General features: G+C 71.4%; 43 protein-coding genes and 1 tRNA gene (2 of these 44 cut by a window edge). 29 read left to right on the top strand and 15 right to left on the bottom strand.

Going from position 1 to position 57,671, the window contains the following annotated elements; genetic code table 11:
* Positions 1 to 65, top strand: partial view of an aldo/keto reductase gene (locus tag VTA80_RS05800; RefSeq protein WP_407344448.1) — the 3' end only. 886 nt of this gene lie to the left of the window's left edge; 65 of the gene's 951 nt are visible here — the last part of the coding sequence; its start codon lies off the left edge, out of view; it ends in the stop codon at positions 63 to 65.
* On the opposite strand, the gene VTA80_RS05795 is transcribed toward VTA80_RS05800, so the two are convergent.
* Together VTA80_RS05795 and VTA80_RS05790 are read right to left on the bottom strand one after the other, a co-directional pair.
* Positions 62 to 1,381 (bottom strand): alpha-amylase family protein, encoded by a 1,320-nt coding sequence (locus VTA80_RS05795; RefSeq protein ID WP_407344447.1) that lies wholly within the window; start codon positions 1,379 to 1,381, stop codon positions 62 to 64. The two genes, VTA80_RS05800 and VTA80_RS05795, sit on opposite strands and share 4 nt — an antisense overlap.
* Before the next feature lie 73 nt (positions 1,382 to 1,454).
* Entirely contained in the window at positions 1,455 to 1,619 is a 165-nt protein-coding gene (locus tag VTA80_RS05790; RefSeq protein ID WP_407344446.1) for a hypothetical protein, read from the bottom strand.
* Between the two features lie 197 nt (positions 1,620 to 1,816).
* On the opposite strand from VTA80_RS05790, the gene VTA80_RS05785 reads away from it, so the two are divergent.
* Both VTA80_RS05785 and VTA80_RS05780 read left to right on the top strand, forming a co-directional pair.
* The gene (locus tag VTA80_RS05785) at positions 1,817 to 2,293 is read left to right on the top strand and encodes a MarR family winged helix-turn-helix transcriptional regulator (protein ID WP_407344445.1); all 477 of its coding nucleotides are present in this window, start codon (positions 1,817 to 1,819) and stop codon (positions 2,291 to 2,293) included.
* 358 nt (positions 2,294 to 2,651) lie between these two features.
* Positions 2,652 to 4,178 (top strand): family 20 glycosylhydrolase, encoded by a 1,527-nt coding sequence (locus VTA80_RS05780; protein WP_407344444.1) that lies wholly within the window; start codon positions 2,652 to 2,654, stop codon positions 4,176 to 4,178.
* Positions 4,179 to 4,200: 22 nt separating this feature from the next.
* Here VTA80_RS05780 and VTA80_RS05775 read toward each other — a convergent pair whose 3' ends face one another.
* Complete coding sequence (locus tag VTA80_RS05775) at positions 4,201 to 5,997, bottom strand: dolichyl-phosphate-mannose--protein mannosyltransferase (protein ID WP_407344443.1); 1,797 nt, start codon at positions 5,995 to 5,997, stop codon at positions 4,201 to 4,203.
* 71 nt (positions 5,998 to 6,068) lie between these two features.
* On the opposite strand from VTA80_RS05775, the gene rsmI reads away from it, so the two are divergent.
* Positions 6,069 to 6,920 (top strand): 16S rRNA (cytidine(1402)-2'-O)-methyltransferase, encoded by an 852-nt coding sequence (gene rsmI, locus VTA80_RS05770; protein ID WP_407344442.1) that lies wholly within the window; start codon positions 6,069 to 6,071, stop codon positions 6,918 to 6,920.
* A 145-nt stretch (positions 6,921 to 7,065) separates the two neighbouring features.
* Here rsmI and VTA80_RS05765 read toward each other — a convergent pair whose 3' ends face one another.
* Positions 7,066 to 7,695, bottom strand: a complete 630-nt coding sequence (locus VTA80_RS05765) for an isochorismatase family protein (protein ID WP_407344441.1) — start codon at positions 7,693 to 7,695, stop codon at positions 7,066 to 7,068.
* Between VTA80_RS05765 and VTA80_RS05760 the strand changes: the two genes are divergently transcribed.
* From VTA80_RS05760 to VTA80_RS05705, 12 genes are all read left to right on the top strand, one after another.
* Positions 7,694 to 7,843: a hypothetical protein gene (locus tag VTA80_RS05760; RefSeq protein WP_407344440.1), complete on the top strand. Its 150-nt coding sequence runs from the start codon at positions 7,694 to 7,696 to the stop codon at positions 7,841 to 7,843. The genes VTA80_RS05765 and VTA80_RS05760 overlap by 2 nt on opposite strands.
* Positions 7,844 to 7,852: 9 nt before the next feature.
* Entirely contained in the window at positions 7,853 to 9,037 is a 1,185-nt protein-coding gene (locus tag VTA80_RS05755) for an aminotransferase class I/II-fold pyridoxal phosphate-dependent enzyme (protein WP_407344439.1), read from the top strand.
* An 823-nt stretch (positions 9,038 to 9,860) separates the two neighbouring features.
* Positions 9,861 to 10,388 carry an endonuclease domain-containing protein gene (locus tag VTA80_RS05750; RefSeq protein WP_407344438.1) on the top strand — a complete coding sequence of 176 codons (528 nt, stop codon included), beginning with the start codon at positions 9,861 to 9,863 and terminating at the stop codon, positions 10,386 to 10,388.
* A gap of 485 nt (positions 10,389 to 10,873) precedes the next feature.
* Complete coding sequence (locus VTA80_RS05745) at positions 10,874 to 11,875, top strand: PQQ-dependent sugar dehydrogenase (protein WP_407344437.1); 1,002 nt, start codon at positions 10,874 to 10,876, stop codon at positions 11,873 to 11,875.
* Positions 11,876 to 11,978: 103 nt separating this feature from the next.
* The gene (gene metG / locus VTA80_RS05740) at positions 11,979 to 13,643 is read left to right on the top strand and encodes a methionine--tRNA ligase (protein ID WP_407344436.1); all 1,665 of its coding nucleotides are present in this window, start codon (positions 11,979 to 11,981) and stop codon (positions 13,641 to 13,643) included.
* Positions 13,644 to 13,797: 154 nt separating this feature from the next.
* A complete protein-coding gene (locus VTA80_RS05735; RefSeq protein ID WP_407344435.1) occupies positions 13,798 to 14,709 on the top strand; it encodes a TatD family hydrolase in 912 nt (303 codons plus the stop codon).
* Between the two features lie 154 nt (positions 14,710 to 14,863).
* Entirely contained in the window at positions 14,864 to 16,162 is a 1,299-nt protein-coding gene (locus VTA80_RS05730) for a ubiquitin-like domain-containing protein (protein ID WP_407344434.1), read from the top strand.
* 237 nt (positions 16,163 to 16,399) lie between these two features.
* Positions 16,400 to 17,677, top strand: a complete 1,278-nt coding sequence (locus VTA80_RS05725; RefSeq protein ID WP_407344433.1) for a transglycosylase family protein — start codon at positions 16,400 to 16,402, stop codon at positions 17,675 to 17,677.
* A 65-nt stretch (positions 17,678 to 17,742) separates the two neighbouring features.
* A complete protein-coding gene (gene rsmA, locus VTA80_RS05720; RefSeq protein ID WP_407344432.1) occupies positions 17,743 to 18,684 on the top strand; it encodes a 16S rRNA (adenine(1518)-N(6)/adenine(1519)-N(6))-dimethyltransferase RsmA in 942 nt (313 codons plus the stop codon).
* Positions 18,681 to 19,652 carry a 4-(cytidine 5'-diphospho)-2-C-methyl-D-erythritol kinase gene (locus tag VTA80_RS05715; RefSeq protein ID WP_407344431.1) on the top strand — a complete coding sequence of 324 codons (972 nt, stop codon included), beginning with the start codon at positions 18,681 to 18,683 and terminating at the stop codon, positions 19,650 to 19,652. The genes rsmA and VTA80_RS05715 overlap by 4 nt, the downstream gene beginning before the upstream one ends.
* Positions 19,653 to 19,697: 45 nt before the next feature.
* The gene (locus VTA80_RS05710) at positions 19,698 to 21,536 is read left to right on the top strand and encodes an ABC-F family ATP-binding cassette domain-containing protein (protein ID WP_407344430.1); all 1,839 of its coding nucleotides are present in this window, start codon (positions 19,698 to 19,700) and stop codon (positions 21,534 to 21,536) included.
* A complete protein-coding gene (locus VTA80_RS05705) occupies positions 21,533 to 23,104 on the top strand; it encodes a hypothetical protein (protein WP_407344429.1) in 1,572 nt (523 codons plus the stop codon). Before VTA80_RS05710 ends, VTA80_RS05705 begins: the two co-directional genes overlap by 4 nt.
* Positions 23,105 to 23,112: 8 nt before the next feature.
* Here VTA80_RS05705 and VTA80_RS05700 read toward each other — a convergent pair whose 3' ends face one another.
* A complete protein-coding gene (locus tag VTA80_RS05700) occupies positions 23,113 to 23,637 on the bottom strand; it encodes a MarR family winged helix-turn-helix transcriptional regulator (RefSeq protein ID WP_407344428.1) in 525 nt (174 codons plus the stop codon).
* Positions 23,638 to 23,714: 77 nt separating this feature from the next.
* Entirely contained in the window at positions 23,715 to 24,338 is a 624-nt protein-coding gene (locus VTA80_RS05695) for a TetR/AcrR family transcriptional regulator (protein WP_407345703.1), read from the bottom strand.
* Between the two features lie 98 nt (positions 24,339 to 24,436).
* On the opposite strand from VTA80_RS05695, the gene VTA80_RS05690 reads away from it, so the two are divergent.
* The 6 genes from VTA80_RS05690 (at position 24,437) to VTA80_RS05665 (ending at position 30,623) form a co-directional block, all read left to right on the top strand.
* A tRNA-Gln gene (locus VTA80_RS05690) sits at positions 24,437 to 24,508 on the top strand.
* 113 nt (positions 24,509 to 24,621) lie between these two features.
* A complete protein-coding gene (gene glmU / locus VTA80_RS05685) occupies positions 24,622 to 26,265 on the top strand; it encodes a bifunctional UDP-N-acetylglucosamine diphosphorylase/glucosamine-1-phosphate N-acetyltransferase GlmU (protein WP_407344427.1) in 1,644 nt (547 codons plus the stop codon).
* Positions 26,265 to 27,245, top strand: a complete 981-nt coding sequence (locus VTA80_RS05680; RefSeq protein WP_407344426.1) for a ribose-phosphate diphosphokinase — start codon at positions 26,265 to 26,267, stop codon at positions 27,243 to 27,245. The genes glmU and VTA80_RS05680 overlap by 1 nt, the downstream gene beginning before the upstream one ends.
* Positions 27,246 to 27,546: 301 nt before the next feature.
* Positions 27,547 to 28,176 carry a 50S ribosomal protein L25/general stress protein Ctc gene (locus tag VTA80_RS05675; protein WP_407344425.1) on the top strand — a complete coding sequence of 210 codons (630 nt, stop codon included), beginning with the start codon at positions 27,547 to 27,549 and terminating at the stop codon, positions 28,174 to 28,176.
* Between the two features lie 131 nt (positions 28,177 to 28,307).
* Positions 28,308 to 28,919, top strand: coding sequence for an aminoacyl-tRNA hydrolase (gene pth / locus VTA80_RS05670; RefSeq protein ID WP_407344424.1), 612 nt, complete (start codon positions 28,308 to 28,310; stop codon positions 28,917 to 28,919).
* Positions 28,920 to 29,087: 168 nt separating this feature from the next.
* Positions 29,088 to 30,623, top strand: coding sequence for a sugar transferase (locus VTA80_RS05665; RefSeq protein ID WP_407344423.1), 1,536 nt, complete (start codon positions 29,088 to 29,090; stop codon positions 30,621 to 30,623).
* Positions 30,624 to 30,655: 32 nt separating this feature from the next.
* On the opposite strand, the gene VTA80_RS05660 is transcribed toward VTA80_RS05665, so the two are convergent.
* The 4 genes from VTA80_RS05660 to VTA80_RS05645 form a co-directional block, all read right to left on the bottom strand.
* Positions 30,656 to 31,483, bottom strand: coding sequence for a hypothetical protein (locus VTA80_RS05660; protein ID WP_407344422.1), 828 nt, complete (start codon positions 31,481 to 31,483; stop codon positions 30,656 to 30,658).
* A 123-nt stretch (positions 31,484 to 31,606) separates the two neighbouring features.
* On the bottom strand, positions 31,607 to 36,559 hold the full coding sequence (locus tag VTA80_RS05655; RefSeq protein WP_407344421.1) for a kelch repeat-containing protein: 4,953 nt from the start codon (positions 36,557 to 36,559) through the stop codon (positions 31,607 to 31,609).
* Between the two features lie 441 nt (positions 36,560 to 37,000).
* Positions 37,001 to 38,827, bottom strand: a complete 1,827-nt coding sequence (locus VTA80_RS05650) for an ABC transporter ATP-binding protein (RefSeq protein ID WP_407344420.1) — start codon at positions 38,825 to 38,827, stop codon at positions 37,001 to 37,003.
* A gap of 114 nt (positions 38,828 to 38,941) precedes the next feature.
* A complete protein-coding gene (locus VTA80_RS05645) occupies positions 38,942 to 39,916 on the bottom strand; it encodes a hypothetical protein (protein WP_407344419.1) in 975 nt (324 codons plus the stop codon).
* Between the two features lie 105 nt (positions 39,917 to 40,021).
* On the opposite strand from VTA80_RS05645, the gene VTA80_RS05640 reads away from it, so the two are divergent.
* Positions 40,022 to 40,876: a glycosyltransferase gene (locus tag VTA80_RS05640; RefSeq protein ID WP_407344418.1), complete on the top strand. Its 855-nt coding sequence runs from the start codon at positions 40,022 to 40,024 to the stop codon at positions 40,874 to 40,876.
* Positions 40,877 to 40,906: 30 nt separating this feature from the next.
* Here VTA80_RS05640 and VTA80_RS05635 read toward each other — a convergent pair whose 3' ends face one another.
* The 3 genes from VTA80_RS05635 to VTA80_RS05625 are packed head-to-tail and all read right to left on the bottom strand — an operon-like array spanning position 40,907 to position 45,950.
* On the bottom strand, positions 40,907 to 41,806 hold the full coding sequence (locus VTA80_RS05635; RefSeq protein WP_407344417.1) for a glycosyltransferase: 900 nt from the start codon (positions 41,804 to 41,806) through the stop codon (positions 40,907 to 40,909).
* Positions 41,803 to 43,662, bottom strand: coding sequence for a glycosyltransferase (locus VTA80_RS05630; RefSeq protein ID WP_407344416.1), 1,860 nt, complete (start codon positions 43,660 to 43,662; stop codon positions 41,803 to 41,805). Before VTA80_RS05630 ends, VTA80_RS05635 begins: the two co-directional genes overlap by 4 nt.
* Positions 43,659 to 45,950 carry a hypothetical protein gene (locus VTA80_RS05625; protein WP_407344415.1) on the bottom strand — a complete coding sequence of 764 codons (2,292 nt, stop codon included), beginning with the start codon at positions 45,948 to 45,950 and terminating at the stop codon, positions 43,659 to 43,661. The genes VTA80_RS05630 and VTA80_RS05625 overlap by 4 nt, the downstream gene beginning before the upstream one ends.
* A 418-nt stretch (positions 45,951 to 46,368) precedes the next feature.
* Here VTA80_RS05625 and VTA80_RS05620 point away from each other — a divergent pair, with 418 nt between their 5' ends.
* A complete protein-coding gene (locus VTA80_RS05620) occupies positions 46,369 to 47,955 on the top strand; it encodes an ABC transporter ATP-binding protein (protein ID WP_407344414.1) in 1,587 nt (528 codons plus the stop codon).
* A 10-nt stretch (positions 47,956 to 47,965) separates the two neighbouring features.
* On the opposite strand, the gene VTA80_RS05615 is transcribed toward VTA80_RS05620, so the two are convergent.
* Positions 47,966 to 48,869 (bottom strand): IS5 family transposase gene (locus tag VTA80_RS05615; protein WP_407341942.1). Its coding sequence is split into 2 segments (ribosomal slippage): positions 47,966 to 48,511 and positions 48,513 to 48,869, totalling 903 coding nucleotides; the frame shifts between segments, so codons are not numbered across the junction.
* Positions 48,870 to 48,935: 66 nt separating this feature from the next.
* Positions 48,936 to 49,772, bottom strand: coding sequence for a glycosyltransferase family A protein (locus VTA80_RS05610; RefSeq protein WP_407344413.1), 837 nt, complete (start codon positions 49,770 to 49,772; stop codon positions 48,936 to 48,938).
* Positions 49,773 to 49,897: 125 nt separating this feature from the next.
* On the opposite strand from VTA80_RS05610, the gene VTA80_RS05605 reads away from it, so the two are divergent.
* The 5 genes from VTA80_RS05605 to VTA80_RS05585 all read left to right on the top strand — a co-directional run.
* On the top strand, positions 49,898 to 50,794 hold the full coding sequence (locus tag VTA80_RS05605; RefSeq protein WP_407344412.1) for a hypothetical protein: 897 nt from the start codon (positions 49,898 to 49,900) through the stop codon (positions 50,792 to 50,794).
* Positions 50,791 to 52,140: an O-antigen ligase family protein gene (locus VTA80_RS05600; protein ID WP_407344411.1), complete on the top strand. Its 1,350-nt coding sequence runs from the start codon at positions 50,791 to 50,793 to the stop codon at positions 52,138 to 52,140. Before VTA80_RS05605 ends, VTA80_RS05600 begins: the two co-directional genes overlap by 4 nt.
* Positions 52,141 to 52,318: 178 nt before the next feature.
* Complete coding sequence (locus VTA80_RS05595; RefSeq protein ID WP_407344410.1) at positions 52,319 to 54,457, top strand: fibronectin type III domain-containing protein; 2,139 nt, start codon at positions 52,319 to 52,321, stop codon at positions 54,455 to 54,457.
* A 586-nt stretch (positions 54,458 to 55,043) separates the two neighbouring features.
* Entirely contained in the window at positions 55,044 to 57,209 is a 2,166-nt protein-coding gene (locus tag VTA80_RS05590; RefSeq protein WP_407344409.1) for a phytase, read from the top strand.
* Positions 57,210 to 57,565: 356 nt separating this feature from the next.
* Positions 57,566 to 57,671 carry the beginning of a fibronectin type III domain-containing protein gene (locus tag VTA80_RS05585; RefSeq protein WP_407344408.1) on the top strand. The gene runs 3,497 nt beyond the window's last position, so the window shows 106 of its 3,603 coding nt (coding positions 1-106); the start codon lies at positions 57,566 to 57,568; its stop codon lies off the right edge, out of view.

Below are 57,671 nucleotides of genomic sequence, written 5' to 3'. Positions count from 1 at the left end.
CGCTCGCCGCGGCGCAGGATCCGCACGACTACTGGGCAGAGCGGTCGACCCGGCCCTGGACCTAACCGGGCGCCGTCTCGTACACGGCCCACGAGTGCGCGGCAATCACGCCGGGATCTCCGGGCTGGGCCTCGCCGGAGGTCAGCAGCCGCTCACCGAGCGCGAGCGGCGGGGTGAACGGCCCGTCGCTCAGGTTGAGGGCGAGCACCAGGTGGTCGTTTCCGTCGGGGGAGTCCGCCCCGATCACCAGTTCCTCGTTCCCGACGTGCAGCACGGTGGTCCGGGCGCGGGCGAGCCACGCGTGGTTGCGATGCAGCCCGATGAGGCGCTGGTGCTCTCGGTACACCGCCCAGCCCTGCGGAGCCAGGCCCGTCGGATCGGGCGGGAACTGGGGCCGGATGGCGTCGTCGCCGCCCTCGCGCTCCTCCTTGACCCCCACGAAGCCCTGCTCGTCGCCCGAGTACACCGACGGCGCCCCCGCCACCAGGAACAGCACCGCGAGCACGTGGGTCACGTGCCGTGGGTCGGTGATCCGGCTCGCGATCCGGGTGACGTCGTGGTTCCCGGCGAAGGTCAGCGGCAGGAAGTCCAGCGCGAACTCGTCGTGCCGTGTGAGGGCCCACGCAAGCTCGAAGAAGTTGCCGTCCAGGACCGAGCTCCACAGGGCCTTCCAGAGCTCGTACTGGGTGACGGAGTCGACCCCCGAGGCGGCGACGTACTCGGGGTAGTCGCCGTGGATCACCTCGCCCATCACCCACACGTCGGGGTGCGCGGCCCGCACGGCGGGCAGCACTCGTTGCCAGAACTCCGCCGGGACGGCGTAGGCCGCGTCGAGGCGCCACGCGTCTGCGCCGCGATCGAGCCAGTGCCCCATCACGGCGGTGATGTGGGCGGCGACCTCGGGGTTGTCGTGGTTGAGGGTGACGAGCGCGCCGTGGCCTTCGAAGACCGCGGGGGCGAGCGTGCCGGAGGCGTCCGGCTCCCACCGGAACCACCGACCCGCGGGGGAGTCCGGTCCGTCCGCGAGCGCCGCCGCGAACCGCGGGTGGCCGCGCCCGACGTGGTTGAAGACGCCGTCGAGCATGATCTTCAGGCCCCGGCTGTGAGCCGCGGCGACGAGGGCGTCGAAGTCGGCGTCGTCACCGAGCCGTGGATCGATGCGGAGGTAGTCGATCGTGTCGTAGCCGTGGGTCTCGGACGCGAAGATCGGCCCGAGGAGCAGGCCGTTCGTGCCGAGCTCGACGACGTAGTCCAGCCAGGCCTCGAGGTGGCCGAGCCGGTGCTGGACCGGTTCGCCGGCCGCGAGCGCGCCGTGCGGTGCCCCCGTGAACCCCAGCGGGTAGATGTGCCACCAGATGGCGTGGTCGGCCCAGGCCGACATAAGGGGCTCCTCGCAACGACTTGGCCCGGCCGACCCGGGCGGCGCCCGATCGTCTCACGCCTCGAGGGACGGGCTATCCGCCGATCGCCCGGCCGATGGCGGCGCTGATCACGATCGCGCTGGAGAGGAGGGCGGTGGCGAGCAGGGAAGGCAGCCGGAGCCGACGGAAATCCCTGATGTCGCGCGCGGCCGGAGCGTCCGGACCGAAAAAGACGCTCTCGGCGTCGTAGGCATCCACGTCAGGTCCTCCAGAGGGTCGATGCGGGCGTCGTCGACCCCCCGGATCGCCCTCCTGTGCACCCACGCGCCAGGCTGGCCCTGCCTTGACGGTAACGCCGCGCCCCGCGATGACGGTAAAGGCGCAGCTGGCTGTCATCCATTCGGACGAAGGCCCGGATCGATCGGCGGGTGCCCCCGTCGCCCTACGATGGCGCCGTGACCCAGACCCGGTGGCTGACCGACGAGCAGCAGGTCGCGTGGCGTGCGCTGATCTCGATGACCGGGACCCTGCAGGCCGTCCTCGACCGCCAGCTCCAGCACACCTCGGGGATGCCGCACGCCTACTACCTGATCCTCGCGATGCTGTCGGAGGCCGAGGGTCGTTCTTTGCGCATGAGCGAGCTCGCGGCGCTGCTGAACGCGTCGGCGTCCCGGACCTCGCACGCGGTCGCGCGGCTCGAGGAGGCCGGCTGGGTGCGGCGCGAACGGCACCCGACGGACGGGCGCGGCAATGTCGCGGTGCTCACCGACACCGGCTGGGACGCCCTGGTCGTGGCGGCGCCGCAGCACGTCGAGATCGTGCGGGCGGCGGTCTTCGATCCGCTCACGCCGGAGCAGGTCGACCAGTTGCGGGAGATCGCGCTCGCCATCTCCGGTGGTCTGGCCGCAGTCGACCGGCCGCGCGGCGCCTGATCCATGCGCCGCCGCCGGCGGCGGTCGCACCGGGTCGCCGCTCTGGCGGTTCGGCACGGTGATCGTCATGTTCACGCGTGCGACGTCGCTCGAGTCGTAGCCGCTGAGCTTGATGGCGAAGGCGAGCCGGTGTCCGTCACGGTCATGAGCCCGTACTGACGGGCCAGGACTCCCGCGGACGTCGGGTAGCGACTGCTCGACCAGGGCCTTTGCGCCCGTCGAAACGGTGCTTCGGACACGGGGCCGGTCCCTGGGCCGCGTGCGCGTCGCCGTGACCGACCAGCCGTGCGGCACCAGTACCGTGGTGTGCCGGGTTGCACCGATCGCCCGGCGCCACGATCCGCGAGGCAGGGGAAACGTGCCCGATCTGATCACCCTCGTTCCCGCCCCCGTCTCGCTCACCCTGGCCGGCGGTCCGGCTTTCCGGTTCCGCCCCGGGCTGCGGCTCGTCGCAGGGAACACCCCCGAGGAGATCTCGCTCGGCGTGCTGGCAGCTGACATCGTCGGGCGCCGGGTCGGCTTCCCGATCGATCTGGTGATGGGCCCGGGCGGCCAGGGGCAGACCATCGAGCTGGTGCTCGACGCCGAGGCGGGCCCCGCCGAGGCGGACCCTGCGGAGCGGTATCGGCTCACCGTCACCGCGGATCGGATCGAGCTCAGGGCGCCCCGAGCGGCCGGGCTGCTGCGCGGCCTGACCACGTTGCGCCAGCTCGGCGTGCGACGAGCGGACGAGTCGCTGGAGATCCCGGCGGTCGTCATCGAGGACGCCCCGCGGTTCTCCTGGCGCGGGCTCAGCCTCGATGTCGTGCGGCACTTCCTCAGCGTCGACCTGGTCAAGTCCGTGATCAGCGTCATGGCGGACTACAAGCTCAACGTGCTGCACCTGCACCTGACGGACGACCAGGGGTGGCGGCTCGCGCTCCCGTCCCGGCCGCTGCTCACCGAGCGGTCCGCCCAGTCCGAGGTCGGCGGCGGTGCCGGCGGGTTCTACAGCGCGGAGGACTACGCGACGCTCGTCGCCTACGCCGCCGCGCGGCACGTCACGATCGTGCCCGAGATCGACATGCCCGGGCACGTCAACGCGGCCCTGCACGCCTACGGCTCGCTGACCGAGTCGGGCTCCGCCACCGGTGCCTACACGGGCACGGAGGTCGGCTTCAGCCAGCTCCACCGGGAGCTGCCGGCCACCCGGGACTTCCTCGCTGACGTGTTCGGTGATCTCGCCGCGATGACGCCGGGACAGTACGTGCACATCGGCGGCGACGAGGTTTTCGGTATCGACCCCGACGAGTACGCCTGGTTCGTGCGGACCGCTCAGGACCTCGTGCGGGCCGCCGGCAAGACCGCCGTCGGCTGGCAGGAGATCGCCGCGACCGAGCTAGACCCGGGCGTCGTCGTGCAGTACTGGGACCCCCGGGAGCCGGCCGAGCCGCTTATCGCGGCCGCCGCCGCTGGCGCGCGGCTGCTGCTCTCACCCGGTTCGAAGGTCTACCTCGACATGAAGTACGACGCCGCGACCGCGCTCGGGCTCGAGTGGGCGGGGCACATCGAGCTCCGGGACGCCTACGAGTGGGAGCCGGCCGACCTCATCCCCGGGCTGCCGGCCGAGTCGATCCTCGGGGTCGAGGCCGCGGTCTGGACCGAGACGATCACAACGCCCGACGAGCTGTTCACCATGCTGCTGCCCCGGTTGGCCGCCGTCGCCGAGGTGGCGTGGTCGCCCGCAGCCAGTCGCGACTGGGCGGGGTTCCGGGAGCGCATCGCCGGTCAGTCCCATTCGTGGGACCACGCCGAGCTCGCCTGGTACCCGAGCCCTCAGGTCGACTGGTTCACGGGGCCGACGACGGGGCCGACGACGGGGCCGACGACGAGGCCGGGCGCCTGACCGGTCCGCTGCCGGCCCGGGATCACACCCAGGTGGCGAGCCACATGTGCAGCCGCCAGAACGTGTACGGCACGACCTGCGCCGTCCAGATCGGGTAGAAGAACGCGCTCACGACGACGACGAGCGCCAGGTAGCCGCCCACCCACCACGCGCCGCGACGCCGCCGGGCCGGGTCGGCGTCGGGCGCGCCGAGCACCTTGCCGATCGCGTAGGTGAGCGTGAGGATCATCCACGGCGCGAACGCGATCGAGTAGAAGGTGAAGATCGTGCGGTGCGCGTACGCGAACCACGGCAGCCAGCCGGCGACGATCCCCGACAGCGCCGCGCCGGCCCGCCAGTCGCGGGTCCGCACCAGCCACCAGATCACGGCGATGATCGCCACGCTGGCGCCCCACCACAGGATCGGGTTGCCGAGCGAGGTGATCGCCTGCGAGCACCGGTCCGCGCCGCACGCCGCGTTCGCGGGCACCGGGGTCTCGTAGAAGAACGACGTCGGCCGCCACTGGATCGGCCAGCCGATCGGGTGAGCGGAGTACGCGTGCGCGGCGGCGAGGTTGTTGTGGAACTCCCACATGTCGTTGTGGTACTTCCACAGCGAGCGCAGGGACTCGGGCAGCCAGCCCACGCCTTCGCCCGGATGGGTCGCCGCCCAGTCGCGCAGGTAGGCGCCCGGGCTGCGGAACCAGCTGAACCAGCTCGCGAGATAGGTCACGACGGCGAGCGGCACGAGCGTGACCGCCGCCAGGGCGCCGTCGCGCAGGATCCCGGCCGGGAGCCAGTGCCGGACGCCGGCGGCCCGCCGCGCGGTCACGTCCCACAGGACCGTGAGCAGCCCGAAGACGGCGAGGAAGTACAGGCCCGACCACTTGGTGCCGATCGTCAGGCCGAGCAGGACCCCGGCGGCGATGCGCCACCACCGGACCGACAGGACGGGACCCCACGCGGTCAGCGTGAGGCCCGCGTCGAGCCGACCCGCGACGCGCGACGCGAGCCGCCGTCGGGCCTGCTCGCGGTCGATCAGGAGGGCACCGAACGCGGCGAGCGCGAAGAACATCACAAAGCCGTCGAGCAGGCCGGTGCGCGAGTGCACGATCGCCTCACCGTCGATCGCGAGCAGCCCGCCGGCGATCGTGCCGAGGAGGGTCGAGGCGAAAAGTCGGCGCGCGATCCGGGCGAGCATGAGGACGCTCAGCGTGCCGACGATCGCGGCCGACAGACGCCAACCCACCGAGCTGGCAGGCCCCGTGAGGTCCATGCCGAGCGCGATCATCCACTTGCCGACCGGGGGGTGCACCACGTAGTCGGCGCGCGACAGGAACGTGTTCACGTCGCCGGCCTCGAACGCGGGGTTCGGGTCGGAGCCCCAGCGCGCCTCGTAGCCGACGCGCAGCAACGTGTACGCCTGCTTGACGTAGTACGTCTCGTCGAACACCAACCGGTGCGGGCGGCCGAGGTTCGGGAACCGCGCCGCGGCCGCGAGCGCCGTCACGAGCAACGGCCCGAGCCAGCCCCACAGACGGTCGCGACCGGTCGAACCCAGGCGCAGCGTCGCGTCGCCAAGCAGGCGGCGCAGGAGACGGGTCTCGGTGGGTTCGGTGGGTTCGGTGGGTTCGGTGGGTGTGGGGGGATCCGCGGGCTCGCCGGCGTCGGTGAGCCCGGGCAGCGCCGGGTCCGGGGGTACCTCGCCCGCGTGCCGCGGGTCGGGGCGTGGCTGGCCGACGGCGGTCTCCACGTCGTCCGGCCGCTCGGCCGACGCCTCGCCGCGGTGGCGTGCGTGCGGAGTCGAAGGCTGGTCACCTGCCCCCGGGCTGATCGTCACGCCGTCATCGTAGGGGCGCGACCTGGGCGGCGCCGCCGACCGGTGCGCCGCGGCATGGGAAACTTCACGCCATGACCGCCGGCCACCTTGTCCTCGCTGCGACCCCGATCGGCAACGTCGAGGACGCGTCCCTGCGCCTGCGGCGTCTGCTGGCGGAGGCCGACGTCGTCGCCGCCGAGGACACCCGTCGGCTGCACGGCCTCGCCGCGCGGATGGGCGTCAAGATCGGCGGTCGGGTCGTGAGCTTTCACGAGCACAACGAGGTGGCCCGCGCGGGCGAGCTGCTCGACGTCGTCCGCGGGGGCGGGACCGTCCTGGTCGTCACCGATGCGGGGATGCCGACCGTCTCGGACCCGGGTTTTCGCGTCGTGGGGGCGGCGGTCGAGGCCGGGCTGCCCGTGACCGCTGCGCCCGGTCCGAGCGCCGTGCTCACCGCGCTCGCGCTGTCCGGGCTGCCGACCGACCGCTTCTGCTTCGAGGGCTTCCCGCCGCGCAAGGCCGGCGAGCAGGCCCGCGCGTTCGCGGACCTCGCCGGGGAGCGCCGCACGATGATCTTCTTCGAGTCGCCGCGCCGGCTGGCGGACACCCTCGTGGCGATGGCGACCGGGTTCGGGGCCGACCGGCCCGCGGCGGTGTGCCGTGAGCTGACCAAGACCTACGAGGAGGTCGTCCGGCTCCCGCTCGGTGAGCTGGCGGCCTGGGCTGCGGGCGTCGAGGTGCTCGGCGAGATCTCGGTCGTCATCGGCGGGGCGCCCGCGCGCACCGCGTCCGTCGCGGACGTCGTCGGGGAGGTCCTTGCCCGGGCCGACGGCGGCGAGCGGCTCAAGGACGCCGTCGCGGAGGTTGCGGAGGCGTCCGGGGTGGGCAAGCGCGAGCTCTACGCCGCCGCGATCGCACAGCGCTCGCGGCCCGCGCACGGTTGACCCTGCGGCCTTGACCCGCGCGGCCTTGACCCGCGCAGCCTTGACCCGCGCAGCCCTGACTTGCGCAGCTCTGTCTGGCGTAGCTGATCCGTGCTCGACCCCGGTCCCGGCCGTGACACGTTCCCGCGGGAACGGGTCGAGCGGATCAGGCGGCCCCTGACGGGACGAGCTCAGCACCCGCCTCGGCCATCGCCGCCCGCGCCGTCGCGCCCTGCTCGGGACTCACCGGCGCGGTCAGGTCGGTGAGCACGCGGGTGCGGAACCCGAGGGTGAAGGCATCGATCGCCGTCGCGCGCACGCAGTGCGACTCGGCGAGGCCGACCACGTCGACGGCGTTGATCCCGGCCGCGGCCAGGATGATCCGCAGCGAGCGGCTCTGGCCGTCGACCCCCTGGAAGCCGGAGTAGGCGGCGAGGTACGCGCCCTTCTTGACCTGGGCGTCGGGGAACAGGTCGACGAGCGCTGGGTGCAGCTCGGCCTCGGCCGTGCCGGCGACGGCATGCCGAGGCCAGGTGTCGACGAAGTCCGGCACGGCCGGGGCCTTCGCGAAGTGCTCGCCCGGGTCGACGTGCCAGTCCTGGGTGGTCACCACGAGGTCGTAGCGCTCGCGGTTGCCGCGGACGTACGACGCGATCGCCGCCGCGACGGCGTTGCCGCCCGCGACGGGGAGCGAGCCTCCCTCGCAGAACGCCGGTTGCACGTCGGCGACGATCAGGGCGCGGTGGGTCGGCGGGTGCGCCGGTCCGGATCTGGGACGGTCTGTCGTGCGGGGCATGAGAGTCCTCCTCGGCCAGGTCGTGGTTGCTACAACGCCACCGGTCGGCCCGGACTTCCCGGATCCGGTCCGCGCAGCCACCGACCCGCCGGGCGACTCGGACGCCGTCGGCCACGAGTACCGGTCGGTAGCACCCGCAGGCGACTAGCGTTCGGTCATGGAGTTCCGACGCATCCCGGGCCTGCCGCCCTACGTGTTCACGATCATCGACGGGATCAAGCTCGAGGCCCGGCGCGCCGGTCGCGACGTCGTCGACCTCGGCTTCGGCAACCCCGACCTGCCGTCGCCGGCGATCGCCGTCGAGAAGTTGGGCGAGGCGGCCCGGAACCCGCGCAACCACCGTTACTCGGCGTCGCGCGGCATCCCCAAGCTGCGTCAGGCGGTCGCCGACCACTACCTGCGCTCGTTCGGCGTCGAGCTGGACCCCGACCGCGAGGTGCTCTCGACGATTGGTGCCAAGGAGGGGTTCAGCCACCTCATGTGGGTGCTGCTGCAGCCCGGCGACGCCGCGATCGTCCCGACGCCGAGCTACCCGATCCACATCTGGGGCCCGTACCTGGCCGGCGCGGACACGCGGCAGGTCCCGATCGGCGGCGGGACCGACGGCGCGGGGTACATCGACCGCGTCATGGAGTCGTGGGAGCTGGGTTGGCCGCGCCCGCGCGTCGTCGTCCTGTCGTTCCCGCACAACCCGACGACCACGACCGTCGAGCTGGCTGACCTGCAGCGCCTCGTGGACTGGGCGCGCGAGCGGGACGTGGTGCTCGTGCACGACTTCGCGTACGCCGACGTGTCGTTCGACGGCTGGCGGCCGCCGTCGATCCTGCAGTGCGTGGGTGCCAAGGAGGTCGCCGTCGAGCTGTACTCGATGACGAAGTCGTTCTCGATGGCCGGCTGGCGGGTGGCGTTCCTCGTGGGGCGGCCGGACGTGGTCGATGCGCTCGCAAAGCTCAAGAGCTACCTCGACTACGGCACGTTCCAGCCCATCCAGATCGCCGCGACTGTCGTGCTCCAGGAGGCGGGGACCTACCCGTCCGAGGTCAACGCGGTCTACGAGTCGCGGCGCAACGCGATGGTCGACGGCCTGGGGCGGATCGGGTGGGACGTCCACCGGCCGCGCGGCACGATGTTCGTGTGGGCGCGGATCCCGCAGGCGTACCAGGACATGGGCTCGATCGAGTTCGCCACGCACCTGGTCCGCCAGTGCGACGTGGCGGTCTCGCCGGGGATCGGGTTCGGCCCCGGTGGTGACGACTACGTGCGGTTCGCGCTGATCGAGAACGAGCAGCGGATCGGCCAGGCGGTCCGTGGCCTCCGCAAGGGCCTCACCCGCCTGACCTGACCCCCGCCCCGAGCGCGCGGCACGGTCAGTCGTGACCGCGCGGCCTTCCGTGCGGAGCATGTGCCGCATGAGGGGCGTGAGTGCGGATCGGGATCCGCGCGGCCTCACTCGCCCCGCGCGCCACATGCTCCGCGCGGAAGGTGGGAAACGCGCCTGTTGAACGGGCCGCCGGCGAGGTTGACCGACTCGATTGGTCGACCGGCCCGGCTCTGCCCGGAGCGCCGGCCGCCCGACGTGCCGACGTGCCGACGTGCCGACGTGCCGACGTGCCGACGTGCCGACGTGCCGACGGGTCCACGTGTCGACGGGTCCACGGATCGCCGGGCGACAGGGCGGTAGTCCAGTGCCGCGAGAACGTCGGCCGTCCACGGCTGAGCAGTTCGACGCCGGATCCACCGGCCTGCCCCATCCCGCTCCCGCGGTCGCTTCGGGCCGTGAGGATCCCTCGATGACCGTGCTGGACCGGCTCGCGGAGATGGGTGGCTGTGCGCGTCGCGCACAGATCGCACGCGGCTCTCGGGAGCTCGCGGAGCTGCGATCCCTCGTCGAGCGCGGCGCTGCGACTCGAGTCGCTCGAGGCCTCTACTCGCTCCCCGGCACGAGTGCCGCTGTCGTCCTGGCTCGGCGTGCGTCCGGACTCCTGACCTGTGCATCGGCGGCGTCGGCTATCGGGCTCCCTCTGCTCGTGCCTCCCACGGCGGTGCATCTTGCTGTGTCCGGTCACTCGCCGGCCCCGCGGCAAGGGGTCGTTCCGCGGGGGTCGGTGCTGCACTGGGAGTCCGGGCTCACGGTGCCGGCAGAGGACCGAGACATCGTCGCGCCCGTGTCGATCGCACTCCTGCATGCGTTGCGGTGCCTGCCTGCCCGTGAGGCGATCGCGCTCGTGGACGCCGCTCTGAACCGACGCCTGACCACTGTCCCGGAGCTTGCCGCGCTGCGGCCACGAGCGGGGAAGCTTGTCTTTGACGGATTGCTCCGCGCAGTCGACGGACGGAGCCAATCGATTCCGGAGACGTTCGCGCGGATCGCGCTTCGCGCGGCGGGGTTCGCTGTCGAACCGCAGGTGCTGATCTTGGGTGTTGGCGCCGTCGATCTCCTGGTGGAGGAACTCGTTGCCGTGGAGCTCGACGGGTTCGCGTACCACGGTGACCGGGCGCAGTTTCGAGAGGACCGACGGCGGGATCGGGCGCTGCAGCTCATCGGCGTTCCCGTGCTCAGATTCACCTACCACGATGCCGTGGGCGCGGTGGATCGGCTGGTCGCCGAGGTCGAATCGCTCGTGAGACAGCTGAGGGGTGCTCGCCGGAGGCCGCTTGACCGAACCCTTCGGCGCGGAGCACGTGACTGGTGAGGCGGGAGTGGCCGATCGGTAGGCGCACACGGCTCCCCGCTGCCCACCCGTCCCATGCTCCGCACCGACGGTCCGCAGGACGGCTGAGACGAAGTGAGCCAGACTCGGCGGGGAGCGACGGAGCCACACCGGCGTGGGCGTGGCTCGTCCGAACCGCAGACCGACGACCGTCAGCCACCCCGAAGGTGGGCGACACGGGGGATGGCATGAGGCGTACAGCACACAGACCGGATTCGCGCGGGCCGGGCGGGACGGCCGGGGCGCGTGGTCGGGCGGGAGCGGGTCGGGTGCCGGTCGGGCTCCGGCGGACCGTACGGATCGGCGCGGGTGCGGCGGCCTGCGTGGCACTGCTGGGTGGATGCCTCGGAGTGAGCGAGACGCGGACCGCCGCACCGACCGGCACCGCGTCCGCAGCACGGGCCTCAGCGAGCCCCCCGACTCCGACTCCGACAGCGTTGCCGAGTCCCGCTCAGACGATCACCGAGGTGCCGTTCGTGCAGGTCACCGGCACGCGGGACGTCGTGACCGGGCTCCCCGCTCCGTGGGGCCTGGCGTTCCGCCCGGACGGGTCCGCGCTGGTGACGCTGCGGGGCGAGGCGCGCGTGGTCGTCGTCGGCCCGGACGGTGGGACGACACCGGTCGACGGACCCGGAGCCGTCGACCTCGCCGCGACCACCGCCCCAGCGGGGGAGGCGGGCCTGCTGGGCGTCGCGATCGCCCCGGCCGGCGGGGCGCATGCCAGCGAGGTCTATCTGTACCGGACCGTCGCGAACGGCAACGAGGTCGTCCGAGCGACCCTGAGCGGGCACACGCTCGGCGCGCTCCAGCCCGTCCTCGACGGCATCCCGAAGGCGGGCAACCACGACGGTGGTCGCCTCGCGTTCGGCCCCGACGGCTTCCTCTACGTCACCACCGGCGACGCCGGCAACCCCGCGAACGCTCAGGACCCGGCGAGCCTGGGCGGCAAGATCCTGCGGCTGACGCCCGACGGCGATCCCGCGCCGGGCAACCCGACCCGCGGCTCGCCGGTCTGGACGCTCGGCCACCGGAACGTCCAGGGTCTGGGCTGGGCGCCGGACGGGCGCATGTTCGCCTCGGAGTTCGGCCAGAACACGTTCGACGAGCTCAACCTCATCACCCCGGGCGCCAACTACGGCTGGCCCGTGGTCGAGGGGACCGGCGGCGCAGACCGGGGCTTCACCGACCCGCTGGTCACGTGGCCGACGTCGGATGCGTCGCCGAGCGGTCTCGCCGTCACCGCCGAGGGGGTCTACCTCGCGAGCCTGCGCGGCCAGCGGCTCTGGCGGGTGCCACTCACGGCCGACGCCGTCGGCACACCCCAGTCGCTGCTTGCGGGCGACCTGGGCCGGCTGCGAGCCGTCGTGGCGGCACCGGACGGGTCGTTGTGGGTGATGACGAACAACACGGACGGGCGCGGCAGCCCGCGTGCGGGTGACGACCGCATCGTGGCGGTCACGGTCGGCTGACCCCGGCCAGGGCTGCGACGCGCCGGCACGCGCGTCGGCCCACGCGCCCCACCGCCGCGATACGCACTCCTGCCCGGTGCGCGCCCCGCCCTACGATGACCCCATGCCCGAGCCCCGCAAGCCCTTCTACCTGACCACGCCCATCTACTACGTGAACGACGCCCCCCACATCGGGCACGCGTACACGACCGTGGCTGCCGACATGATCACGCGCTGGCACCGTCAGCGGCAGGAGCCGGTCTGGTTCCTCACCGGCACGGACGAGCACGGGCAGAAGGTCATGCGCACCGCGCAGGCTCACGGCGTGACCCCGCAGGCCTGGGCGGACCAGCTGGTCGAGGCGTCCTGGAAGCCCGTGCTGGATGTGCTCGACGTGCGCAACGACGACTTCATCCGGACCACGCAGGACCGGCACACGACCCGGGTCCAGACCTTCATCCAGGACCTGCACGACAAGGGCGAGATCTACGCCGGCTCGTACGAGGGTCCGTACTGCGTGGGCTGCGAGGAGTACAAGCTCCCGGGCGACCTGGTGGCGGGCACGGGCGAGCACGAGGGCGAGCTCGTCTGCGCGATCCACGGCAAGCCGGTCGAGATGCTGGCCGAGCAGAACTACTTCTTCAAGATGAGCCAGTACACCGACCGGCTGCTCGCGTTCTACGACGCCAACCCGAATTTCGTGCAGCCGCCGAGCGCGCGCAACGAGGTGCTCGCGTTCGTGAAGCAGGGCCTGCAGGACCTGTCGATCTCGCGCAACACCTTCGACTGGGGCATCCCCATCCCGTGGGACACCACCCACGTCCTGTACGTCTGGTTCGACGCGCTGCTCAACTACGCGACCGCCGTCGGCTACGGCAGCGATGACCCCGCCGAGGCCGAGCGGTTCGCGCAGACCTGGCCCGCCGACGTCCACCTGGTCGGCAAGGACATCCTGCGGTTCCACGCGGTGATCTGGCCGGCGATGCTGATGGCCGCGGGGCTCGAGCTGCCCAAGCAGGTGTTCGCGCACGGCTGGCTGCTGGTGGGCGGCGAGAAGATGAGCAAGTCGAAGCTCACCGGCATCGCACCGAGCCAGATCATCGACCACTTCGGCTCGGACGCGTTCCGGTATTACTTCCTGCGCGCGATCCCGTTCGGCCAGGACGGCTCGTTCTCGTGGGAGGACCTGTCAGCGCGGTACAACGCCGAGCTCGCGAACGGCTTCGGCAACCTCGCTTCGCGCGTCGCGGCGATGGTCGCGAAGTACTTCGGCGGTGCCCTGCCGGCCGCGGGCGAGCCCGGCCCGGCCGAGCTCGCCCTGGCGGCGGTTGCGGCCCAGGCCGTGGTCGACGCCGAGGACGCGATCGACCGCCTCGCCCTGCACGAGGTGATCGGCGCGGTCTGGACCATCGTCGAGGCGACCAACGGGTACATCACCGAGCAGGCCCCGTGGCAGGTCGCCAAGGATCCCGCCGAGCGCGAGCAGGCATCGACCGCCAGCTCCCTGCCCGACGACGACGCCCCGTTCCGTCAGGGAGGTCGCCTCGCCACCATCCTGGCGTCCTCCGCGGAGGCGCTGCGTGCGCTCGCGGTCCTGCTCAACCCCGTCACGCCGCGGGCCGCCGCCCAGCTGTGGACGCTGCTCGGCGCACAGGCCCCGCTCGGCGCGCTGGACGACCAGCCGGTCGCCACCGCCGGGGTCTTCGGCCAGCTCCCGCCCGGCACCCAGATCACGAAGGGTGACTCCCTGTTCCCACGCCTGGAGGACCCGAAGGACCCCCTGGCGTGACCGCCGACGGCGCGCGCCGCGCTCGACGCGTGTGCGGCACGCGAACCGGGAGCACGCGAACCGTGAGAACTGGTCGCGGGTTCGCGGCCACCGACGACCACTTCTCCCGGTTCGACGCCGAGGGATGCGGGACCTCGGCCGCCGGGGCGCGCGCGTGAGCCGGCGGGTGCGGGACCGGAGCTGGCCGGCGGCGCCCGAGCGACTTCCGTTCGGGGTGGTCGACAACCACACCCACCTCGACTCGGCCGCCGAGCTGGCGGCGGGTGAGGACGCGCCCACGCTCGCGGCGCAGATCGAACGCGCCGCCGCGGTCGGGGTGACCCGGATGATCCAGATCGGGTGCGACCTGGAGGCGGCCCGCTGGACCGACCGGGTCGTGCGCGAGCATCCCGAGCTCCTCGGGGGCGTGGCGATCCACCCCAACGAGGCGACCCTGTTCGCCGGTGCGCGTGAGGTCGGCCCGGACGGGCTGACGCCCCAGGCGCGGCCTGAGCACGCCCGCGGGCTCGATGCGGCGATCAGGGAGATCGCCGACCTGGCCCGCGGCAACGACCGCATCCGGGTGATCTCGGAGACCGGGCTCGACCACTTCCGGTGCGGCCCGGACGGACGGGCCGCGCAGGTCACGGCGTTCCGGGCGCACCTGGCGCTCGCGAAGGAGCTCGGCCTGGCCCTGCAGATCCACGACCGGGACGCGCACGCCGAGGTCCTCGAGGTGCTCGCACGCGACGGCGCCCCCGAGCGGACGGTCTTCCACTGCTTCTCCGGCGACGCCGAGATGGCGCGGTTCTGCGCCGCGCAGGGCTGGTACCTCTCGTTCGCCGGGCCGATCACCATCCCGAACAACTCCGCGCTGCGGGACGCGCTGCGCGAGGTGCCGCTCACCCAGGTGCTCGTCGAGACGGACGCGCCCTACCTCACCCCGCACCCGTACCGGGGCCGGCCCAACGCGCCGTACCTCCTGCCGCTGACCGTCCAGACGGTCGCCGAGGTGCAGGGGATCGACCTCGAGACGGCCTGCCGGGCGCTGTCGGCGACCTCGGAGGACGTCTACGGGCCGTGGTGAGCCCACGCCGAGCCCGACCGGAGCCGACCAGTGCCCGACCAGAGCCGACGCCGACCGGGTGAAATCCGCTGCCCCGCAGTGCACAGGCGGGCGAGGGCTGGTTAACGGTCTTGGTCACAGATCGGTTACGGTCAGGCGCTGGCTCGTGCCACCGATGACGCCGCTAGACCTGAGCACTCCCGCGAAAAAAGACGAAGGGCGCATCCGCGTGCCGGACCGGAGCACGATCGAGGGGTCCGAGAGCGCGCCCATCGCGACCGGCAGCCCCTCCCGCGTGGCCCGGCTGCTCGCGTGGCGCCCCACCGAACGCGTCAGCCGCCTCGCCGCCCAGGGGCTCGTGCTCGCCCTGGTGACCGGGGGGACGAGCGCCTTCGCGGTCATGCACAAGTCCGTCTCCGTGGACGTGGACGGTGCCACGGTCTCGGTGACCGCCTTCGGCCGCACGGTCGACGACGTCCTCGCGGGCGCCGGGATCGACGTCGGCGAACGCGACCTGGTCGCACCCGGCCGCCGCGACGCGATCGCCGACGGTGGCGAGATCGTCGTCCGGCACGGGAAGCAGATCACGGTCGAGCTCGACGGCAAGAGCCGCACCTTGTGGACCACCGGGCTCACGGTCGCCGATGCGATGGGTGAGCTGGGCGTCCGCGGCAGCGAGGCGCGCGTCTCGGCCTCGCGGTCCGACGCCCTCGGGCGCGACGCCGTGCTGCGGGTCTCGACCCTCAAGACCCTGCACCTGGCGGTAGACGGCCAGGTCATCGACGGTGTGACGAGTGCGCCGACCGTCCGCGAGGCGCTGAAGGAGATCGGGCTGGTGCTCTCCGAGGGCGACCAGGTCTCGGTCCCGCTGGGCGCCACCGCGGTGGACGGTCTCATGATCCTGGTGACCCGCGCGGCGCAGAGCAGCGGCACGGCGAGCGAGGCGATGCCGTTCACCGAACGCGTCGTCGAGGACGCCAGCATCGCCGCCGGCACCCGGGCCGTGACGACCGCCGGTCGGGCCGGCGAACGCCAGGTCACCTTCGCGACCGGTTCGCTCGGTGGCGCCGAGGTGACCCGCACGATCGTGGCCGAGGTCGTGCTCCGCGCGCCCGTCGAGCAGGTGGTCACGGTCGGCACGATGGTCGTGGCTGACGCTCCGGTCGTGACCCCCGGCAGTGCCCAGGCCGTCGGCAAGGAGCTTGCGGCGGCCCGCGGCTGGGGCGACGACCAGTTCTCGTGCCTCGTCGAGCTGTGGAACCACGAGAGCCACTGGAACGTCTCGGCGGAGAACACCTCGAGCGGCGCCTACGGCATCCCGCAGGCCCTGCCGGGCTCCAAGATGGCCACCGTCGGCGCCGACTGGAAGACCAACCCGGCAACCCAGATCACCTGGGGCCTGAACTACATCGCTGGCCGCTACGGGACCCCGTGCGGGGCCTGGCAGTCGTTCTCGGCCAAGGGCTGGTACTGACCGAAGGCTTGGCAAAAAGGTCACAAATCGGTTACGGTGCCGTGTCGCACTGGTAGTCGAGCCCTGTTTACCCACAGAACTTGGCCGCTTGACACCTGGTTCGGAGCCCCAGCGCTCCTTGCCATGACGGCCGGATCGGGGATCCGGGACCAGCGGGCATGCCTCCCTCCAGGTGAGCCACGACGGCGCGTTGTCGCCTGAACGCTGTGCGCTCCATGCGGGCGTGACCCATCCCCCGTGCCCGGACAGCCCGACGACTGGATCCGCGTGCATCCCATCACCTCTGCCCTGTCCGCCCCCTTCCGCTCCCTTCGCAACGTGTTCTCCCGTTCCAACAGCTCCGTGAAGTCCCACGACTCCGGAGCCCCGAAGAGCCGCATCGGCCTCGGGATCACCGCCCTGGTCGCCACCTTCGCGATCGTGGCCGGCAGCACGGTCGCCTATGGCGCGGCCAACAAGACCATCACCCTCGACGTCGACGGCCACGTCACGCGCGTCACGACCTACGCCGGCTCGGTCGACGGGTTCCTGACGAAGAAGGGCATCGAGGTCGGCTCGCGCGACACCGTCGCGCCCGACACCGCCAGCGCGCTGAGCGACGGCTCCGAGATCGTCATCCGGCACGCCAAGCGGGTCACGGTCCAGGTCGACGGCGTCAAGACCGACGTGTGGACCACCGCGCTCAGCGCTGACGAGGCCCTCACGACCCTGGCGAGCCGTGGTGCCGACGTGCGCCTCGTGGCGAGTCGCTCCGCCGTCGGTGGACGTGCCGCGCTGCCGATCGAGCTCACGCTCGACGGACCGGTCGACGTCGCCGTGGACGGCAAGACCCTCACCGCTCCGGACGCCTCCCGCGGCCTGGACGCTGTCCTGAAGCAGCTCGGCATCACCCTCGGCGCCTTCGACCGCGTGTCGGTGCAGGGCTCGGCCGGCGGCACCGTGATGGTTGTCGTCAACCGGGTGGTCGTCACCGACGTCCCCGAGGCGCAGCCGATCGCGTTCAGCTCGGTCGAGCAGCCCGACGCCACCCGTTACGTCGGCCAGAAGGCCGTCACGACGGCCGGTGTCGCCGGTCAGCACACGATCGTCAACCGCATCACGACCGTCGACGGGGTCGAGACCAAGCGCGAGCTGATCTCGGACACCGTGGGGTCGCAGCCGGTCGGCGAGATCGTCAGCGTCGGCACCAAGCCGCGTCCGGTCGCCGCCCCGAAGGCTGCCGCCCCGGCGGCCAGCACGGGCGCCGCAGCCAACCCGAACGTCGGCGGCAGCGCTGACTCGCTCAACTGGGCCGCGCTCGCCGCGTGCGAATCGGGCGGTCGCCCGACCGCCGTCTCGGCGAGCGGTGCCTACCACGGGCTCTACCAGTTCTCGGTAGGGACCTGGGCCGCCATGGGCGGCTCCGGGCTGCCCTCGCAGGCCTCGGCCGACGAGCAGACGATGCGCGCCAAGATGCTCTACAACCGCTCGGGTGCCGGTCAGTGGCCGCACTGCGGCCCGCGGCTGTTCAGCTGAGCAATTCGTCGATCGCTCAGGGTGATGTCTGAATGACCGGTGACGTGGCCCTAGGCTCGTTGCCCATGACTGACATCCCTGGCGCCCTGCTGGGCCCGGCCGAGATCCGGGACCTGGCGGGGCGCCTGGGCCTGCGCCCGACCAAGACCCTCGGCCAGAACTTCGTGATCGACGGCGGCACCGTCCGCAAGATCGTGCGCTCGGCCCGCGTGTCGCCCGGCGAGCGCGTCGTCGAGGTCGGCCCCGGGCTCGGCTCGCTCACGCTCGGCCTGCTCGAGGCGGGTGCGTCGGTGCTGGCGATCGAGATCGATCCGCTGCTCGCGCGGGTGCTCCCCGACACCGTCGCGGCGCACCTGCCGGATGCCGTCGACCGGCTCGAGGTCGTGCTCGCCAACGCGCTGCATGTCACCGACCTGCCCGGCCCGCCGCCCACCGCGCTCGTCGCGAACCTGCCGTACAACGTCTCGGTGCCGGTGCTGCTCACATTCCTCGAGCGGTTCACCAGCCTCGAGCGGGTCGTCGTCATGGTCCAGGCCGAGGTGGCCGACCGGCTCGCCGCCCCGCCGGGCAGCAAGACCTACGGGGTCCCGTCCGCCAAGGCCGCGTGGTACGCCGCCGCCCGGCGCACGTCGACCGTGTCGCGCAGCGTGTTCTGGCCGGTGCCCAACGTGGACTCCGCCCTGGTGTCCCTCGAGCGCCGGGAGCCGCCGGTCACCACGGCGTCGCGCGCCGAGGTCTTCGCGGTGGTCGACGCCGCCTTCGCGCAGCGGCGCAAGATGCTGCGGTCTGCGTTGGCCGCGCTCGTCGGGTCACCTGAACGCGCCGTCCGGGTGCTCATCGACGCCGGCGTGGACCCGCAGGCCCGCGGCGAGCGGCTGGCGATCGAGGACTTCGCCCGGATCGCCCAGGCGATCGCTGCCTCCGAGCATGGCGGCCAGTCCGAGGACCGCCTGCCGGCGGACTCGGACGGCAACCCGCGCGCCGAACCTGGCACAGTGGAGGCGTGATTCCCGCCAGCCCACCCCGCGCCGACCGTGAGGTGCGTGTTCGTGCGCCCGGCAAGGTCAACCTGTCGCTGCGCGTCGGTACCCGCGAGTCCGACGGGTACCACCCCTTGGCGACGGTGTTCCAGGCGGTCTCGCTGTTCGAAGAGGTGATCGCGCGACCGGCCGACGGTCTCAGCGTCACGGTCTCGGGTCAGCACGCCGATCGGGTGCCGACCGACCTCACCAACCTCGCGCTGCTCGCAGCTCAGCTGCTCGCGGCGCACACGGGGACCGACGCCGGCGTCCACCTGCACCTGCACAAGGCCGTCCCGGTCGCGGGTGGGATGGCCGGCGGATCGGCCGACGCCGCCGCCGCGCTCATCGCCTGCGACGCGCTCTGGGGGACCGGGGTGCCGCGCGAGGAGCTCGTCGAGCTCGCCGCCCAGCTCGGCTCGGACGTGCCGTTCCCGCTGCTCGGCCACACCGCGATCGGTACCGGCCGCGGTCACCTGCTGGCCCCGGCGATGAGTCGGGGCGAGTACCACTGGGCCTTCGCCGTGCGCGAGGAGGGCCTGTCCACCGCGCGGGTCTTCGGGGTCTTCGACGAGCTCATCGCCGGCGCGACCCGGCTCGAGCCCGAGGCGGACCGCGCCCTCATGCAGGCGCTGCGGGCCGGCGACGCGCACGCGCTCGGCCGCGCGCTGCACAACGACCTGCAGCACGCCGCCCTCGAGCTCGCCCCGTCCCTTGCGGAGCCCCTCGCGGTCGCCGAGGACGCCGGCGCGCTCGGCGTCCTCGTCTCCGGCTCCGGGCCGACGGTCGCGGCGCTCGCCCGCAGCCGTCAGCACGCGCTCGTGATCGCTGCCGCCATCACGGCCGCGGGCGTCGCCGACGAGGTGATGACCGCCGTCGGGCCCGTCCCCGGTGCCCGCGTGATCCAGACCACCCGCACGAACGCCGCCGTCAGCGGGGCCGACGACTCCGACTGACGGCCCCGGCCGACCCCCGCACCTTCCTTCGACGAAATGATCTTGATGGCCCACCTGCTCGGAGCGGACTCGATCTCGCTCACCCTCGGCACCCGCACGCTGTTCGACGACGTGAGCCTCGGCATCGACGACGGCGACCGGATCGGCGTCGTCGGCCCCAACGGCGCCGGCAAGTCGACCCTGCTGCGCATGCTCGCCGCGCGCAGCGAGCCCGACGCCGGCCGCATCACCCGCGTGGGCGGCACCGACGTCGCGCTGCTCGACCAGCGGGACGAGCTGCCCGCGGGCATGTCGATCCGCGAGCTCGTGCACGGTCGGGCGGCCGAGCACACCTGGGCCTCCGACCCGCGCGTGCGGTCCGTGCACGCGGGGCTGCTGGCCGACCTCGACCTCGAGTCCGACGTCGCGACCCTCTCGGGCGGCCAGCGTCGCCGCGTGGCGCTCGCCGCGCTGCTGGTCGGGGACCACGACATCATCGCGCTCGACGAGCCGACCAACCACCTCGACGTCGAGGGCGTGGCGTGGCTGGCCGAGCACCTCGCCGACCGGTTCGGCCGTGGTTCGCAGGGCAAGGGCGCGCTCATCGTCGTCACCCACGACCGGTGGTTCCTCGACGCGGTGTGCACCCGCATGTGGGAGGTCACCGGGAGCGTCGGCAAGGGCGAGGTCGCGCAGTACGAGGGTGGCTACGCCGCGTACGTCCTGGCGCGCGCCGAGCGGGCGCGGTCCGCCGCGTCGAGCGCGGACAAGCGCAACAACCTGCTCCGCAAGGAGCTCGCGTGGCTGCACCGCGGTGCGCGGGCGCGGTCCACCAAGCCCAAGTTCCGCATGGATGCCGCCTTCGAGCTGATCGCGGACGAGCCGCCGCCGCGGGACCAGCTCGAGCTCACCCGCATGGCCACCACGCGCCTGGGCAAGGACGTGCTCGACGTCGAGGGCGTCACGCTGACCTTCCCGAACAAGACCCCGGGCGGCGCGCCGCGCGTGCTGTTCGACGACCTCACCTGGCGGCTCGGTCCGGGCGACCGGTTCGGCCTGGTCGGGGTGAACGGGTCGGGCAAGACCTCGTTGCTGCGGCTGCTCGCGGGCAAGCTGACCGCCACGAAGGGCCGGGTCAAGCGCGGCAAGACCATCCAGGTCGCCGAGCTCACCCAGGACGTCGAGGACCTCGACGAGGTGGGCGGCCTGACGGTGGTCGAGGTGATCGAGAGCGAGAAGCGGGTCGTGTCGGTCGGCGGCAAGGAGGTCACCGCGTCCCAGCTCGTCGAACGCCTCGGCTTCTCGACCGAACGCGCCCGCACCCTCGTGCGCGAGCTCTCGGGTGGGGAACGACGCCGGCTGCAGCTGCTGCGGCTGCTCGTGGGGGAGCCGAACGTGCTGCTGCTCGACGAGCCCACCAACGACCTCGACACCGACACGCTGGCCGCGCTCGAGGACCTCCTCGACGGCTGGCCGGGCACGCTGATCGTGGTCTCGCACGACCGCTACCTGCTCGAACGCGTCTGCGACCGGCAGTACGCGCTCATGGGCGACGGCACGATCCGGGACCTGCCGGGCGGCGTCGAGCAGTACCTCGAGCTGCGCCACGCGGCCGAGCTGGCCGCGGAGTCCGCGCCCAGCGGCCGCGACGAGCCGTCGAACCTCGTGGTGGACGACGACGCCGCGCCGACCGCTGCCGAGTCGCGCGCCACCCGCAAGGAGATCGCCCGGATCGACCGCCGGCTCGCGAAGATCGCCCAGCTGGTCAAGGCGCTGCACACCAAGCTCGCGGCGCAGTCCACCGACCACCTCGCCGTCGCCGCGCTCGATGCCGAGCTCAAGGCCCTGGCCGCCGAGCGCGCCGAGCTCGAGGACCAGTGGCTGGAGCTGTCCGAGTCCGCGTGAGCACCCGAGCCCACGAGAGCGTCCCGGCGACGACGGCCGCCGGTGACCGGGCGATCGCCAGGTGGGTCCTGCCGGCGGTCGCCGTGGTGGCGCTGGCGACGCGCCTCGGTCCCGTGCTCGGGGCGGGCGCGCTGCGCGGGGTGCAGGGCTACGACGACGGCGTTCATCTCGCGGTCGCCGAGCGGCTGCTCGCCGGGATCGCGCCCTATCGCGACGAGGTCTTCCTGCACACGCCGGGGATCGCTGTCCTGCTGACGCCGTTCGCCGCCCTGGCCGGCCCGTTCGGCGATGCGTGGGCGCTCGCCGCGGCCCGGGTGGTCTTCATGGTCCTCGGCGCGGTGAACGCGGTGCTCGTGGCCCGGATCCTCGCGCCGCGCGGTGTGCTGGCCGCCGCCGTCGGAGGCGGGACCTATGCGCTGTGGGGCGCGGCCGTGGCCGCCGAGCACACCGTCTACCTCGAGGCACCGATCGGGCTCGGGCTGCTCGTCGCCCTCGCCGCGCTCCGGCGGGCCGGGCCCGGGTCCACCGCGCGGTCGCCGGTCGTGTCCCGAGCCGTGGCGCTCTCGGGCCTGGTGATCGGCCTCGCCTTCACGGTCAAGATCTGGGTCGTGATCGACGCCGTCGTGCTCGGCGCCATGGTGCTGTCCCGGTGGGGTCCGCGGACGGCGGCGCGCTGGTGCGCCTGGGGTCTGCTCGGCGCGGCGCCCCTCCTCCCGTTCGTCTGGCTCGCGCCCGGCCGGTTCTGGTACGACGTCGTTGTCGTCCAGATGACCCGGCCCGACCAGGACAAGTCCCTCGCGGGTCGGGTCGCGGCGCTCGACCCGACGCGCTACCTGCACGGCACCCTGTCGGCCGCTCCGGCAGTGGTCGTCGCTGTGCTGCTCGTGGCCGCCGTGCTCGGCCCGCTGGCCGTGGCGCTCCACCGGCGGCTTCGCCCCGCGCAGTGGTCGGACCCGGTGTGGTGGGGCCTGCTCGCCGCGGCCCAGCTCGTCACGCTGGCCCGGGCACCGAGCTTCTACATCCACTACGCGGCGTTCGTCGCGCCCGCGCTGAGCCTCCTGATCGGCGCGGGGGCCGGCCTGCTGGCCGCGCGGGCGCGCGCCCGGGGCGGCGCGTCGGCGCGGGCGCGGCTGGGCGTCCTCACCGTGGCCGCGGTCGCGGCGGGTCTCGTCCTCGTGGCAGCGCGCCCGCCCCTGACCGTGGCGGGCCGGGTGGACGGCGCCGTGCTGGCCGACTTCGGCAAGCGACACACCTGCGTGTGGGCCCGCAACCCGTCGTACCTCCAGCTGGCCGGCGTCGCCTCGCGGCAGCTCGACGCGGGCTGCCCGGCGACCCTCGATCTCGTCGGGACCCGGTTCGTGCTCGACCGCGGCGGCGTCGTGCCCGGTACCCGGGCCACCACGATCGACGATCTCGTGCTCGAGCAGCTGGTCGGCAGCGACGGCGCGATCGTCGGTCCGGTCGGTCTCATGCAGGGCGTCGAGCCGCGGGCCACGCGGTACCTGCGCACGCACTTCGACCACGTCGGCGACACCGGCCTGCTCGAGCTGTGGTCGAGGTCCGAGTAGCTCGAACCTCAGAGTGCGTCGAACGGCGCGACGACGTCGTGCAACAGCTGTGCCAGGAGCGCGCGATCGGACGCCGTCAGGCCGGCGAGCAGCCCGCGCTCGACGGCGAGCAGCTCGGACATCGCCGCATCCACCTGGGTCCGGCCGCGCTCGGTGAGCTGCACGAGCACGCCCCGCCGGTCGCCCGGCGACGGCAGGCGTTGGACCAGGCCGTGCTCGGCGAGCCGGTCGATCCGGTTCGTCATCGTCCCGGAGGTCACCAGCGTCTGGGTGAGCAGGGCGCCGGGGGACAGCCGGTAGGGGGCGCCCGAGCGCCGGAGCGCGGAGAGCACGTCGAACTCCCACGGCTCCAGGTCGTGCTGGGCGAACGAACCGCGCCGCAGCAGGTCCAGGTGCCGGGCCAGCCGGGTCACGCGCGACAGGACCGTCAGAGGTTCGATGTCCAGGTCAGGGCGCTCGCGCTGCCACGCCGCGACGATCCGGTCGACCTCGTCCTCGTCCCGCGGGAGCTGGACGTCCGGGGCCGCTGTCATGTTTGGCAGGTTACTCGACGTCGAGATATTTTGCGCGGAGACCGCCCGGCGACAGTCGTGCGGCGGTCTCCAGGACGTCAGGGCGTGGTGGCCGGCGCGGCGGGCGTCCGCCGCCCGAGCGTGGGCTTGCGTTCCAGGCCGCTCAGCCCGTTCCAGGCGAGGTTCACCAGGTGCGCGGCCACGTCGGTCTTCGCGGGGCTGCGGGTGTCGAGCCAGTGCTGACCGGTGAGGGCCACCATGCCCACGAGCATCCGCGCGTAGATCGGTGCGGTCTTCGGGTCGAGGTTCTGCCGCTTGAACTGTTCACCCAGGAGGTGCTCGACCTGCGTCGCGACGTCGCCGATGAGGCTCGAGAACGTGCCAGTCGCCTGCGCGACCGGCGAGTCGCGCACCAGGATCCGGAACCCGTCGGTGTTGGACTCGATGTAGGTCAGCAGGGCCAGTGCCGTGCGTTCGAGCACCGCCTTGGGGTGTCCGCCGAGCTCGAGCGCATCGGTCAGCGCACCGGTGAGCATCTCGATCTCGCGGTCGACGACGACCGCGTAGATGCCCTCCTTGCCGCCGAAGTGCTCGTAGACGACGGGCTTGGAGACCGAGGCGCGCACGGCGATCTCTTCGACGCTCGTGCCCTCGAACCCCTTCTCCGCGAACAGCTTGCGGGAGACGGCGAGAAGCTGCTCCCGACGCTCCTTGCCCGTCATCCGAGCCCGGGGGGGTCGCTTGCTCTCGGAGGCCACGGGTCCATCATGCCGTGTCCGGGCTGGCAGACTGTGGGCTCGGCTGCGTTCGGCGTGGTCGATCCGCCTTGGTGTAACGGCAGCACGCAGGCCTTTGGAGCCTTGCAGTCCAGGTTCGAATCCTGGGGGCGGAGCGCAGCGTGGGCGTACGGACCGGGGGACAGCCGTGCGGCGGTAGAGTGACGCAGCGACATATCCGCGCCCCCCGGGGAACATTCCGGGCAGATTCGCTGGGAGTCCTTCAGTCGTGACCACCCCTTGCCCCGCAGCCGTCATCGTCCTCGCCGCCGGCGAGGGAACGCGGATGCGGTCCGCCGTTCCGAAAGTCCTGCACACCCTGGCTGGGCGGTCCATGCTCGGCCACGCGCTCGCCGCGGCCCGTGAGCTCGAGCCGCAGCGCATCGTCGTCGTCGTGCGCCACGGCCGAGACCTCGTGGCCGAGCACGTCCGCACCCTCGAACCGGACGCGCTCGTCGCCGATCAGGACGACATCCCCGGCACCGGCCGCGCCGTCCAGTGCGGCCTGTCGATGCTCGACGCCGCCGCGCATGCCGACCTCGCCCGCGTCGAGACCCCGGCGGAGCCCGCGGCCGCCGTCGTCGAGGGCGCCGTCGTCGTCATCGCGGGTGACGTCCCCCTGCTCGACGGTGCGACGCTGGCCGAGCTCCTCTCGGCCCACGCCGCCGACGGCAACGCGATCACCGTCCTGACCACCGAGGTCGCCGATCCGACCGGCTACGGCCGGATCGTGCGCGAGGCCGGCACGGGCGACGTCCTGGCCATCGTCGAGCAGAAGGACGCGACCGACGCCCAGCGCGCCATCACGGAGATCAACTCCTCGGTCTACGTGTTCGACGCCGCCGCGCTGCGCTCCGCGCTCGGCCGTCTCGGCCGCGACAACGCGCAGGGCGAGGTCTACCTGACCGACGTGCTCGCGATCACCCACGCCGACGGCGGCGCGGTGCGCGCGGTGCGCACCGACGACCCGATCCAGGTCGAGGGCGTGAACGACCGCACCCAGCTCGCGACGCTCCGCGCCGAGCTCAACCGGCGCATCCTCGAGGACTGGATGCTTGCCGGCGTCACGATCGTCGACCCGGCCACGACCTGGATCGATGTCGACGTCGACCTGGCGCGCGACGTCACGCTCCTGCCCGGCACCCAGCTCTTCGGCACGACGACGATCGCGACCGGCGCCGTCGTCGGCCCGGACACGACCCTCACGGACGTCCAGATCGGCGAGCGGGCGACCGTGGTCCGCACCCACGGCTCGAGCGCCGTGATCGGCGCCGACTCGACCGTCGGCCCCTTCTCCTACCTGCGGCCCGGGACGGTGCTCGGGGCGCACGGCAAGATCGGGACGTTCGTCGAGACGAAGAACGCCACGATCGGCGCCGGGTCCAAGGTCCCGCACCTGACCTACGTCGGGGACGCGACGATCGGCGAGGAGACGAACATCGGCGCCTCGAGCGTCTTCGTCAACTACGACGGCGTCAACAAGCACCACACCACGATCGGTTCGTACGCCCGCACGGGTTCGGACAACATGTTCGTCGCCCCGGTCACGGTCGGCGACGGTGCGTACACCGGTGCCGGCTCGGTCATCCGACGCAACGTCCCGCCGGGCGCCCTCGCGGTCAACAGCGGCGCGCAGCGCAACATCGAAGGCTGGGTGCTGCGGAGCAGGTCGGGCACGCCCGCCGCCGCCGCCGCCGCCCGTGCGCTCGCCGACCGTGGCGGCGACGACTCGCTCTCGCCCCAGGCCCGTGACGAGCGCGAGCGCGCCGGCCACGCCGCCCAGGCCACCCGACCGACCCCACCGCCGACGTTGCCTCAACCAGCGCGCACTCAGCCGACCGCGCCCGCCTCGACCAAAGAGGACCTCCTGTGATGACCGGGATCACCGCTCACGAGCACGAGAAGCGCCTGGTTCTCGTGTCGGGACGGGCACACCCCGAGCTGGCGGCCGCCGTGTCGCTGCAGCTCGGCAGCGAGCTGGTGCCCACGACCGCCTACGACTTCGCCAACGGTGAGATCTACGTCCGCTTCGGCGAGTCCGTGCGCGGATCCGACGCGTTCTGCCTGCAGAGCCATGCGGCGCCGATCAACGTCTGGATCATGGAGCAGCTGATCATGGTTGATGCGCTCAAGCGCGCGTCTGCCAAGACCATCACCGTGATCGTGCCGTTCTACGGCTACGCGCGGCAGGACAAGAAGCACCGCGGTCGCGAGCCGATCTCGGCGCGCCTGATGGCCGACCTGTTCAAGACCGCCGGCGCCGACCGGCTCATGAGCGTCGACCTGCACACGTCGCAGATCCAGGGATTCTTCGACGGCCCCGTCGACCACCTCATGGCGCTGCCGCTGCTCGCCAACTACGTGCGCAGCAGGGTCGACTCGAGCAAGCTCACGGTCGTCTCGCCCGACGCCGGCCGCGTGCGGCTCGCCGACCAGTGGGCGGACCGCCTCGGCTGCCCGCTCGCGATCATCCACAAGCGCCGGGACCCGTCCGTCCCGAACCAGACGAAGGTCCACGAGCTCGTCGGCCAGGTCAAGGGACGCACCTGCGTCATCGTGGACGACATGATCGACACGGCCGGGACCATCGTCCAGGCCGCCGACGCGCTGTTCGACAACGGGGCGGGCGAGGTCATCGTGGCCTCGACGCACGCCGTGCTCTCCGGCCCCGCCGTGGACCGGCTGAAGAACTCGCGGATCTCCGAGGTCGTCGTCTCCGACACGCTCCCGATCCCCGACGAGCACCGGTTCCCGAAGCTCACCGTGCTGTCCATCGCCCCGCTGATCGCCCGCGCGATCCGCGAGGTGTTCGACGACGGCTCGGTCACCTCGCTCTTCGACGGTCAGTCCTGAACCACTGCGCCTGATCCATCCCGCCGGGGTCCACACGAGCGATCGCGGCAAACGGCGGCTGATTTTTTGCTGATGTTCCGTCCCGGCCCTCTCGCCAGGTAGACTCCACAGGTTGCCTCGGCGAGGGAGGTCGATCGGTCAGGTCCGCCTGACTGGCTCGGCCCCGTGATCGACAAGGCGGTCGCCTCCGCGTGCCCGTCCTGCGCCCCGCGTCGAGGCCATCCCGCTTTCGCAGCAGCCACGCATCTGAACAGCCAAGCAAGCACCCGAGTTTCACGAACATCGTCTTCTGGGAGTCACCATGTCCGAGATCAAGCTCAGCGCAGTTGCCCGCACCGACTTCGGCAAGGGTGCGGCCCGCCGCACCCGCCGCGCCGGCCTGATCCCCGCGGTGCTCTACGGGCACGGCGAGCAGCCGCTGCACGTGTCCCTCCCGGGCCACCTGACGATGCTCGCGCTCAAGCGCACCAACGCACTGTTCTCGATCGACTTCGAGGGCAAGGCCCACCTGGCCATCGCCAAGGACATCCAGCGCGACCCGGTCAAGGACGTCATCGAGCACATCGACCTGCTCATCGTCGCGAAGGGCGAGAAGGTCTCCGTCGAGGTCCCCGTCAAGATCGTCGGCGAGGCGTTCCCGGGCACCATCCACTTCGTCGAGATGCAGCGCATCGCGGTCGAGGCCGACGCCACCAACCTCCCCAGCGCGATCGAGGTGTCGATCGCAGGGCTCGAGGCCGGCACGCAGATCCGCGTGGGCGACCTCGTCCTCCCGGAGGGCACCACGCTCGCCGAGGCTGCCGAGGGCATCGTCGTCACGATCGCCGTCCCGCAGAGCTCGGCCGCTGACGAGGCTGCCGACGCGGAGATCGCCGCCGTCCAGGCTGCCGCCTCCGCCGCTGCTGCTGAGGCTGCCGCTCCGGCCGTCTGATCCTCTCGAACTGCGGCGCCCGGTACCGTCACTCACGGTGCCGGGCGTTGTTGTGCCTGCGGCCCGCTCCGCGGTGACGGCACCTTCAGCAACGGCACGTCCCACGAACGCACTGGATGAAAGGTCGCGCGATGACTGACGGGCTCTGGCTCGTGGTCGGCCTCGGCAACCCTGGACCTGACTATGCGGGCAACCGGCACAACGTCGGGCAGATGGTGCTCGACGAGCTCGCGCGACGGGCGGGTGCGACGTTCTCGGCACGCGCCGTGGGTGGGGCCCGCGCCGCGACCGCCGAGGCACGCCTGGGGGTGCTCGCCGGGGGCGCACCCGGACCCAGGGTCGTGCTGGCCAAGCCGTCGTCGTACATGAACGTCTCCGGCGGACCGGTCGCGGGGCTCGCGCAGTACTTCCGGGTCGAGCCGGACCACGTCGTCGTCGTGCACGACGAGATCGACCTCCCGTTCGCCGAGCTCCGGCTCAAGATCGGCGGGGGCGAGGGAGGCCACAACGGGCTGCGGGACATCACGAAGGCGCTGGGCACCCGAGACTACGTCCGCGTGCGCGTCGGGGTGGGGCGCCCGCCGGGCCGCATGGAGGCCGCGGACTACGTGCTGAAGGACTTCGCCCCGGCCGAGCGCAAGGACCTGCCCTGGTTGGTCGACGCCGCGGCAGATGCCGCCGAGCTCGTCGTGGTCGACGGGCTCGACAAGGCGCAGCTCGTCGTCCACACGAAGTCCCCCTGAGGCGTCCGGGCCGCCTGTTTGCCAGGAGTTCGTCCAACTGACGACGCCATTGACCCGGCTGTGTCAACATTCAGCCGCTAGCGGGTGAAATCGGTCATCCCGGTTCGTAACGGCACAGAGTCCCCCTTAACGTTGTCTCGAACGAGACACATCTTCGATGGGACTTCCATGACGCTGCTTGATGACCGCGCGTACGTCAGTGATCCCGGCGCAGCGGACCGCCGTCGTTCCGCCTCCGGCTCGCACCTCTCCTGGGCCTCGGCCCAACCGTTCGTGGCCCATCCGCGCTCCCTTGTCCTGTCGGAGACCACGGGGGCGCGGTGGAGCGATCTGGCGCGTCGGTACGCGTGGTCGGCGCTGGGTATGGATGCGGTCGTCGGGATCGGGATCGGGGCCGTCGGGCTGACGATGGCGGCGGCGACGAGATTTCACGCGGTCGACATCACCTGGGGCGTCGGGGTCCTGGTCACCTTCCTCGCCTCGATCGCCATCGCCCGCGGCTACGACCGCCGGGTGCTCGGGGACGGCCCGGCAGAGTTCCAGGCGGTGCTGCGGGCCGGTGGGCTAGCCACCGCACTCATCGCGCTGTTCGCGGTCATCCTCGAGCTGGACGTCCCTCGCCTCATCGTCGGCTCCCAGCTCGTCCTCATGGTGTTCGGGGCGTTCGTCGGTCGGCACGTGCTCCGACGGTCGCTGCACCGCCGCCGGAGCGCCGGCCAGGCCATGTCGCGCACCCTCGTCGTCGGCGACCCCGGATCGGTCGAGCGCGTCGTGCGGGACCTTCGCGCCGCGCCGCACCATGGCTACCAGGTCATCGGCATGTGCCTGCCGGCGGTGACGGACGAGGCCCCGCAGATCGGGGTGCGGGCTCTCGGCGCCCTGGCCGACATCCCGCAGGTCGCCTACGACCACGCTGCCGAGGTCGTGATCGTCGCCGGGGGTGAGCTGTCCGGCGAGCCGCTGCGGCGCCTGTCGTGGGCGCTCGGCCGCGTCGGCGCCCAGCTCGTGGTCGCGCCGGGGCTGGTCGAGGTCCTCGGGCCTCGCGTCTCGTTGCGGCCGACGGCGGGGCTGTCGCTGCTCGAGGTCGAGACCGCGTCGCCGCGCCGCCGGATGGTGGCCAAGTCGATCCTCGACCGGACCCTCGGCGGGCTCATGCTGCTGGCGGCGACGCCCCTGATCGCCGGCGCGGCCCTCGCGGTCCGCCTGACGAGCCCCGGTCCGGCGTTCTTCAAGCAGCAGCGCGTCGGCATCGACGGCCAGGAGTTCACGATGTGGAAGCTCCGGAGCATGTACGTCGATGCCGAGGCGCGCCGCACCGAGCTGCTCGATCACAACGACCGCGACGGGCTCATGTTCAAGATGCTGGACGACCCGAGGATCACCCGCGTGGGCAAGATGCTGCGCCGGTACTCGATCGACGAGCTCCCGCAGCTGCTCAACGTGGTCACCGGCGACATGTCGCTGGTCGGGCCGCGCCCACCGCTGCCGGAGGAGGTCGACGGCTACCGCGACCGCGTCATGCGCCGCCTGCACGTGCGGCCGGGACTGACGGGGCTGTGGCAGGTGAGCGGGCGCGCCTCGCTCAGCTGGGAGGAGTCCATCCACCTGGACCTGCGCTACGTCGACAACTGGTCGATCACGATGGACCTGATGATCCTGTGGAAGACCGGGCGCGCTGTTCTGGGCGGTTCCGGGGCCTACTGAGTTGCGGGGCTACTGAGCGGTCGGAGCCGAGCTCACCGGCGGCCGTGGCGCATGCTCGCTGCGGCCGCTGCGCCTGCCCGGCCCCGGCGGGTTGTCCGCCGCAGACCCACCCGGTTGTGCGGCCCGCGGTCAGCGACCGGTGGACGGGTGATGAGCAGCCACTCGGGGCTCGGGTCCGGCTCGCGACGCACAGGCCGGTTCGGCACGAGCGGAGCGGGCGTGGCGTCGGGGCGCGTGCGCGCGCGCAGCGCGGCGCCGATCGCGTCGGTCGCCACCGCGAGCAGGGCGGCGAGCCCTGCCCCGAGGACGATAATCGCGCCGGGCCCGCGCCAGCGACTCGGGGTCACATCGGTGGCCTCGCTCGCCGGGACCGCGCTCGCCACGAGATAGCGCGTCGCCTCCGGTGCCTGGGCCACCGCTTGGAACTCATCGAGGACGACCCGGGCCGACGCCGTGACGGCGTCGAGCGTGCGGAAGACGTCCGCGGCGGTGCCCGCGGTCACGGCGACGGTGATGATCGGCTGCTGCGCGGCCACGGTCGACTCGATCGTGACCGGACCAGCGACAGCGGGGTCGAGGCGGTCGTGGAAGGACCGGCTGGCGATGTTCTTCGCGAGCACCGCGGCGGCGAGCCGAGTGCCGCCGGAGCCGGCGTAGGGGTTGTCCAGCCCCGACGACCTGGGGTCGACCGCGCCTTGCTGCGCCGCCTGGCTCGGCAGGATCACGATCGACGACGACGCCGTGTACAGGGGCTCGACCTGTCCGTACGCGGCGGCGGCGAGACCGCACGACAGCGTCAGCACGGGCACGATCACGTACCAGCGGCGGGCGCTCGCCCGGAGTACAAAGACGGCATCCATGGGTAAAATGCTCCTCAACGTCGGCCGATACTAGCCCATGAGGTCGTCGTCCTGTGCCGCCGTCTCTTGGTGCAGGGGCTCCGCCGCGCGTGGTGGGGAGGCCCACCGAAACACGTCCAACGCTCAGGGGACCAGGGGCACCAACCGGGTGATGCGCTGCGCTCCGAGCTCGGTGACGTAGAGGTTGCCCGACGGGACGTGCTGGGCGATGTCCAGCGGCTGGTTGAAGCCTTTGAACCCGGTGACGCCGAGTGTGCGACTGACGATCATCCCGTCGACGCCGCCCGGGTCGAGCACCATGAGGTCCTGGCTCGCGCTGTAGCGCACCACCACGAGCTTGCCGGTCAGTGCCCCGCCGAACGCCGTGCCGCGGTACTCGACGACCCCATTGGCCGAGGCATGCAGGCCAGCATCGAACACGTCCGCCGCACGGTAGTTGCGGTCGGGCGCCACCCCGACCGGGTATGCGGTCGTCTCGAACGGGTCGGCGGCCGCGGTCGGGTTGCCGCCGTTGAACACCCACTCGCACCGGGCCGCGTTCGGGTGGCCGTAGTAGCCGCCCTGGGCCACCCGGAACACCCAGTCGGTCTCGTCGACCGGGTTGTTCGTCACACCGGGGTTCGCAGGCCCGGTCCACGGACCGTCCGACCTTCTGGCGCACTGCGCCGGCGGCGTGGTCGGCGCGGCCGGGATGTTGCCGCCCCGCGCCGAGCCGTTCGTCGGGACGTAGAGCTTGCCGTTGCTGTGCCAGACCAGGTCGTACGCGTTGCGCACGCCGGTCGCGTACAGAGTCAGGGCTGCGCTCGGGGCGAACGGGTCATACGTGCCGCCTTCGGCCGTCTTGACGTCCAACGGCAGTGTCGCTGGCAGCTTTGACGGGTCGAGCCGCAGCACGGCAGCGCTGAGCAAACCCTCCTCACGCATTCCCCACGCGAGGTCTGGCGCACCCATCGCGCTGTTGCTGCCCTGGGTGATGTAGAGCAACCCGTCCTTGAACGCCAGGGAGTTCGTCTCGTGGTCGCGCGCGGAGCGTGGCAGACCGACGACGACGTCCTCGGCGTTCGCCAGGTTCGGCCCTGAGAGCCGGACGATCTTGCTCGTCCAGTTCGGAACGTCGGCGGTCCCGACGTACTGCCGGTTCTCGGTGAGCCACAGGATCGGGCTCGCAGCCGTGGACGCGGGGTCGAACGCGAGGCCGATGATCGTGCGTGCGCCACCCGCGTGCGTCCGGACCGTGTCTATCCGCACCCCGGCGCCCAGTGAGCCGTCGGCGGCCACGGGATAGCGCAGCAGGTAGCCGTCCAGCGTGGCGGCGTAAAGAAAGCCGTCTGGACCCATCGTCAGGCTCGTGAACATGAAGCCCGTGGCCGGCGTGGTCGTCTGGGCGAACGCGACGCCGGGGATGCCGGTCCCGCCGTTCGCCGTGCCCACGGTGAACACGCTGGACCACGGTTGGAAGGCGTTGCCGGCCACGTCGCGGACGCCGCTGGTGACGTCGAACCGGTAGGTCGTTCCGGTGGTCAGGGGGGCGTCGGGCGTCAGGACGATGACGTCGCCGCCGCCGCTGGTATTCACTCCTGCGGGCACCGAGGAGCCGTCGGACGCCACGGTGAGGCGCGCCGTCGAGCGGGTCAGCGTGGTCGCATCGATGCCGCCCGCAGTGACTGCGAGCCCTGCAGTCACGCTCAGGTCCGTGGCTGCACCGGTGGTGAGGTTCACGGGTGTGACGGCGGCCACGCGGGGACCGGTCAGGACCGAGGCGACGTCGACGTAGTTGATCTTGGTGTTTTCCCCACCTGCCTGGGAAACGGTCAGTCGACCGTCCGAGACGAGAACCGTCACAGTGGCCTGCCGGAACCGGTCCTCGCCGCTGAGCACCTGGTTGGCCAAGGCATTCTGGTCCTCGACGCTGATCTGGTAGACGCTGTTGTAGAAGTTCCCGGCGTCGCCGACGGACACCGTGACGGTGTAGCTGCCGTTGGGCACCGCCAGTTCCCAGGATCCGGGGACCGCGGTGCCGGACGAACCCGAACTGGCGGGCCAGTCCATGTGCATCACTCCGGTCAGCAGGGCGTCCGTCGTGGTCGTCCCCGTGCGCAACCGGCCATTCTTGCTCAGATCGACCGGGGTAGCGGTGCCTTCACGGACCCACCCGTAGGACAACCCCGACCCCTGACCCGAACCCGTCCGCGCACCGTAGGCCTGTCCCCAGTCAGCCACAGCACCCACCGGCGGGGCGGCACCCGACGTGGCGAACCGCACCTTGACCGCCACCCCCGTCGACGACGTCGGCGGTACTGACACGCTCACCGCACCCGACGGCCCGCTGGCGTTGCCACTTGCATCCGCTGCCACGACCACGTAGTGATACGTCGAACCCGCCACCACCCCCGGATCCGTCCACGAGGCCGACGTCACCAACGCCGCCCCCGATGCCGGCGTCCCGCTGACCGGGACCGGCGTCGACGCAGCCCGGTATACCCGGTATCCGGCCAGATCCGGCTCGGCACCCGCCGTCCATGCCACCCTCACCACCGGCCCGGCACCCGCCACCGCCGTCACCCCCACCGGCACCGCCGGCGGAGTCGTGTCGGGCCCCGGCGGCGTGCCGGTCAGGGTGAACACTTCGTGCACGGTACTGAACGAGGCGCCGCCGACCGTGCCGCCACCGATGACATGCAGGCGTCCGGCCACCACTGCGGCCGCGGCGCCGTGCCGCGGGGTGGTCATCGCGGCGAGGCTGCGCCAGGCGCCGGTCGCCGGATCGTACGCCTCGGTCTGTGGCCAGGTGGCCCCGTTCGCCTGGCGCTCGCCGCCGGCGACGACCACCGTGCCGTTCACGACACCGACGGCAGCGGTCCGGCGACCGGTGATCATGGAGGCTCGGGGCTGCCAGGCGGAGCCGGCGGCGGGCAGGAACTCCGTGCTGGCGAGGTTGGGGGTGACCTCCGTGCCGCTGGCGAGGCGCGTGCGACCGCCGAAGACGATGATCCCGTCGGCCAGGGCAGCCGCGCCCGCGTTGTCCCGGGCCGTGCCCAGGTTGGGGCCCGCCGACCACGTGCCGGTCGCCAGATTCAGACGTTCGGTGGTGGCGAGGGACGCGCCGGTGCCGCTCATGCCGCCCAGGACCCAGATGCTTCCTCCGAAAAGGACCGCCGTGGGCCCGCCGCGCGCCGTGCCCATGCTCGCCACAGTGGTCCAGGCGTTCGCCGCAGGGTCGTAGCGATAGGCCGTGGCGACCGCACCGGTGAACGCGGCGGCCGAGCCGCCGATCGCGTACAGGAACCCACCGGCCTCGACCAGCGCGGGGTTCTCGACTGCTGTGCCCGGCTTGGGCGCGCCCGTGCTCCAGGTCCGGGTGACGGTGTCGTAGATCCGCAGGGTCGAGACCGGCCCCGCGCTCGTCTTGCCGCCGACGACGTACACCTTCGTCCCTATCGCCGCACCGCTGCCGTCCAGCATGGCCGAGGGCAACGCGACGTCGGCGGACCAGACTCCGGCTCCCGTGCCCACCGGGCCGCTCGGGATCGTGACCGTCGCCGGGGCCGCGGCGGCGCTGGTGTTGCCGGCGGCGTCGCGCGCCACGACGACGTAGGCGTACGTGGACCCTGCCACGACGCTCGTGTCGACGAACGACGGCGCGGTCAGCAGCGTCGCGCCCGACAGCGGGGCTCCCGTGGTCGGGACCGGCGTCGACGGCGACCGATACACGGCGTACCCGGCGAGGTCTGGTTCGGTCCGCGGGCTCCAGGCCAGGTTCGCCGACGGACCGCCGGCTGCTGTCGCGGTCAGGCCGGTCGGCGCCCCGGGGGGCGTGGTGTCGGGGGTGGGCCCGGTGCCCGCCACCGACCCGGACCAGGCCTTGACCGACGGCCCGGTCGCGGTCCGCCCGCCGCTGACGATGATCCGCCCGTCGATCAGCTCCGACACGGGACTGCGGAGCGCCTCGGGCAGGTCTGTCCGGGTGGTCCACACGTTGGTAGCCGGGTCGTACTCATACAGGGTCTTGGATGCGGTCGCGCCAAGCGTCGAGCCGCCGACGACGAGGATCTTGCCGTTCCACACGAAGCAGGAAGCGCTGATGTGTCCGCGCGCGACCGGCAGATCTGCGACCCGGGTCCACGTGCTTGTCGTGACGTCGAAGGCGTCCACCTCGACCTGCGGCGTCTGCGCCTCCGCCTCGCCGTGCTGCCCGCCGATGAGGTACACCTTGTTGTTCAGCAGCACCGTGCCGACGTGGTTGCGCGGGTTGGGGACCGGGGTCGATGCGGTCCAGGTCGTGCCGCCGTCGAGGTTGAGCACCCAGTGGTCCGGGAAGTCCTGCACCTTTGCGCCGGTGGAGTCCATCCGGACTGCGCCGGTGAAGTAGTGCAGCTGGCGCCCGACCACCACGCCGCCGCCGGCCCCCCGTGCCGCCGGGAGCGGTGGTCCGGGCGAGTAGGTGTCGGTGACGGTGTCGTACTTCCAGACTCGTGGTGACGAGTCCTTCTGGTTCAGCCCGACATAGCCGCCGAGGATCCAGAGGGTCGTGCCGTCGGCGACCACCGGTGCGTGCGTGATCAGCTCGGGCAGGTCACGGATTCTTGTCCAGGTGTCGGTGGCGGGGTTGAACCGGTCGGAGCGCGCGGTCTGGGTGATTCCGGTCTGCTGACCTCCGAAGACGAAGAGCTCGCCGTTGTAGGCGACACCGCCGGCCTCGGCACGCGCAATCGCGGCGGAGGCCTTCTGAGCCCAGGTGATCGTTGCGCCCGTGGGGATCGCGGGGACCGTCGGGCGTGCGCTCGCCACCGGGCTGGGGGCGCTGACAGCTCCGGTGGAGTCAACCGCCACGACGACGTACGAGTAGGTCACGCCATTGGTGCGGTTGCTGTCGAGATACGTCGTCGCAGTGACCAACGAAGCGTTGATCGGGCTTCCTGTGACGGGAACCGGGACCGACGTGCTGCGATAGATCCGGTAGCCGGTGACCCCGGCAGAGGAGGATGGCTGCCACATCAGCCCGACAGCCCTGTCACCAGCGGCCGCCTCCAGCATGGCCGGGGCGGTCGGCACTGCTGCTACTGCTGCTGCTGCCAACGCGGCCGGCGTTGCCGCAGGTAATGGTTCGGGAGCCGCAACGGTCGTCGAATCGCTCGTTGGTGTTGCGGCGGTGCCAGGGTCGATCGCGACGGACGGCCCGGCTACCAGACCGAAAGCAGCCAAGCCGGCCACGACGATCGCTACGGCGCGCCCGCGCCGTCGAAGAGATGTGCCACGGGGCATAGAACGAGGCATGAGCGCTTCAATCTGTGGAGGTAGCGACGATTGAGTCGCCACATCTGGCAGGGGCATAGCCGACATTTGCCATCATTGTGGACTCGCTACGCCGGCCGAAAGGCCTGCAATGGGTGAGTTTGCGCGCTGCACCCAGCACCCCTCCGCGCCCCGAGCATCCGTGGGCACTGGCGTTCCCGAAAAACCCGTGCGACACCACCTCGTGCAGATCCCGAAAGGTCATCACGCTGGCCTTTCGTGTGGTCAGGGGTTGGCGCGTGGTTGGCGGCGGGTGATCTCGTTGACTTCGCGGTAGAAGTCGTTGTCGAGCAGGAGCTGGGCGGGTTTGTCCATGGCTTGCAGGTGGCCGGCCACGATGACCATGACCCGGTCGCAGATCGAGACGGTGGTCAACCGGTGCGCGACCAGGAACAGCAAGACCTCCCCGCGCAGCGTGGCCAGGGACTCCTGGACCGCGGCCTCCGAGCGCACGTCCAACGCACTGGTGGGCTCGTCCAGGATGAGCACGTCCGGGCGCTCGGCCAACGCCCTGGCCAGGCACAACCGTTGGCGTTGACCCCCCGAGACCGCCGCGGCCCGCTGACCCACGATCGTGTCGTACCCCTGCGGCCAGGACATGATCTCGTCGTGGATGTGCGCGCGGCGCGCGGCCTCCTGGACCTGGGCGTCGGACAGCTGCGGGCGGTAGAACCGGATGTTGTCCGCGACCGTGCCCCACAACAGCTGCGGGGTCTGGGGCACATAGGCGACCCGGCGACGCCACTCGGCCCGCTTGATGTCCCGCGCATCGACCCCGTTGATCAGCAACGCACCCTGCTCCGGGTCACGCAACCGCAACAACAGCTGCACCAGGGAGCTCTTACCCGCCCCCGAGGGACCCACGATCCCGATGGCCTCACCCATCGACGCCTCGAACGTCACCGAGTCCAGCACCGTGGTCCCGGGCACGTACGAGAACGACACGTCCTTCATCGCCAGGTGCTCGATCGCCGGCAGCGACTGGGTCCCGTCCTGCTGCGGGTGACCCGCATAGTGCGTGATCGCGTCCCCGACCCGGTGCATGAACGGCAACAGCTCATCCATCGCCGAGATCGACGCCTGGATCTGCTGCCCATACGTCAAGGACCGCACCAAGATCAGCACCACCGCCCCCAACGCCGCGATCTGCCCCGACCCCGCGAACGAGACCACGATCAACGCGACCATCAACATCACCAACGCCACCGACTGATACAACGCCGGCACCGCCTTGGACATGAACCGGGTCCGCAACAACGGACCCCGCACCTCATCGATCAAGTGGTAGAACCGGTCCCTATACCAGTCCGTGGCCCCGAACACCTGCGTCTCCTCCGCGAGCAGCACCACCTCCTGCATGCCCTTGGAGTACTCGATGTTCTCCGCGCTCAACGCCGCCGACGACCGCCGCAACCGCCGCGCCAACGGCCGCAACAACAAGAACAACGCCCCCGAGGTGACCACCAGCACCACCGCCGTGGGCACGCTCAGCACGAACGCCGAGGCCAGCATCGTGGCGAACATCAACGACACCGAGATCCCCGTGGCCAACGCCACGATCGCCTGACACGCACTGGTGATGTGCGTGTTCATCAACGACTGGAAATGCCCGTCCCGCTCCACCGACTTCACCGGCCACGACGCACCCGTATACGCATCGAACAACCGCCGCCGCAACCCCGCCATCGCGTTCGCGCTCATCTTCGCCGGCAGATACGCCAGCACCATCTGCAACCCACCCCGCGCGAACGCCAACGCGAACCCCACCACGAACAACGTCCCCAACGACGCCGTCATCCCCACCGGCCCCAGATCCACCGACACCACCTGCGACCCCTGCGACAACGCCCCCGCGATCGCGGCCACCAACGCCAACAACGCCGCCTCAGCAAACCCCGCCACCACCGACACCACCGCCAACAACCCCACCTGCCACCGCGACCCCGCAAAGAACGGCGACACCCGCCGCCACGCCCGCCGCGCATCACCCACCACCACCACCGGCGACCGCCGTCGAGCACGCAACCCGTCGCGCGAACCTGGAACCGTCACGAAGCATCCTCCATCAGGACAAACCGGCGGGGTGAGACGGCGAGGGTACCCGGCGATCCGTCATCCGCGTCGCCACCGCGACGTCCGCGGACGGCCTCGACCGCAGGTCGGCCGCTACCGCGACGCATTCGAAGAGTCCCAGACCACGTTCGGCCCGAGGTTCGCGTGGGTCCCGAACCGGAAGTCCTTGCCGAAGACGTTGGACTTGAACGTGCAGGCAGCACCCGTCGTGCCCCGGCCACCACCGTTGACCGTGTAGTTGCCGCCGTTCATCAGGTTGCCCTCCACGAGGCAGTCGCGGAGCGGGTTGTCGTCCTCCCCGAACATGAAGGCCGCGTTCCCGAGCGACCCGGTGTCCGGGTTGAACGCCTGGAGGCTGTTGCCCTTGATGACGATCCGGCTCCCGCTGACGGCCTGGATCACGTCGGTGTGGTTGTCGCCGACCTGGACGAGGTGGTGCACGTAGGAGTCGGAGATCGTCACGTTGCCGCCCGCGATGCGGGGCCCCTCGGCGACGTCGTGGATGTTCACCCGCAGCAGCGAGTAGTCACGGAACGCGACCGCCGGGCCGCCCTTGCCCCGGCCGTCGATCTCCGTGTCGACGACCTGCAGGTTCCGACCCTCGTTCTTGAGGATGATCGACCCGGTCTCCCCCAGGATCCGCGAGCGGCGGATCGTGACGTCGTCGGCTGCGACGACGACGGTGCCCGTGATCTCGAGCCCATCGATGATCGCGCCCGGCTGGGTGATCACCAGCGGGCCCGACGGCTGCAGCACCACCCCGGCCGGCACCCCTGTCGACTTCTCGTCGGGGTATCGCACCGCGGGCTTCGGCTTGGCCTTCTTCTTCGCGCTGTGCTTGGTCCCGTCCTGGGAGGTCGAGCCGGACGTCCCGGCATCCGTCACGTCGCCCGACGTCGTGCCGACCGGGCCGGCCCCGGTGAGGCCGCCCAGGTCCGCCGCGAGCAGAGCGAGGCACCCGAACGCCGCGACCGCGAGGGCGACGACCTGCCAGCGGGCGCGCCGCACCCGGGGCCGGGCACCGGCGAGCTCGGGCGGCCGGGACAGGAGCTCAGGAGCTCGAGGCATAGGGCGGACTCCAACGGCCGGGGACGGTGGGCGCGAGGCGATCATTGTGTCAGAGCACACGCAAACCGGGGCCTTTCGACCAGCCGGAGCCGGTACCGTCTGCGCATGGCAGATGTCGTCGCGAGCGTCGTGATCCCCGCCCGAGACGCGGCCGCCACGATCGGCGAGCAGCTGGCGGGGCTCGCCACGCAGGACACCGACGTCGCGTGGGAAGTCATCGTCGTCGACAACGGCTCGAGCGACGCCACCGTCGCGATCGCGCAGTCGTACGCGGACCGGCTGCCGCGCCTGACGGTGACCACGTGCGAGCGGCCGGGGGCGAATGCCGCCCGGAACGCCGGCGCGGGCGCGGCGGCGGGTGAGCTCCTGCTGTACTGCGACGCCGACGACGTCGTCGCCCCCGGCTGGGTCTCGGCGATGGTCGAGGCGCTGGCGACCGACGACGTCGTCGGCGGCCTGATCGACAACGACTCGCTCGGCACGGGCGCGATGGAACGGCACCCGCCCGGCGTCCCCGTGGTAGCGGGTTTCCTGCCGCGCGCGATCACCGCCAACCTCGGCGTGCGCCGGGCCGCGTGGGAGCACATCGGGGGATTCGCGGAGGACTACGAGTACGGGTGCACGGACACCGAGTTCTGCTGGCGCCTGCAGCTCGCCGGCTACACGATCGGGTACGCGGAGCGGGCCGTCGTCGCCTACCGACACCGCGGCACGCTGCGATCCGCGGCCCGCAAGGCCTTCCTCACCGGCCGCGCGCGGGGTCGGCTGTTCCGCGACTTCCACCCCCGCGGCATGCCCCAGCCGCGCCTCGCCGGGGTCGCGCTGCGCTGGGTGCGCATCGTCGCGGCCACCCCGCTCGTGCCGTTCTCCCGGCGTGCGCGCTGGTGGTGGGCCGTCCAGGGGGCCGGCGCCGCCGGACGGGTCGCCGGGAGCCGCAAGTTCCACGTGCGCTATCTGTGACCGGTGACTCCGCGCGTCCGCGCGCCCGCGCTACCGGGTGCGGGTCCGCGCGCGGCGGAGGTCCTCGACGCGCACCCGGGCGCGCAGCAACCGCACATAGGACGTCGCGGCAGCGAACTGGACCTTGCTCCGGATGCCGGTCGGCCGCGGCAGCCGCCACACGCGCCACCAGATGGACGCGGCCGTCCGGGCCTCGTGCGCGACGTCGTGCAGCACGCGGCGGGTCGTGCGCTCGTCGTCGGACCGCTGATCGGCCAGGCCCTGGGCCACGCGCACCGTCTTGCGGCCGAGCTCACCCCAGGTGTCGCGCGAGGGGTGATCGACGACGGCGTCGTGGGCGTAGTGCATGGTCCCGCCGCCGGCGGCGAGCCGACGGCCCCAGTTCAGGTCCCCGCCCGACCTCAGGTCCGGGTCGAACAGCCCGACGCGGTCGAACGCCTCCCGCCACGCGAGGAGATTGGCGGTCGCGGAGAACGACAGCTTCTCGATGTAGCGCCGCTGCGGGAAGCCGAGCACGTCCTCGTAGTGCTGCGGGCCGTTGGCCGGCCGGCCGGCCGAGAACGTCATGCGGACCCGCCCGCCGGCCGCGTCCGGCCGGGGTTCGGCGACGAGCGCCGCGACCCCCCGCTCGACCCAGGTGGCCGCGGGGATGCAGTCGCCGTCGGTGAACGCGAGCACGGCCCCGCGGGAGCGCGCGATGCCCGCGTTCCGCGCGGCGTACGACCCGGGCCGGTCCTCGCGGATCATCGTGAACCGGGGGTCGACGGGCAGGGCCGGGCGCATGTCCTCGGTGGACCCGTTGTCCACCACGATGACCTCGAACAGCTCGGCGGGATACGTCTGCCGGGCGAGCGCCGCGAGGCACAGCGCGAGGCCCGCGACGCCATCGCGCACGGGGATGATCACCGTCACCAGCGGGAGCGTGCTCATGACCACCCGTTCCTCCATTCGGCCCGGCGCCGCCAGCTGTCCCGCCACGCGGCGGCTCCGCTCGAGGGTCGCCCGCCACCCGACCGCGCGCCCGCAGCGACGGCGCGCAGCCCGGTCCCCAGCACGAGGAGCTCGCCCGCGATCCGGCCCCACGGGCGCCCGAGATTCTTGCGGTAGGTCGTGATCCGGCCGCGTAGCACGAGCGGGAGGCGGTTCGAGCCGGCGGACGACGCCCCGACCGGGTGCCGGTAGACGGCCTCCGGGCACACCCGGGGGGACCACCCGGCCGCCGCGACGCGCAGGCAGAAGTCGGCGTCCTCGCCGTACAGGAAGAAGTCGCGGTCGAACCCGCCGACCGCATCCCACACGGCCCGGTCGACGAGCATCAGAGCGCCGCTGACGACCGGCACGGGGCGGGCAGACCCGTCCCAGCGGTCCGGCGACTCGGGGTCGAGCAGGGGTGAGCCGGGGAACGCGCTGGACAGCCCGAGGGCGAAGCACACCGCCGACCAGAGGGTGGGCCGCCCCCACCACGATCGCGGGTCGATCGAGCCGTCCGGCGCGAGGGCTCGCCCTCCCACGACGCCCGCCCCCGGGTGCTCCTCGGCGCAGGTCAGCAGCGCGGTGATCGCGTCCGGCTCGACCACGGCGTCGGGATTGAGGAAGAGCACGCGTCGGGCGTCGGACAGCTCGACGCCGGCGTGGCAGCCTGCGGCGAACCCGTCGTTGACGTCGCGCTGCAGGAGTTCGAGCCGCCCGGAGACGCCGTCCACGGCCGCCGCGAGGTCGTCGCGAGAGGCGTTGTCCACGACGATGAGGCGCGCGTGGGGGATCGACTCGAGCGCGCCGTCGGCGGCCCGCAACGACTGGCGGACGTACCCGGCGCTGCGATAGGTCACCACGACGACGTCGACCGCGGCGCCGCCTCGGGGGTCGCTCGCGGCGGAGCCCGGTGCCGCACCCGGCTGGGCTGCCCCCGACCGACCACCGCGTTGCGCGTCCCTGCCCCACACCACGGTCCCGCGCCGCAGGTCCCAGGCAGCCAGTGCCTTCACCGCCGCCGTCGTGGCCGCGAAGACGACGAGCTTGGGCGCGAGCGACGGTCGCCGCGCGACCAGCAGCCCGAGCGCCGCGACGCGGTCCCGGCGTGGCGAGTCGTGAGCGGGCGCCGGCGCGAGCGCGTTGCCGGCGTAGACCCGCCGGCGCACGCGCACGACGTCGCCGAGGCGTCCGGGAGGGGTGACGACGACCGGGTGCGGCACGACGACGGCGGCCGCTCGAGGCACCCGGGTGGTGACGTACCGGTCGTCCGCGCCGACGTCGGGGAACTCGCCGAAGGTCTCGCGCGCGGCACGGCTGACCGCGTAGGCCCCCCGGCCGGCGAGCTGCGCGTGCACCCAGGGCAGCGCGTGCCAGGCGTCGTAGTACGCGCGCGCCGCGACACTGGACGCCGACGTGTCGAGCACCCGGGTGGGGACCGCCACGTCGGCGCCGGTCCGCACGGCCAGGACCATCGCGCGGACCGTGGCGGTCGAGCACTCGACGTCGGCGTCCAGGAACACGCGGGGGTAGCCCGTGACCATCTCCTCCGCCGCCCGGATGGCAGCGGCCTTCGACGCGATCGGGGTGGAAAGCACCGTGACCCGCTGGCCAAGGCTCACGGCGGCCTTCCGAGCGCGGTCAGCCGTCGCGTCCGTGCACCCGTTGCACGCGACGACCACGTCGAACTCGCCCGGTCGGGCGTCGGCGAGCAGGACCTCGAGCGCCCTCGCGATCAGCCCCTCCTCGTTGTGCGCGGGGATGATCACGACGGCGGGCCCCGGACCGGTGGCCGGACCGCTCGCGGCGGCGGTCACTGGTCTCGTGCGGCGGTCGAGGCGAGCGCGCGGTCCCGTGCCCAGATCCGATACCGGCCGCCCAGCCGCCCGCGCAGAAGCCGCAGTCTCGCCCGGGCGATGCGGCGACCCCGAGAGGTCGGCGCGATCGGCCAGTGCCGTGCCCGGTAGATCGCGCGCTCGGCGTGCTGACGCCAGACCGAGCCTGAGATCAGCGCCTCGGGCGACAGCCCGGTGAACCGACGCCACCGCCAGTCGTACGAGAGGTCTCCGCGGGGTGTGTCGCCCGCGAAGTCCGCCGGGACGCCGCGGAGCCAGTACGCGGCCTCGAACGGCGGCGGCTGGTGCGGGTAGGTGTAGACGAACTCGAAGTCGACGATCCTCAGCCCGCGCTGCGGGTCCAGGAGGAAGTTCTGCGGCTTCGCGTCGATGAGGTCGAACCCGAGGCCATGGATCGAGCGCAGCACATCGACCATGTCGCGCACGACGGCGAGCGGGAGCAGCCGTGGGGGCCATTGCGTGTCGAGGTCACCGAGCGTGTTGGCGTAGTGGGGGCAGGCGTACCAGTGCGGCCCGGTATCCACGACTTCCAGGACCGCGTCGAGACGGGGGCCGAGCTCACGCAGGGCCCGCAGCTCGCGCTCCATGAACCGCAGGGCCCGCGGAGCGAACGTCTTGCGGACGACCGGACCGCCAGGGCCTTCGAGGATCTCCACCTTGGCCCGACGCCCGGCACTGACGACCCGCGCGACGGGCGCGTCTGTGCGGTACGCGTCGCGGCGCGCGGCGACCTCGGCGAGCAGCGTGGGAGCGGCGTCCGGGATCGCCACCGCGACGTACTCCCAGGCCTCGGCCTCGTTGTCGGACGAGTGCAGCGGGTTGAACCGGTCGGCGGGACCCACGAGCGACCCCACGAGGTCACGCACGATCAGCTTCGCGAGCAGAACGTCGGCATTCGTCAGGCGCGGGTAGTTCGCGTGCATCACGAGGTCGGGGGGCCGCGGGCCGTAGTGCACCGCGACCACCGCGACCGCCGGGCCGCCCCCGCTCACCGGGAACGGACCCCCTCCCCAGTTGCCGCCGCGGGTGACGTCAGCGCACCGTCGGCGGGCGTCCGCGTCGAGGTCCCGCGTGAGAATGACCTCGAACCCCACGGCTTCGAGGACCTGGACGAGCTCGTCGAGCCCGACGACGGTCAGCGCGCGCTCGCGCACGAGGAAGACCGACACGTCAGGCGGCTCGTTCGGCGGCTCCGCCTCCGCGCTCAGCTGGCGCGCGATCCACGGGTTGGCCCCGGCGAGCCGGCGCAGCGCGTCCGGCGGAGGCCGCCAGCCCTGCCTGCCGAGGTAGTCGTCGAGGCCCTCGAGCGTCTCGGGGAGGTTGACCTCCACAGCCGCGGCGAGGCGCGTCAGCATCTCGCCGTAGTCGTGATCGGGGTCCCGGAACCCCGCGGGGGCGTCGTGCGAGGGAATACCCGACCTCTCACCCTTGTGGTACACCGCGTGGTAGGCGAGCGAGAGCAGGTGGTCGCCCGGGGACGGCACCCGGCAGCCGCTGCAGTGATGGACTGCTCCCGCCAAGATCTTGCGGGCGAGATCCGGCACGTAGTAGGCGGCGCCCTGGAAGTCCGCACCGGGCAGGCCGCTCTCGCTGTACACGTCGACGGGAATGGTGCCCGGCTCCTCGGCGAGGATGGACCGCAGCCGGGCCAGGTCGCCGTCGGCCACCAGGAGGTCCAGGTCCTCCCCCGGCGCGAGGTCGGGGAGCGAGTCGAACCAGCGCAGGGCCGCGTAGCTCAGTCCCTCGTCCTCGAGCCGCCGGATCAGGCCCGCGACACCCACGACCTCCGACAGGTACTGGCGGGGCCGGTTCGCGCGGTTCGTCGCGACCGCGAGCACGTCGAAGCGGGCGCCGGCGAGGGTCATGCTCCCGACGGGCGTGAGCTTGCGAGTCAACCGTCCCATCACCTGCGCGAGCGCGACCTCGGCAGACGGACGGCCGGAGCCCGTCGCGACCGCGATGTGCTCGACGTGGCGAAGGTCCCGCAGGGACCAGAGCATGCGCCGGTACTGCCCCCGAAGTATCAGGAGATCGGCACTGCTCTTGAACGCCTGGGCCGGCGCCGTCAGCGCGTGGAACCGCTGCTCGATCCCCGCGGCCCGGGCCCGGACCGCCACGAGGTCGCGCGGCGCGACAAGAGCGAGATAACGCCGGTTTCCCCTCGCGGCAAGCGCCGCCGCGAGCTCCGGTCCGGGCGCGCCGACATCCAGGATCCGGGTCTCGGTTCGCAGAATGAGGTTCAAGTCCACGGCCGAACTGTACGGGGCAAACCACACATCCGGCGCGTGAATCGGGCGCATCGGGGGGGTAAACAGGGAGATTTCGCCCACACTAGATCGGCGTTCGGAGTGAGACGGCGATGGTCTCCGGCTAGCCTCGGTGTTCGTCGGTGAATCCTTGGTACCTCTCAACCATGAGGTCCTGTTCGGTGAGGAGGCTGGTCGTGACGGGTCCTCGTTCGGGTGCGCGCGGTCGGCGGTCGCCGGTGGTGGTGGTGGGTGATGCGCGGCGGGCGTGGCGGCGGGTGTCGCCGTTCTTTGCGGGGTCGCGGTGGCAGGTGGGGTTGTTGGCGGTGGTGTCGGTGGTGGCGGGGTTTGCTGAGGCGGCGTTGTTGGCGTTGGTGGCCGCGATCGCGGGGCGTTGTCGCAGGGGTCGCAGGTGGTGTCGGTGGATCTGGGGCCGGTGGGGATGACGGCGTCGTTGGGGACGTTGTTCGTGGTGGGGTTCGCGTTGGCGTTCGCGCGGGGTGGGTTGCAGATGGTGCTGGCGTATCTGCCGGCGAAGATGAGCGCGAACGCGATGGCGGGGTTGCGGCGGCGGTTGTTCGATGCGTATACGGGTGCGTCGTGGCCGGTGAAGTCGGTGGAGCGGGACGGGCATTTCCAGTCGTTGATGAACACGCACATCACCAGTGCGTGTCAGGCGATCGTGGCGTTGGCCACGGGGATCTCGGTGTCGTTGATGTTCGCCACGATGCTGGCCTCGGCGTTCGTGCTGAGCGTGCCCACGGCGGTGGTGCTGGTGGTCACCTCGGGGGCGTTGTTCTTGTTGTTGCGGCCGTTGGCGCGGCGGTTGCGGCGGTCGTCGGCGGCGTTGAGCGCGGAGAACATCGAGTACTCCAAGGGCATGCAGGAGGTGGTGCTGCTCGCGGAGGAGACGCAGGTGTTCGGGGCCACGGACTGGTATAGGGACCGGTTCTACCACTTGATCGATGAGGTGCGGGGTCCGTTGTTGCGGACCCGGTTCATGTCCAAGGCGGTGCCGGCGTTGTATCAGTCGGTGGCGTTGGTGATGTTGATGGTCGCGTTGATCGTGGTCTCGTTCGCGGGGTCGGGGCAGATCGCGGCGTTGGGGGCGGTGGTGCTGATCTTGGTGCGGTCCTTGACGTATGGGCAGCAGATCCAGGCGTCGATCTCGGCGATGGATGAGCTGTTGCCGTTCATGCACCGGGTCGGGGACGCGATCACGCACTATGCGGGTCACCCGCAGCAGGACGGGACCCAGTCGCTGCCGGCGATCGAGCACCTGGCGATGAAGGACGTGTCGTTCTCGTACGTGCCCGGGACCACGGTGCTGGACTCGGTGACGTTCGAGGCGTCGATGGGTGAGGCCATCGGGATCGTGGGTCCCTCGGGGGCGGGTAAGAGCTCCCTGGTGCAGCTGTTGTTGCGGTTGCGTGACCCGGAGCAGGGTGCGTTGCTGATCAACGGGGTCGATGCGCGGGACATCAAGCGGGCCGAGTGGCGTCGCCGGGTCGCCTATGTGCCCCAGACCCCGCAGCTGTTGTGGGGCACGGTCGCGGACAACATCCGGTTCTACCGCCCGCAGCTGTCCGACGCCCAGGTCCAGGAGGCCGCGCGCCGCGCGCACATCCACGACGAGATCATGTCCTGGCCGCAGGGGTACGACACGATCGTGGGTCAGCGGGCCGCGGCGGTCTCGGGGGGTCAACGCCAACGGTTGTGCCTGGCCAGGGCGTTGGCCGAGCGCCCGGACGTGCTCATCCTGGACGAGCCCACCAGTGCGTTGGACGTGCGCTCGGAGGCCGCGGTCCAGGAGTCCCTGGCCACGCTGCGCGGGGAGGTCTTGCTGTTCCTGGTCGCGCACCGGTTGACCACCGTCTCGATCTGCGACCGGGTCATGGTCATCGTGGCCGGCCACCTGCAAGCCATGGACAAACCCGCCCAGCTCCTGCTCGACAACGACTTCTACCGCGAAGTCAACGAGATCACCCGCCGCCAACCACGCGCCTAGGGCATGTCTCCTAATCCTGTAGCCAGGTGATGACAGCTGCCAGGAGTGCTGCGGCGCGGTAGACGATGGCGAGCTTGTCGTAGCGGGTGGCCAAGCCGCGCCATTGCTTGAGGCGGGCGAAGGAACGTTCGACGACGTTGCGGCCTTTGTAGGTGACCCGGTCGTAGGTCACTGGTCGTCCGCCGCGTGAGCCACGGCGCGCCCGGTTGGCGCGTTGGTCACGCGGCTCGGGGATGACCGAGACGATCCCACGCCTTCGCAGCAGGGTGCGGATCGCCCGCGAGGAGTACGCCTTGTCGCCCAGGACCTTGACCGGTTTGGTCCTGGGGCGGCCGGCCCCGGAGTGCGCGACCCGGATCTCGGCGAGCAGGTCCGCGAGCATCGACCCGTCGTGTCCTTGCCCGGGAGCGACTATCACCGCGAGCGGTCGCCCGCGCCCGTCGACGGCGTGGTGGATCTTCGTGGACAGCCCGCCACGAGAGCGCCCGATCCCGTGACCTGCAGGTTCACTGAGCTCGCCGGTCCGATTCCTGTGATTCGATCGTGCCCCCTGTGGCGTTCTCGGGGCGCTTGGTGTTCGTGGCGTGCTGGTGGGCCCGGTTGATCGTGGAGTCCACCGAGACAGTCCAGTCCAGGTCCCCGGCCTCGTCGGCCTGCGTCAGCAGCGCGCCCAGGACCCGGTCCCAGGTCCCGTCCCCGGCGAACCGGCGGTGCCGCTTCCACACCGTCTGCCATGGTCCGAACTGCTCACGTGGCAGGTCCCGCCACGCGATCCCGGTCCGGTACCGGTAGACGATCCCCTCCACCACCTGACGATGGTTGCGAAACGGGCGCGACTGCTTGCCCTCCGACGACGGGAGCAACGGCTCGACTCGAGCCCATTGCTCATCTGACAACACGGCGTAGCGACTCACCCGGACAGCATGCCAACGAGCACCAAACGGAGATTAGGAGACATGCCCTAGTCGAGACCCGGTTCGCTACCAGCTCCCACGGCCGCGCACCACGTGCTCGACGCGGCGCCGCAGGCCGCGTCGCTTGGCGCGCCAGCCGGAGTACTGGCGCAGGTCGAGCGATGCCTTCTGGACCGCGACCGCAGACTCGTGCTCCTGCTGCGCCCAGTCGGCGACGGTCCGGATGCCCAGGGCCTGGGCCGTGAGCGGCATGCGGAGCAGGAGGTCGGCGTCGGTCGCGAACAGCGTCTGGGGAGAGCGCGGGTCGTCGAGGTTGACCTCGTGGATGAACGGGTACGCCCAGCCGTTCACGGCGCCCGCCCGGGCGAGCGCGATGCAGTACTGCGTGAAGGACTGTCCGGTCCGGAGCGGGCCCTGCGCGCGCACCTTCGCCAGGGGGAGCAGGTACCCGCTGCCCTGCACCCAGTGGTTGCGGAGCAGCTGGTGGCCGCCGGGGTAGGTCTGGATCTTGGGCAGGGCGAGCGCGGGGACGAAGTCCTCGTCGAGGAACCGCCAGCTGCCGATCGCGCCGAACTCCGGGACGGCGGCATGCATGTCCCGCAGGCGCTCGATCCACCCGTGCTCCGGCAGGCAGTCGTCGTCCACCTTGGACACGAAGGTGCCGTCTGACTCGGCCCACAACCAGTTGGTGGGCTCGGTGAGCCGGACGTTCTCGCGGCTGTGGTGGAAGCGGTGGACCCGGGGGTCGTGCGCGTGCTCCTCGACCGCGGCGAGCGTCTCGGTGTCGTCGCCGTTGTGCCACAACCACACCCGCGTGTTCTCGTCGCACGTCGACAGGAGGTGCGGCAGGGAGATCCGCACGCGCTCCGGACTGTTGTACGTGATCATCAGAACATCGGTCACCGCGGGCATGGTGTACCCCGATCTGTGAGTGCCAAGCGGGTGATTTGCGGTCGAACCGGGGCCGCAAACTAGGACGGGTGCCTACATCATGGGCTAATCTCGCCAAAACCGAGGAGGGTATCCGCATGGACTTGTTCACCATACTTGGCACCTGTTTGCGGCGTTGGTACGTCGTGCTGCCCGTGCTCGCGATCTCGGGGTACTTCGCCATGCAGGCCTACCAGCAGGTAGAACCGCAATACACGGCGTCGACGTCGATCGTGATCCTGCCGAGCCAGCCCGTGGCGGGCGCGCCGGCCAGTGAGAGCACGCCGACCTTGGACAACCCCTATGCCGGCTCGGGCGGCCCCAAGCTCGCCGCCGCCGTGCTCTCGAAGAACATCAACAGCTCCGCGTTCCGCGACCGTCTCGGTCTGGCTCCCGACGACTCCTCGACGTTCGCCTCGACGGTTGCCCAGGCGCAGCCGATCATCACGGTGGACGCGACGGGGGCCTCCCCGGCCGCGGTCCTCGGCACTCTCGACAGCGTGACCACCGCGTCTCGTGTCGTGCTCGACGAGTTCCAGGCAGTGGCCGACGCCCCGGCGGCGAAGCGCTACCTCGTTGCGGCGGCCGTACCGGCCAGCGACGCGACCGACATCACCCCCAGCCGGTGGCGCACGGCGGGAGCATTGCTCGTCATCGGGACAGCTCTTGCCGCGCTGCTCGCAGTGGCGGTGGACGCCGCGCTGCGTTCGCGCCGCAAGGGCGAGGAGCCGGCAGACGGGTCCGATCCCGAGTCGCCCGATCCCGTCGAACCCGCCACAGCGACCGGTGCGGACGCCGAGCAGCTCCTCGGCCTCGACCCGGAGGCGAGCAACCCGTCCGCCGCGAACGCTGCGACGGCGGCCGAGCGGCGGATCACGCCCGCCGGGCAGGTCAATTCCCTGCTCGACGACGATCCCAGCGACCCGCGCTGGCAGCCCGGGTCCGGCTCCGCGTCCGTGCCGCACGCCCGCACGTCCGCAACCCGCGAGACGTGACTCGGCCGAACCAGGCACCGCAGCACCGCAGCCCCAAGCCGGAGGGGCCGTGGGTTGCGCTCCTGGCGCTCCCAGTCCTGGCCCTCGTGGTCCCTTCGGCCCTCATCTTCAGCGGGCCTCTCGAGTCCAACGGCTGGCCGGCCCGCCTTCTGACGTTCTGGATCGCCGTCGCCATCGTGCTCGGGTGGGTGGCGCGTCGGCGCCAGCCGCAGCGGGTGTCGCCGGCCGAGGTCGGTTGCTGGATCCTCCTCGCCGCGTCGGTCTGCGCGTACGCCGCCGGGGGGATGCACACGCTCGGGCCCATCGAGTCCGCGGGCCAGACCCGCGCGGCGCTTGTCATCTTCCCGCTCATCATCGTGGCCCTCGGAGTGGCGGCTCTGGCCGATGTGCGCCGGTGCGACCAGCTTCTCGTCGGGCTGGTCATCGGGGCCACGATCAGCGCCACCTTCGCCGTCGCGCAGTCCGTCGCGGCGTTCGACGTCGCGCACCTCCTCCAGTTGCCCGGGATGGTCGCCCGCAACATCGGCGGGATGGGCATCCGGGGCTCGTTCATCCGAGTGAAGGGCGCTGCGGCGCACCCGATCGAGCTCGGGGTGATTTGCGGGTCGGTGATCCCGGTCGCGATCCACTTCGCGAGGTTCGCCTCCACCCGCCGCCATCGGATCTACGCGGGGCTTGCCTCACTCGTGCTCCTGCTCGCCATCCCGCTGTCGGTGTCCCGGTCGGGCGTTCTTGTCGTCGTCATCTCCATGGCCGTCTACGCGGTGGTCCTCTCGACCCGCCAACGGCTCGAGGCGCTCGTCCTGGCGCTCGTCGGGCTCGTCCTGCTGCGCGCCGCGATCCCGGGTCTCCTCGGTGCGGTCCGCAGCATCTTCGGCGGCGCCGCGAACGACCCGAGCATCACGGGGCGGACCCAGGACTACGCCGCGCTCTCGACCTTCATCTCTCAGTCGCCGATCGTCGGCCACGGCCTCGGCACCTTCCGACCCGAGGAGTACTTCTTCCTCGACAACCAGTACCTCCTGGGGATGGTCGAAGGTGGAGTGGTCTTCGTCATCGCGATGATCCTGTTCTTCCTCGCCGTGATAGCGAGCGCACGGGGTGCCGTGCTGCGAGCGACGACCCCCGAGGCGGCGTCGCGCGCGCAGGCCATCGCGGGTGGGGTCGCGGCCATCGCCATCTCCGCGACGTTCTTCGACCTGTTCAGCTTCGCCCAGATCACCGTGGTGCTCTTCCTGTTCGCGGGCATCGCTGGGGCCCTGTGGCACGCCGGGGTGGAACGCGGTCGCACCCTGCCGACGCCGCTCGAGCGCGTCCTGGGCGAATCCGTCGACGTCGGCGTCTGACCGTTTCGGGGGCTCCCGGAGCAGATGCGGTGACCCGGTTGCGCGGTGCGCGGTCCGACTTGTGCGCGCGACGCTGCGTGGGACGATTTTTGGGCAACGGTTCGCGCGCGGACACACGTCGGGCCCGGCCCCTTCGGGGTGCTCGGGGGCCGGGGGTCCATCGTTCGAGGGGGCCTTGATGAGTGCTCAGCTGAGTGTGGCCACACGTCGTGGTGTGGGTCGGTTGTCGGCGTGGTTGACGTCGTTGGTGGTCGTGGTGGGGTTGTTGACGGTGGGTGCTGCGCCGGCGTCGGCGGCGGTTCCGGTGACGTATCCCGGGCCGAGCTATGCGGCGGTGGCGGGGGTGGCGCCGTCGGCGGACAAGCCGCAGAGCAAGCTCTGGTACGCGCAGGGTGCGTGGTGGGCGGTGATGCGCACGCCGGCGGGGCCGATCACGGTGCACAAGCTCGCGGCTAATCACACGTGGTCGGACACCGGGGTCGTGGTCGATGATCGGGCGGCCAGCACGGCGGACGTGCTTCTTGATGGCGGGAAGATCTATCTCACGAGCCGGGTCGCCACGGGGGCGATGGAGGTCGTGCGGATGTCGTTCGTGCCGGCCTCGGGGTTGTGGCAGATCGATGCTGGGTTCCCGGTGTCGCCGACCACGGCGGGCTCGGAGTCGGCGTCGATCGCGCGGGACTCGTTGGGGCACCTGTGGGTGACGTGGACGTCGTTGTCGAAGGTGTGGGTCTCGAACAGCACGACGTCGGACCTGGTGTGGTCGACGCCGGTGCAGGTGCCGGTGCCGGACACGTCGGTGGCCGCCGATGACATCTCGGCGATCGTGGCCTTCGCGGGCAAGATCGGCATCATGTGGTCGGACCAGGTGAGTCTGGCGTTCCGTTTCGCGGTGCACCCCGACAACCAGCCGGCGGATGCGGGTTGGACGATGGAGACGCCGTTGTCGGGACCGAACTTCGCCGACGACCACATCAACATCAAGTCCCTGGTGGATGACAACGGTCGGATCTTCGCTGCGGTCAAGACCTCGCGTGGCGACTCGGGCGAGCCGGCGACCGATCCGCTGATCATGGTGCTCAGCCGGGCCGCGAACGGCACCTGGTCCTCAGCAGTGGCGGGCACGGTCGGGGACAACCTGACCCGCCCGCAGCTGGTGATCGACGCGACCAACCGCGAGCTGTACGTCTTGATGACGTCTCCGACCGCGGGCGGGGTCATCTACTACAAGCACGCGCCGTTGACGAGCATCGCGTTCGGTCCGGGGCGCGGGCAGCCGTTCGTGTCGTGGCCCGGGGCGTTGCTGAACAACGTCTCGACGGCCAAGGACCCGGTCACCGCCGCGACCGGTCTGGTGGCGTTGGCCACCGATGAGGCGCGCTCGCGCTACTACTTCGCCCAGCTGGACCTGGCCGCCACGCCGCCGCCGGATGCGGTGGCGCCGTCGGTTCCGGTGGGGGTGTCGGCGGTGGCGTCGGGGTCGACGTCGGTGGTGGTGTCGTGGTCGGCCTCGACGGACAACGTGGGGGTGACGGGGTATCGGGTGCTGCGTGATGGTGGCGTGGTCGCCACGGTGACCGGGACCACGCTCACTGATTCGGGGTTGAGTCCGGGGGGCACGTACGCCTACACGGTGGTGGCGTTCGATGCCGCCGGAAACGCCTCGGCGCCCTCTGCGCCGGCGACGGTGACGATGCCGGGGCCGGTCGTCGGCCCGCCGTCGTTCCATGGCGCGGCGACGACGTCCACCGCCAGCGGCTCGTCTGTGACGGCGCCGCTTCCGGTGGGGGCGGTGACCGGTGATGTGCTGGTCGTGGTGGTGTCGATGCGGGGCCAGGTCGCCATCACGACGCCGGCGGGGTGGACGCTGGTGCGTACCGACAGCAACACGTCGACGACGATGCGTCAGGCGATCTACACGGCGACCGTCGGGGTGGGATCTCCTGCCTCGAGGTCGTTCAAGCTGGCGCGGTCGATCTCGACGGTGGTGCAGGTGCTGGCGTACGGCGGCGTGGATGCTGCCGCGCCGGTGCTCGCTCACGCCGCTCAGGTGCGGAGCGCGGGGAGCACCCTGACCGCGCCGGCCGTGACGGCTCCCGCGGGCTCTGTGGTGGTGGGCGTCTTCGCCATCGCGCGGGCCACGTCGTTGACGCCGGTGGGTGATCTCATCGAGCGGACGGAGGCGACCAACTCCGGGTCGTCGAGGCTGACGACGAGCACCGACGAGACCAGCCCGACGACCGGTCCGCTCACGGTGACCGCGACCGGATCCGCCGCCAGCATCACCGCGACCCTTGCCCTGCGTCCGCAGGGCTGACTGTCGGGACCGGCGAGACGGCACTGCGGTGGATTGTTCGCTCGATGATGCACCGGTGAAAGGCATTCATGCGGCCCGGCGCAATCTATATTCGCTGGCTCCGACATTGCGCACGCATTGCTGGTGCTGATCTTAGTCCGGGAGAAACCACCCGCGGCATCATTCTCGTCTCGTCTGCATTCGAGAACTCCCAGGCGACGGATTACTACCCTTGCCGATCTGACGTGCGACGCCCACGACCTCGTCGTGCTGCAGGCATCGAGCAGTCGACTCACGGCCAGGGGCCCAGAATTGGTGTGATCATTGGCGAATGGCGGCAACGATGGGCCCGACTTATCGAAATCTGCGCGGATCTATTGCGCGGATGACAAACCGGACAAAACCGAGTTCGACCTGCTCGATCCTGGCACAGGACCGACACATCTCATCCGCATGAGGCGATCAAAGTTGGAAGTGATCCCGTTGACTCGGGTCTCTCCCAATGGAGCTCCTCATGTCCGCCGTCAGCAAGAAAAAACAGCATGGCACGGCATTGCCATTACTGGCACTGCTTGTTTCGGTTTCCGTCGCCGGGGGCCTTGGCGGTGTGGCAAGTGCTGCTGTCGCGGCTTCCGCCGCGGTCGCAGTGACGTACCCGGCCAGCGGAGTCATCCCGGCGAAGGCCGAGACCCAGGCGTTCGCCTCGGGCACCGGTGACATTGCGGACGACCCGGCGATCTGGGTCAACCCCACCGACGCGAGCCTCTCTGTCGTGATCGGCTCGAAGAAGGCCGCCACGGGTGGCGGCCTCGCGGTCTACGACCTCGCCGGCAAGCAGCTTCAGCTCCTCGCGGGGGGCGAGCTGAACAACGTCGACGTCCGGACCGTCGGGGGCAAGGTGGTGGTCGTTGCCTCGAACCGCACGGACAACACGCTCCGGTACTTCTTCCTCAACCCGACCACGCGGCAGCTCACGGCGGCGGGTTCCACCGCTACCGCGTTCGAGCCATATGGCGCCTGCCTGTACACCAGCCCGGTCGACGGCGCGCTGTATGCGTTCGTGAACGAGGCGACGACGAGCTCGGGCCAGTTCGACCAGTTCAAGCTCACGGTGGGCTCGGCCGTCACCGGCGTGAAGGTGCGCGACATGAGCACGACCTCGCAGTCCGAGGGCTGCGTCGCCGATGACGCGTCGAAGTCCGTCTTCCTGGGTCAGGAGGACGTCGGCCTGTACCGCTACTCGGCCGAACCGACCGGTGGCACCAGCCGCACGACGGTCGACCTCGTCTCGGGGCCGAACCTCGCCGCGGACGTCGAGGGTCTGACGATCGCCTACACGCCCACCGGCAGCTACATCGTGGCGTCGTCGCAGGGTGACTCGCGGTTCGCCGTGTACGACCTCGCTCCCCCCTACGCGCATCGCGCGCAGTTCACCGTCGGCGCCAGCGGCACGGTCGACGCCGTGACCGGGACCGACGGCGTCGCCATCGCCACCGTTCCGATGGGCCCGCTCTACCCCAACGGACTGCTCGTCGTGCACGACACGGCGAACTCGGGCGCCTCGGTCTCGAACTTCAAGTACGTCGACGCGGGCCTGCTGTTCGGACCGTTGGGCGGGGTCACTCCGACGCCGACTCCGACTCCGACGCCCACTCCCACGCCGACCGCTCCGGCAGCCCCGGCGAAGGTCGTGGCCACGGCCATTGACGCCTCGCACATCAAGGTGTGCGCGGATGCCGTCGTCGGTGCAACCTCGTACGTCTTCACGGAACTCGGGTCGACGACTGTGCAGTGGGTCATGACGACCCCCTGCCGCACCTCCGGTTCCCTCGCCACCAACAGGACCTACGCGTACTCGGCGGCGGCCCGGAACACGGTCGGGACTTCCGCAGCGATCGCGGCCAACACGCTGACGCTCGGAATTGTCACCCCGACCCCGACCCCGACCCCGACCCCGACGCCGACGCCGACGCCGACGCCGACGCCGACGCCGACCCCGACGCCGACCCCGACGCCGACCCCGACGCCGACGCCGACTCCGACGCCGACTCCCACGCCGACTCCTGTCGCGGGTTACCCGACCGCGGCCACGACCGGCGTTCCCGCCGGCACGGTGTTGAAGGCGTCGGGGTCGCTCACGATCACCACTCCGGGCACTGTGATCGACGGGCTGCTGATCACCGGCACGGTCACCGTCTCGGCGGACAACGTGACGATCAAGAACTCCCGGATCATGAACACCGGGGCCATCCCGGTCCGGAACAACGGCGCGAACCTGGTGATCCAGGACACCGAGATCAACGGCCAGGGCAACGGCAACCCCGCCGTGGCCTACAGCAAGTACACGCTGCTGCGCGTCAACATCTGGAACGTCGCTGAGGGCCCGCGGATCTCCGGCGGGAATGTCACGATCCAGGACTCCTACATCCACAACCTCGTGCAGGTCGGCACCAACCACACGGACGTCATCCAGTCCACCGGTGGGTCGAACATCGTGCTCCGGCACAACTCTCTCCTGGCCTACAACCCGACGTCGGGCCTGATCGGCAACGCGTCGTTCCAGTACGGCGAGGAGAGCAGCCCGATCCGCAACTGCCTGGTCGAAGACAACTACATGAACGGTGGCAACTTCACCGTCAACGGTGGTGGCGGCGGCACGACCGGTGCTGCGTGCTCGTTCTACAACAACAAGTTCGGGCACAACCACCGCTACGGGATCATGGGCAACCTCGGGCCGGCCAGCGTGTGGGCCAGCACCAACGGATACCTGTAGTCGACACCGACTGACGATCCGCCGGGATCACGACCCCTCCGAACGGATCCGATCAACCGTCCCGCCGCCCACGGAAGCGTCCCCCGACGCCTCCGTGGGCGGCGGCCGTCGTGGCCCGGCCGGTGCCGCGCCGGGCGGCCCGCGACGTCGTCGGCCCGCTCACGCGCGTCGCAGATTCACCCGGTCTCGGGCCGAATCACCCGCTTGCCGGGTGAATCTCGCTTGCCTGGCGCGTTCCACGCAAGGGACGATTACGGACCAACAGTTCATTTGTGGACATTGGGCATACCCTTCCCCTTTCGGGAGTGCTCCTGTCGGGAGCTGGAGGTCCATCGTTCGAGACGTAGGGGTCCTTGATGTCTGCTCAGCACCGCGTGGGGTCGCCTCGCATCGTCGGTCGGTTGTCGGCGTGGTTGACGTCGTTGGTGGTCGTGGTGGGGTTGTTGACGGTGGGTGCTGCGC

The organism is Pengzhenrongella phosphoraccumulans (genome assembly GCF_045689905.1).
Lineage (GTDB): Bacteria > Actinomycetota > Actinomycetes > Actinomycetales > Cellulomonadaceae > Pengzhenrongella > Pengzhenrongella phosphoraccumulans.
Note: the sequence above shows the minus strand (reverse complement) of the source record. Positions and strands in the feature narration are given on the sequence as shown.

Excerpts from the sequence above, each read along its gene's own strand:
- VTA80_RS05635 (WP_407344417.1), bottom strand. The coding sequence starts at position 41,806 with ATGAGCACGCTCCCGCTGGTGACGGTGATCATCCCCGTGCGCGATGGC.
- metG (WP_407344436.1), top strand. The coding sequence starts at position 11,979 with ATGCCCGAGCCCCGCAAGCCCTTCTACCTGACCACGCCCATCTACTAC.
- VTA80_RS05695 (WP_407345703.1), bottom strand. The coding sequence starts at position 24,338 with ATGACGGGCAAGGAGCGTCGGGAGCAGCTTCTCGCCGTCTCCCGCAAG.
- VTA80_RS05640 (WP_407344418.1), top strand. The coding sequence starts at position 40,022 with ATGGCAGATGTCGTCGCGAGCGTCGTGATCCCCGCCCGAGACGCGGCC.
- VTA80_RS05675 (WP_407344425.1), top strand. The coding sequence starts at position 27,547 with ATGTCCGAGATCAAGCTCAGCGCAGTTGCCCGCACCGACTTCGGCAAG.
- VTA80_RS05645 (WP_407344419.1), bottom strand. The coding sequence starts at position 39,916 with ATGCCTCGAGCTCCTGAGCTCCTGTCCCGGCCGCCCGAGCTCGCCGGT.
- VTA80_RS05595 (WP_407344410.1), top strand. The coding sequence starts at position 52,319 with ATGAGTGCTCAGCTGAGTGTGGCCACACGTCGTGGTGTGGGTCGGTTG.
- pth (WP_407344424.1), top strand. The coding sequence starts at position 28,308 with ATGACTGACGGGCTCTGGCTCGTGGTCGGCCTCGGCAACCCTGGACCT.
- VTA80_RS05795 (WP_407344447.1), bottom strand. The coding sequence starts at position 1,381 with ATGTCGGCCTGGGCCGACCACGCCATCTGGTGGCACATCTACCCGCTG.
- rsmA (WP_407344432.1), top strand. The coding sequence starts at position 17,743 with ATGACTGACATCCCTGGCGCCCTGCTGGGCCCGGCCGAGATCCGGGAC.
- VTA80_RS05680 (WP_407344426.1), top strand. The coding sequence starts at position 26,265 with ATGACCGGGATCACCGCTCACGAGCACGAGAAGCGCCTGGTTCTCGTG.
- VTA80_RS05755 (WP_407344439.1), top strand. The coding sequence starts at position 7,853 with ATGGAGTTCCGACGCATCCCGGGCCTGCCGCCCTACGTGTTCACGATC.
- VTA80_RS05765 (WP_407344441.1), bottom strand. The coding sequence starts at position 7,695 with ATGCCCCGCACGACAGACCGTCCCAGATCCGGACCGGCGCACCCGCCG.
- rsmI (WP_407344442.1), top strand. The coding sequence starts at position 6,069 with ATGACCGCCGGCCACCTTGTCCTCGCTGCGACCCCGATCGGCAACGTC.
- VTA80_RS05710 (WP_407344430.1), top strand. The coding sequence starts at position 19,698 with ATGGCCCACCTGCTCGGAGCGGACTCGATCTCGCTCACCCTCGGCACC.
- VTA80_RS05730 (WP_407344434.1), top strand. The coding sequence starts at position 14,864 with ATGACGCCGCTAGACCTGAGCACTCCCGCGAAAAAAGACGAAGGGCGC.
- VTA80_RS05660 (WP_407344422.1), bottom strand. The coding sequence starts at position 31,483 with ATGGATGCCGTCTTTGTACTCCGGGCGAGCGCCCGCCGCTGGTACGTG.
- VTA80_RS05665 (WP_407344423.1), top strand. The coding sequence starts at position 29,088 with ATGACGCTGCTTGATGACCGCGCGTACGTCAGTGATCCCGGCGCAGCG.
- VTA80_RS05700 (WP_407344428.1), bottom strand. The coding sequence starts at position 23,637 with ATGACAGCGGCCCCGGACGTCCAGCTCCCGCGGGACGAGGACGAGGTC.
- VTA80_RS05760 (WP_407344440.1), top strand. The coding sequence starts at position 7,694 with ATGAGAGTCCTCCTCGGCCAGGTCGTGGTTGCTACAACGCCACCGGTC.
- VTA80_RS05605 (WP_407344412.1), top strand. The coding sequence starts at position 49,898 with ATGGACTTGTTCACCATACTTGGCACCTGTTTGCGGCGTTGGTACGTC.